The organism is Streptomyces sp. NPDC019890 (assembly GCF_044903445.1).
Classification (GTDB): Bacteria; Actinomycetota; Actinomycetes; order Streptomycetales; family Streptomycetaceae; genus Streptomyces.
Map to the genome: position 1 here is coordinate 113206 of NZ_JBJDQK010000012.1, position 49457 is coordinate 162662.

Consider the following 49457-nt stretch of genomic DNA (forward strand, 5'->3'; position numbering starts at 1 on the left):
GGAGCAGCGCGACCAGTTCGCGCCTCGACCGCCATCTCTCGGTGCTCGGTGGCCCTGTGGTGCCGCAGCGCGAGGCGGCCGAGGCGACGTCGCTGATGCGCGAGCTCACCTCGCGTGATGTAGCGCACACCGGCAGGAGCAGGAGCGCGCGTGTCTCGCTCTTCGCGCCGCTTCGACGGCTGCGTCGCTCGCTGTTCGGCAGCCGCCGGTAGGCCCGCGGGTCCCTGTTGGGCCCGCGGCTTCACCACGGCTCGAACGGCGCCCGGCACCTCCGCTCGTCGGCCACGTCGCCGTCGCGCTCCCTGACCCGGGCGCGTCGGCGGACTCTCCGTACCCTCCCTGTAGTTCACCCGTCCCCAGATCGCTCAGGCGATCACACCGTCCCGGCGCAGCGCCGCTGCCGCTTCATCCGTCATTCCCAGGGCCTTCAGCAGTGCGTCGGTGTGCTCGCCCAGTGCGGGAACCGCTCCCATCCTTGCCTCCGGCCCGCCCGGCAGGGTGATCGGCGGCAGCAGCGCCCGCAGCGGTCCGACCGGTGAGTCCACCTCTCGCCAGCGGTCCCGCGCCGCGAGCTGCGGATGCGCGGCCACGTCCGTCACGTCGTTGAGCCGGGCGCACGCGATGCCCGCCGCCTCCAGGGCCTCGATCGCATCCGCGGTGCTCAGCCGGGCCAGCGCCGTGGCCACCGCCGCATCGGTCCTCTCGCGGTTCGCCGTGCGGGCCGTGTTGGTCGCGAAGACCGGATCCAGCGCCAGTTCGGGACGCCCCAGCACCTGCTCGGCCAGCCGCCGCCACTCCCGGTCGTTCTGCACGGACAGCAGGACCTGGCCGCCGTCCGCCGTGGAGTAGGCGTCGTACGGGGAGATGACGGCGTGCGCGACCCCGGTGCGCGCCGGGGCTTCGCCCCCGTGCATCCCGTAGTGCAGCGGATGCCCCATCCACTCGGCCAGCGACTCCAGCATCGAGATCTCCACCGGCCCGCCGAGCCCCGTGGTGCCGCGCCGCAGCAGGGCCGCAAGCACCCCGGAGAAGGCGTACATCGCCGCCGCGATGTCGGCGGCCGGAATGCCCGCCTTCACCGGCTGCTCCGCGGTCCCGGTCACCGACACCAGACCCGCCTCGCACTGCACGAGCATGTCGTAGGCGCGCTTGTGCGCGTACGGTCCCTCCGCGCCGTACCCGGAGATGTCCACGGCGATCAGCCGCGGGTGCGCGGCGCACAGCGTGGCCGCGTCCAGACCGAGCCGGGCGGCCGCTCCCTGCGCGAGGTTCTGTACGAACACATCGGCGTCCGCGACGAGTTGACGCACGATGTCGAGGCCGCGCGGGTCCTTCAGATTGATGGCGATGGACTCCTTGCCGCGGTTGCACCAGACGAAGTGCGAGGCGAGCCCGCGGGCCGCCGTGTCGTAGCCACGCGCGAAGTCACCGCCGTCAGGGCGCTCGATCTTGATGACGCGGGCGCCGAGATCGGCGAGCTGACGCGTGGCGAAGGGCGCCGATACGGCCTGTTCGACGGCGACGACCGTGATCCCGTCGAGGGGGAGTGGCCGGCCGGCAGGAAGGTGGCTCATAACAGCCGTACCTATCGTGTATGTGCCACGTTTGTCACCCCCGGGCCGGTCAGCAGCCGTTCCGGGGCAAGCCCCGCTCCTTCGCCCCTCACAGCAGCGCGAACTGACCCTCCGGGCCTTCTTCGTGGTGATCAAGCACGGAGGCGGGCCGCCGGGCCGACCCGGGTGGCGGCAGCACGCCCGGCAGCTCCAGCTCGGCCCCCACCTTGAACTCCTGCTGCTGGGAGTGGAGTTCACCCAGCAGAGCCAGCACGGTGATCAGCTCAAGGAGCTCGGAGGTCCACTCCTGCGGCCAGAAGGCAGGCCGGATCGCCTCCAGCGTGCCCGGTTCGGCGGCGGTGGTGCGGCTCTCGAACCAGAGCTCAAGGACGCGTACGCCACCGACGTGGAAGTCCCAGGCCTCGGCGGGCACGGGAGAGATACGGCCCTCGCCCAGGCTCAGCACCTCGTCATCGGCGTCATACGTGATCGCGTCCGGCCGCGCGGGCACGGCGGCACGCACATACGGCCGGCGGCCCCCGGGCAGCCTGGGCCGCTCGCCGCCGCGAGCGCCGCGCAACTGGATCCCGGTCATCCGCCGCCCCAGCTCCACACCGGAACGCCATACGTCGGGGTCGGCGGGCAGCGGTACCACGCATCCGGCGGCCGTGGACCGAGCGGCCGCGGCAATCCAGGCAACCACCTCGTCGGCGTCGACCTGGTGCCCGTACCGGTCGGTCAGGGCGGACAGCAGCCCGGGCGCGAGATTCGGCTCGACGCCACCGGGCCGCCGGTACAGCGGTCGGATACGCCCGGGCCGTCCGGCGGGGGAGCGCCCGTCGGGCAGTACGGCACAGACGCCGACCGCCGGGCCGGAGGCCTCCGCCACCCAACCGTGCTCCACGACGAACACCTGGTGATCGTCGGCGACCCGCCACAATTCGGGCCGGGCCGAGTCGATCAGCCGGTGGTCGGGGACCAGCCACTGCTGGTCGAAGGCGCCGTGCGTCACCCGCACCGGCGCCGGGCAGGGCCCGTCCTCCCGTACGAACCGGACGGTCCCGGTGGCCTGCCCGGGCAGCTGACTGACGGCGCTGCGCGGTGTACGCGCGCGAGTGCACCCGAACAACGCGTCCTGCTCGACGCCCTCGGCACGTATCAGAGCGTTCCAACGCGCCTTGAGGGAGGCGGTATCCGGAGCCATCACCCAGGGTCGCCCGAGCCGCAGGGGTGGGGTGCCCCAGGGCATGAGCTCGTCCAGCATCGGCATGCTGAGATGCTAAATCACCCGGGTTCGTGGCTGCCGTGGGCCAGGGGGCGTTGGTGGTTGCTGTCCGGTGGTGGGTTTCGCGGGCGAACCGCGCGCAGGCTGCCCAGGAGGGTCACTCCGCGTCGACGGTCACCGAGAAGGAGAAACGGTCCCCCCGGTAGCGGATCCTCGCCACATCCACCACGCGGCCCGACTCGTCGTAGGTCACGCCCGTGTAGTGCAGGATCGGGCTCAGCAGCGGCACCTTGAGCAGCTCTGCCGTCGGCGGGTCGGCGAGCCGCGCCTCCACCGTGTCCGTGATCCGGCTGATCCGCACCCCCACGCCGTCCCGCAGCACCTTCGTCATCGGCCAGCGCTCCAGATCGGCGAGTTCGATTTGCTCCGCTATGTCCGGACGGACAGCGTTCTCCGCCCAGTTGGTCGGCTCGCCGCTCTCGCCGTCGCAGCGCAGCCGCCGGTAGGTCACGACCTCGGCGTCCTCGGGGAAGTACTCCGCGAGTTCGCCGGGCACCGGCCCGGGGCCGTGCCCCAGGATCGTCGTCCGCTCGCCCGACTGCTGGGCCACGATCGCGTCGATCGAGCCCAGCAGCCGCCTCGGCGCTCCCCGCCGCGCCCCGGGTTCGATAAAGGTGCCGCGCCGCCGGTGCCTGCTGATCAGGCCCTCCTCCTCCAGCTCCTTGAGGGCCTGGCGCATGGTCAGCACGCTGACGCCGTAGTGCGCGGCGAGCTGCTCCTCGGTCGGCAGTCGCAGCGACGCCTCGGGCGCCCGGCCCAGTATCGACGCGCGCAGCGACTGCGAGACCTGGTACCACAGCGGGAGCTTGCGGTTCAGGACCAGCGAGTCGGGGGCAAAGGCGGTCACGGCGTACTCCGTACTACGACCGGAAGTGGCGCTCAAGACCCTGCCACACGTTGTCGTACCCCTGTTGCAGATGGTCCGCGTTCGCCGCCTGAGCGGTCGCGGTGACCGGCCACCGCGTCTCGAACATGAACGCAAGCCCGTCGTCGATCTTCTGCGGCTTCAGCTCGGCGGCGCTCGCGCGGTCGAAGGTCTCCCGGTCGGGGCCGTGCGCGGACATCATGTTGTGCAGTGAACCGCCGCCCGGGACGAAGCCCTCCGCCTTGGCGTCGTACGCGCCCTCGATCAGGCCCATGTACTCGCTCATCACATTCCGGTGGAAGTACGGCGGCCGGAACGTGTCCTCACCGACCAGCCAGCGCGGCGCGAAGACCACGAAGTCGACGCCCGCGAGCCCGGGGGTGTCGGACGGCGACGTCAGCACGGTGAAGATGGACGGGTCCGGGTGGTCGTACGAGATCGTCCCGATCGCATTGAAACGCCGCAGGTCATAGACGTACGGGACATGGTTGCCGTGCCAGGCGACGACATCGAGCGGCGAGTGGTCGTACGTCGCGGCCCACAGGTTCCCGCAGAACTTGTTCACGACCTCGACCGGGCCCTCCACGTCCTCGTACGCGGCCTCGGGCGCGAGGAAGTCCCGGGCATTGGCGAGGCCGTTCGCGCCGATCGGCCCCAGGTCGGGGAGCTGGAAGGGCTGCCCGTAGTTCTCGCAGACATAGCCGCGGGCGGTCGGGCTCTGCCCGCCATCAGACACAGCGTCGAGCAGCTCGACCCGGAAGCGGACGCCGCGCGGGATCAGCGCCACCTCGCCGGGCCGGGCGGCGAGCAGCCCCAGCTCCGTGCGCAACAGCAGCCCACCGCGCTCGGGCACGATCAGCAGCTCGCCGTCCGAGTCGCTGAACACCCGGTCGGTCATGGAGGCGTTGGCGTGGTAGAGGTGCACGGCCATGCCGGTGCGCTGGGTCGCGTCGCCGTTGCCGCCGAGCGTCCAGAGGCCCGCCAGCCAGTCGGTACCGGGCGCGGGCTTGGGCAGCGGGTTCCAGCGCAGCCGGTTGGGGTCGGGGACGGTCTCGGTGAAGGGCGCGCTGCGTACACCGCCGTTGTCGATGCGTACGAAGGGCGGGTGCGCGGCGGAGGGGCGGATCCGGTACAGCCAGGAGCGGCGGTTGTGGCTGCGGGGCTCGGTGAACGCGGAGCCGCTCAGCTGCTCCGCGTAGAGCCCGAGGGGGGCGCGCTGCGGTGAGTTTCGCCCGTGCGGCAGCGCGCCGGGCACGGCCTCCGAGCTGTGTTCGTTGCCGAAGCCCGACAAGTGCCCAAGGCCGTCGGCCGTCTTCCGCGCCTGCTCGATGCCGCTCATCGTACGCTCCCGGTGCTGAAGGAATCCTATGGACAACCGTAGGATTGCGGGACCGCCCCGTCAACGGCATCGAGCCGCCATGATGGAGCGCGTGTCCCAAGCCCATCTCCGCCGTACGCCCGTGCAGCGGCGCAGCGCCGAGCGGCTCGCCCGGATACTGGACGCCTGCGCCGAACTGCTCGACGAGACCGGATACGAGGCGCTGTCCACCCGCGCGGTGGCCGCGAGAGCGGGCGTCCCCATCGGCTCGGTCTACCGCTTCTTCGGCAACAAGCGTGCGCTGGCCGGCGCACTGGCCCAGCGGAATCTGGACACGTACGCCGAGCGCATCGGCGGCCGTCTCGGCGGGCTTCCGGCCGGGGACTGGCGGGGTGTGCTCGATGCGGTACTGGACGAGTACCTGGCGATGAAGCGGACGGTCCCCGGATTCGCGCTGATCGACTTCGGCCACCGGATCCCGGTGGGCGCGCCGGCGGCGGGTGCGAACCACCTGGTCGCCGACCGGCTGGCCGAGCTGCTCGCGGCGCATCTCGACCGCCCGGCGGACGCGGAGCTGCGCCGGGCGATCCTGATCTCCGTCGAGGCGGCGGACGCGCTGCTGCAACTGGCGTTCCGGGTGGAGCCGACGGGGGACGAGGAGATTGTGGGGGAGACGCGGGGGCTGCTGCGGGCGTATCTGGCGGGGGTCCTGGACGTTTCAAGCCCGTCCGGCGATTGAGGACACGCGGCCGAAGGTCGCGTTCGGGGGGCTTGGGGGTGCAGCCCCCAGAGTCGGCGCCGCGAAGCTGCGCGGGCTGTTCCGGCGGGGGCCTGTTCCCCACCCCGCCCTCCTAGTGTCCTCAATCGCCGGACGGGCTGAAAGTTCAGCCCCGCCGGCGTTTGAGGCGCGGAGCCCCAGTCAAGGGAAGGGGAACAGGCCGCAGGCAGCCCGCACCACCGCAGCCCGCGCAGCCGCGGGCAACCCGAACCCGCCGACCCCTCCCCTCCCTGCATACCGGTCGGTATGCTCGGCCGTATCGCCGTCGCCCCAGGGAGGGCCCATGCCCAGCACAGCCCCCGCCCGCACCGCCCTCCGGATCTGCCCCCTCTGCGAGGCCACCTGCGGGCTGACCCTCACCATCGAGGGCAGCCGCGTCACCGGGGCTCGCGGCGACCGCGAGGACGTGTTCAGTCGGGGCTTCATCTGCCCCAAGGGCGCGTCCTTCGGGGAGCTCGACGCCGATCCGGACCGGCTGCGCACCCCCCTCGTCCGCAAGGACGGGCAGCTCCGGGAGGCCGGCTGGGACGAGGCCTTCGACGTGATCGCGGCCCGGATCCGGCCGCTGATCGAGGAGCACGGGCCGAACGCCGTCGGTGTCGTCCTCGGCAATCCGAACGTCCACACCATGGCCGGCGCGCTCTACCCGCCCGTTCTGCTCACCCTGCTGCGCACCCGCAATCTCTTCACGGCCAGCACCCTGGACCAGATGCCCAAGCACGTCTCCAGCGGGCTCCTCTTCGGCAGCGCCGTCGCCATCCCCGTCCCCGATCTGGACAACACCGACCATCTGCTGCTGCTCGGCGCCAACCCCCTCGAATCCAACGGCAGCCTGTGCACCGCCGCCGACTTCCCCGGCAAGCTCAAGGCGCTGCGGAGGCGCGGCGGCACGCTGACCGTGGTCGACCCGCGCCGTACCCGTACCGCGCAGCTGGCCGACCGGCATGTCGCCATCCGGCCCGGGACAGACGCACTGCTGCTCGCCGCGATCGCCAACGTCCTCTTCGAGGAGAAGCTCACCGACCTCGGAGCGCTCGAAGCGCATGTCGAGCAGGTGGCCGAAGTCGGCGAAGCGGTACGGGAGTTCACGCCGGAGGCGGTCGCCGCCGCCTGTGACATGGACGCCGAGGAGATCCGTACGATCGCCCGCGAGCTCGCCGCCGCGCCCACCGCCGCCGTCTACGGCCGCGTCGGCAGCTCCACCGTCGAGTACGGCACCCTCACCAACTGGCTGGTGGACGTGCTCAATGTGATCACCGGCAATCTCGACCGCCCCGGCGGCGCGCTCTTCCCGCTCTCCGCCACCGATCGCGCTCCCCGCCCCGCCGCCCCCGGCAAGGGCTTCGTGCTCGGCCGCTGGACGAGCAGGGTCAGCGGACACCCCGAGGCCAAGGGCGAACTGCCCATGGCCGCGCTGGCCGAGGAGATCGACACCCCCGGCGACGGCCGCATCCGCGCGGTCATCTCCATTGCCGCCAACCCCGTGCTCTCCGCCCCCGACGGCGACCGCCTCGACCGCGCGCTGGCCGGGCTCGACTTCATGGTCAGCGTCGATCCGTATCTCAATGAGACGTCCCGGCACGCGGATGTGATCCTGCCTCCGCCTCCGCCGTCCCAGAGCTCCCACTTCGACTTCGCGTTCAACGCCTTCGCCGTTCGCAACCAGGCCCGCTACACCCCGGCGGTCGTCCCCCTGGAGGAGGGGCGGATGGGCGAGTGCGAGATCCAGGCCCGTCTGGTGCTCGCCGTGGGCGGGATGCACGGCGCGGAGCCGAGCACCGTCGACGACATGGTCATCGAGAACACCCTCGCCAAGGAGGGGGCTCCCAAGGAGCTCGCCGAGCAACTCACCGGCCGCACCGGACCCGAACGGCGACTCGACATGATGCTGCGCCTCGGCCCGTACGACCTCACCCTGGACAAGCTCCTGGAGAACCCGCACGGCGTCGACCTCGGCCCGCTCCAGCCACGCATTCCGCAGATCCTCAAGACCCGCAGCGGACGCATCGAACTGCTGCCCGCCCCGATCGCCGCCGATCTGCCCAGACTGCGGCGCGCGCTGGCCGAGCGGGCCACCACTCTCGTCCTTGTCGGCCGCCGCCATCTGCGCTCCAACAACAGCTGGATGCACAACGTCGCCACGCTCAACGGCGGCTCCAACCGCTGCACCCTCCAGATCCACCCTGCCGACGCCGCCCGGCTGGGACTCGTGGACGGCGCCCCTGCCCGTATCAGCGCGGACGGTGGCCAGGTCGAAGCCCCGGTGGAGATCACCGACGCGGTACGGGCCGGAGTGGTGAGCCTGCCGCACGGCTGGGGACACAGCCGCCCGGGAATCCGGATGTCGGTGGCAGCAGCGCGGCCCGGGGTGAACGTCAATCAGCTGCTCGACGGCTCACGGCTCGACCCGCTGTCTGGCACCGCCGTGCTCAACGGCTTCCCCGTTGAACTATCACCGGTGCGATGACCTGGGGTTTTGCTCGTATTGCTCACACGTCAACATCTTGTTAACGGCAATTGACGGCACCTAACGTCATCGAAACCGCCGCCCCGGTGGGAGTTCAAGGATGAACGTTAGGTATCCCCAATGCTGACAATCCTCGGCTTTGCCATGATTGCGACCTTCTTGGTCCTGATCATGATGAAGAAGATGTCGCCCATCGCGGCACTGGTCCTCATCCCCGCCCTCTTCTGCGTATTCGTCGGAGAAGGCGCGCACCTCGGCGACTACGTCGTCGAAGGGGTCGGCAAGCTCGCCCCCACCGCGGCGATGCTGATGTTCGCGATCGTCTACTTCGGCGTGATGATCGATGTGGGGCTGTTCGACCCGATCGTCCGCGGCATTCTGCGCTTCTGCAAGGCGGATCCGGTGCGTGTCGTGGTCGGTACGGCGGTGCTCGCCGCGATCGTCTCGCTGGACGGTGACGGCTCCACCACCTTCATGATCACCGTCGCGGCGATGTATCCGCTCTACAAGCGCCTCAAGATGAGCCTGGTCGTGATGACCGGAGTCGCCGCCACGGCGAACGGCGTGATGAACACCCTGCCCTGGGGCGGCCCCACCGCCCGCGCCGCCGCCGCCCTCAAGCTCGACGCGGCCGACATCTTCGTCCCGATGATCCCCGCGCTCGCCGTCGGACTGCTCTTCGTCTTCGTCCTCGCCTACGTACTGGGCCGCCGCGAGCGCAAGCGCCTCGGCGTGCTCACGCTCGACGAGGTGCTGGAGACCGAGTCCGAGACCGCCACCGAGACCGTGCTGGTCGCGGCGGGTGGCGGCGGCCCCGAGGAGCACAAGGCAGCCACCGGCTCGGCCGACGACGCCCCCGGCACCCCGGAGGAGGAGGGCTTCAAGGGCCTCGACCCGAACCGTGCCACGCTGCGTCCCAAGCTGTACTGGTTCAACGCGGGCCTCACCGTCGCCCTGCTCACGGCGATGATCATGGAGTGGCTGCCCATCCCGGTGCTCTTCCTGCTCGGCGCGGCCCTCGCCCTCACGGTCAACTTCCCCAAGGTCGCCGACCAGAAGGCGCGGATCGCCGCCCACGCAGACAACGTACTCAACGTCACCGGTATGGTCTTCGCGGCCGCCGTCTTCACCGGCGTCCTCACCGGCACCGGCATGGTCAAGCACATGGCGGACTGGCTCGTCGGAGCCGTCCCCGAGGGCATGGGCCCGCACATGGCCCTCGTCACCGGCGTGCTGAGCCTGCCGCTCACCTACTTCATGTCGAACGACGGCTTCTACTTCGGCGTCCTGCCGGTCCTCGCCGAGGCCGGTGCCGCCCACGGTGTCTCCTCGCTGGAGATCGCCCGCGCCTCCCTCGTCGGCCAGGCGCTGCACATGTCGAGCCCGCTGGTGCCAGCCGTGTACGTCCTCGTCGGCATGGCCAAGGTCGAGTTCGGCGACCACACCAGGTTCACCGTCAAATGGGCAGCGCTCACCTCGCTGGTGGTGCTCGGGGCCGGAATCCTCTTCGGCATCATCTGAGGCCACTGCCCCGGCACGCGGCCGGCTGCTGCGCCTCGTCATCGCCTTCGGCTTCGCGCAGGAGGCGGTGACGATGGCGCCGGCCGGCCGTCTCCTGCGTCCCGGTCCGGGCGCCGGCCGTGGTGCTCGCCGTACTCGGCTTCTGCCCGGGAGCCGGGCAGCCGCTGTCGATGACCACGGCCTTACAGGCTGCCCCTGCCCAGGCGCGGTCAACCGCGCTCGCCCTGAGGCTGACCGGAAATCGCCTCGGGCAGCTCGCCGCCCCCGCCTGCGCCGGGCTGGTCGCGGGCATCGCGGGCACGGCGGCGCCCTTCGCCCTCCCGGGCGTTCCGCTGCTGATGGCGGCAGGGCTGACCGCCCGGAAGCCAACGCGGCCGCAGGAGAAAGCAGTCCGCGCCGCCGGGCCGGGAGAGCGGCGACGCCCGCCGACGGCGGACGGCTCCGTACAAAAAGCCCACCACGAACCTTCGCGCGAATCATTCCCTGACCGGGAGTAGTCGGCTAGTTTCAGGCGTCCCAGCCTGCCCCTCCTGCACCGGGGGAAATCCATGAGTCGCGCCATCTCTCTGCGCAGCGTCAGCAAGAGGTACGAAAGAACCAATCGCGCCGTCGACCGGTTCTCCCTCGACATCGAACCGGGGGAGTTCGTGGTGCTGCTCGGCCCCTCCGGCTGCGGCAAGTCGACCGTGCTGCGCATGATCGCCGGCCTCGAGGACATCACCGAGGGGGAGCTGCTGCTCGACGGCGAGTACGCCAACCACATCCCGCCCCGTGAGCGGGAGATGGCCATGGTGTTCCAGAACTTCGCGCTCTACCCGAGCATGACCAACCGCGAGAACATCAGTTTTCCGCTGCGTCTCGAGAACCCGCGCCTGGACTGCCGGCCGCAGGTCGAGGCCACCGCGCGGATGCTCGGCATCGAGGACGTCCTGGACCGCTATCCCAGCCAGCTCTCCGGCGGCGAGCGCCAGCGGGTGGCGATGGGCCGGGCCATCTCCCGCAAGCCCTCCGTCTTTCTGATGGACGAGCCGCTCTCCAATCTCGACGCCAAGCTGCGCAACCACCTGCGGGCCGAAATCTCCCAGCTCACCACCGAGTTGGGGGTCACCACCGTCTATGTCACGCACGACCAGGCAGAGGCGATGTCACTCGGTGACCGGGTCGCGGTGATGCGCGGCGGCGTGCTCCAGCAGGTGAGCACTCCGCGCGAGACCTACGCACTGCCCCAGAACGTCTTTGTCGCCGCCTTCATCGGCACGCCGCGCATCAATCTGCTGCAGGCGGTCGTCTATGCGCCGCTGGACGGCCGGATGTCGATCGACCTCGGTAAACAGCGGCTGCCGCTGCCCGAACCGCTCAGCCCCGACCATCAGTTGCTCCGCATCCAGCAGGGCCGGCAGATCATTGTCGGCCTGCGCTCCGAGTCCACCCGGATCGCCCCGCCCAGCCAGGCCCGCCCGGGCGAGGTCGCGCTGACCGGGATCGTCGAGCACATGGAGTACCAGGGGCACGAGGCGCTGGTGCACTTCAACACCGGCTCGCAGCCCGCCGTGGTCGCCGATCTCGAGTCGCCGCGGCCGGCGGCCTCGGTGCGCCGGCGCCGCAGCCGAAGCGGCCCGAGCGTGCTGGCCCGGCTGAGGGAGCGCGCCGTCGCCCATGTGTCGGGGCCCGTGGTGGCACTGGACGACCCGGAGCCGCGGGCGGGGACGATCGCCACGGAGCGTCCGTCCGTGGCCGCGAGCGATCTGGTGGTGCGGACGGGACCCGATGTACGGCTGCGTACGGGTGCCCAGGTGCCGCTTCTCGTGGACCTCGCTCATCTGTATGTCTTCGACCACCACGGCCGCAGAATCTGCCCGGCTCCCACCGACCTCCCCGGGCTGGACGCCTGAGGACTCTCGTTACGCTCCAAGGGCACCTGGCGTCCAAAAACTAACACCGCTAGTTTGGGGGTGGACGACTACCGCAGGCTCTGGAGGAGTGCCATGAAGGCTCACGACGGGATGTATATCGGCGGCCAGTGGCGACCCGCCGCCGGACCCGACGCGATCGCGGTGGTGAACCCGGCCGACGAGCAGGTCATCGCCCATGTCCCGGCCGGTACGGAGGAGGACGTCGACGCCGCCGTGCGGGCGGCCCGTGCGGCGTTCCCCGCCTGGGCCGCCACCCCGCCCGCCGAGCGGGCGGCAAGGATCGGGGCCCTGCGCGATGTGCTCGCGGCCCGCCAGGACGAGATCGCCGAGACCGTCACCGCGGAGCTCGGCGCGCCGCCCGCGCTGGCGCAGACGGTCCACGCCGGTCTGCCGGTCCTGGTCGCGGGCTCGTACGCGGAACTGGCCGCCTCGTACTCCTTCGAGGAGAAGATCGGCAACTCGACCGTGCTGCTGGAGCCGGTCGGTGTGGTCGGTGCGATCACGCCCTGGAACTATCCCCTGCACCAGATCGTGGCCAAGGTGGCCCCCGCGCTCGCTGCGGGCTGCACCGTCGTCCTCAAGCCCGCCGAGGACACCCCGCTGACCGCCCAGCTCTTCGCCGAGGCCGTCGACGAGGCCGGACTGCCCGCCGGCGTCTTCAACCTGTTGACGGGCCTCGGCCCGGTCGCCGGACAGGCTCTCGCCGCCCACGAAGGCGTGGACCTGGTCTCCTTCACCGGCTCGACCGCGGTCGGCAGGCAGATCGGCGCGACCGCGGGCGCTGCCGTCAAGCGGGTCGCCCTGGAGCTCGGCGGCAAGTCCGCCAATGTCATCCTGCCGAGCGCCGACCTGGCCAAGGCCGTCAGCGTCGGCATCGCCAACGTCATGTCCAACTCCGGCCAGACATGCAGCGCATGGACCCGGATGCTGGTCCACAAGGACCAGTACGAGGAAGCGGTGGCGCTCGCCGCCGCCGCGGTCGCCAAGTATGTGCCGGGCGAGCGGGTCGGCCCGCTGGTCAACGCCAAGCAGCAGCAGCGCGTACGCGGCTATATCGAGAAGGGCGTCGCCGAGGGCGCCCGCCTGGTCGCCGGCGGCCCGGACGCTCCACGGGAGACGGGCTACTACGTCAGCCCCACCGTCTTCGCCGACGTCACGCCGGAGATGACTATCGCGCAGGAGGAGATCTTCGGGCCGGTCGTCGGCATGCTGAAGTACGAGGACGAGGACGACGCGGTCCGTATCGCCAACGGCACCGTCTACGGCCTTGCGGGCGCGGTCTGGGCGGGCGACGACGCGGAGGCCGTCGCCTTCGCCCGCCGGATGGACACCGGACAGGTCGACATCAACGGCGGCCGCTTCAATCCCCTTGCCCCGTTCGGCGGTTACAAGCAGTCGGGCGTCGGCCGCGAGCTCGGCCCGCACGGCCTCTCCGAGTACCTCCAGACCAAGTCCCTCCAGTTCTGATTCGGGAGCCTGACGCATCATGGTCCGCGCCGCCGTACTGCCCGCCGTCGGCTCTCCGCTGGAGATCACCGACATCGAACTGCCCGAGACCGGCCCCGGCCGGGTCAGGGTCCGCCTCGCCGCCGCCGGGGTCTGCCACTCCGATCTGTCCCTGTCCAACGGCACCATGCGGGTGCCCACACCGTGCGTCCTCGGCCACGAGGGCGCGGGCACCGTCGTCGCGGTCGGCGACGGCGTCACCCATGTCGCCCCCGGAGACGGTGTCGTCCTCAACTGGGCGCCGTCCTGCGGGAGTTGTCACCACTGCCGGATCGGTGAGGTGTGGCTGTGCGCGGGCGCCCTCGCGGGCGCGGCGAGCGTGTATGCCCGCACCGCGGACGGCGCCGAGCTGCACCCCGGCCTGAACGTCGCGGCCTTCGCACAGGAGACCGACGTCGCCGCGAACTGCGTCCTCCCGGTCCCGGACGGCATCCCGCTCACCGACGCCGCCCTGCTGGGCTGCGCGGTACTCACCGGGTACGGCGCGATCCACCACTCCGCCCGGGTCCGCGAGGGCGAGTCGGTCGTCGTCTTCGGCGTCGGCGGGGTCGGCCTCGCCACCCTCCAGTCCGCCCGGATCGCGGGCGCGTCGACGGTCATCGCCGTCGATGTGTCCGCGGAGAAGGAGGCCCTGGCGCGGCGGGCGGGTGCGACCGAATACGTCATCGCCTCCGACACCACCGCGAAGGAGATCCGGGGGCTCACCGGCGGCCAGGGCGCGGACGTGGCGATCGAGTGCGTCGGCCGGGCCGCCACGATCCGTACGGCCTGGGAGTCGACCCGCCGTGGCGGCCGCACCACGGTCGTCGGCATCGGCGGCAAGGATCAGCAGGTCAGCTTTAACGCGCTGGAGATCTTCCACTGGGGCCGCACGCTTTCGGGCTGCGTCTACGGCAACAGCGACCCGGCGCGTGACCTGCCGGTTCTCGCCGAGCATGTGCGAGCGGGACGCCTGGACCTGAGCGGTCTGGTGACGGAGCGGATCGGGCTGGACGGGATCCCGGCGGCGTTCGACAACATGCTGGCGGGCAAGGGCGGAAGGGCGCTGGTGGTCTTCTAATCCGCGGAGGCTTCTCGGGGCTCCGCCCCTTCCGTGAACCGGGGCTCCGCCCCAGACCTCGCCGGGGCTGAATTTCCCGCCGGTCGGCCCGAACATTCAGGCCGACCGGCGGAATTCAAGCCTGTCTGGGGTCCCCCCGGACGAAGTCTGGGGGAGATTGAGGACACGCCCCCTACGGGGGACCTTCAGCGGGCGTCCGGGGTTCGGGGCGGAGCCCCGGAAACCAGCCCCGCCGGCGTTTGAGGCGCTGGGGGTCCCCCCACGCCCGCAGGGCGTAGGGGGGCAGGTCTGGGGGCGGGCCCCCAGTTCGGCCAGCGGCGGGCAGGGGAAAATCCCACCGCTTGCGCAAACCATTGACGCCATACCGCCCGGTCGGTACGGTCCCCGCACTCCTCGTCCCCGCACCCACCGGAGTGTGCACGTATGGACACCCCCGCTCAGTCCCCCGACACCCACCGCCGACGCGTCGCCACCGCCGCCGCCCTCGCCTCCGCCGTCGAGTGGTACGACTACTTCGTCTTCGGCATCGCCGCCGCCCTCGTCCTCGGCAAGCTCTACTTCCCCTCCGGCAGCTCGTCCGCCGGTGTACTCGCCGCCTTCGCCACCTTCGCGGTCGGCTTCCTCGCCCGCCCCATCGGCGGCGTCATCGCCGGCCAGCTCGGCGACAAGCACGGCCGCAAGCCGATGCTGGTCCTCGCGCTGACCCTGATGGGCCTCGCCACCACCGGAATCGGTCTCCTCCCCACCTACGAGACCATCGGCATCGCCGCCCCGGTGCTGCTGGTGCTCTTCCGCGTCGTCCAGGGCATCGCGGTCGGCGCCCAGTGGGGCGGCGCGATGCTGATGGCCACCGAGTACGCCCCCGAGGGCAAGCGCGGGCTCTACGGCAGCCTCGTACAACTCGGCGTCCCCATCGGCGTGGTGAGCGCCAACACCGTCTTCCTGATCGCCGGGGCCGTCACCAACGACACCACCTTCGCCGCCTGGGGCTGGCGCGTCCCCTTCTTCGTCGGCTTCCTCGTTCTCGCCCTCGCCTGGTACATCCACAACCGCGTCGAGGAGACCCCCGAGTTCCGCAAGGCCGAACAGGCCCTGGCCGCACAGGAGAAAAGCGAAGCCCCCTCGCCGCTCCGTACGATCCTGCGCGAGCACCTCGGCACGGTCTTCCTGGCCGGCGGCTCCTTCGCGGTGAACACCGCGACCTTCTACATCATCATCACCGGCGTGCTCGACTACGCGACGCGCGAGCTCGACATGAAGCGCGGCGCCGTGCTCACCGTCTCGCTCTGCATCAGCATCACCCAGCTGGTGCTGATACCGGCGTCCGCGGCCCTCTCCGACCGCATCGGACGGCTGCGCATCTACGCCGCGGGCGCGGTCGGCCTGCTCGTCTGGGCGATCCCCATGTTCCTGCTGATCGACACCAAGTCGCTGCTCTGGCTGGCCGTCGGCACCTTCGTCACCAGCTGTTTCCTGAGCATCATGTACGGGCCGCAGGCCGCGCTCTTCGCCGAGCTCTTCACCGCCGAGATGCGTTACACCGGGGCCTCGCTGGGCTACCAGATCGCGGCGGTCTTCGGCGGCGGACTCGCGCCGTTCGTGATGGTCCTGCTCCTGGAGGCGACCGGCACCTCGATGGCCGTCTCCGGCTACATCATCGGCCTCGCCGTCATCGCTCTCGTGTCGATCAGGATCCTGGCGGCGCGCGCGGCAGCCCGGGATTCCGCGCAGGCCGAGGGCGTGGATGCCAACGCTGAGGCCACCACCGATGCCGATGCCGAGGCCGAAGCGACGGCTGTAGCAAAGGCCGACGCACTGGATTGAGCCGGTTCCGTCTCTCGCCCGTGAGACCCCTGTGTGCGGCCGTCCCGCCTTCCCCCGCGGGGCGGCCGCATCCACTCACGAGCGAGAGGACCGACAACCGCGATGGCCGACCTGCCCGTCTTCGCATTACCCGACTCCGTCACCGCATCCCCCGCCGACCGTGCGCTCGGCGTCGCGATGGTGGAGGCGTGGCGCACCCACGGCATCTTCTACGTCGCCACCGACCCGGCCCAGCAGCAGATCACGGACTGGGCCTTCGAGGCGAGCAGGACGTTCTTCGCGAGACCGCTGCGCGACAAGGCCCGCCACATCAGCTCTGCCAGCTACAGCGGCTACATAGCCTCCGGCGAGGAGGTCACCGCGGGCGAGGCCGACTACTCGGAGATCTTCACCGTCTGCAAGGACGTCCCGCCGGCCGACGCCCGGGCCGTTTCCGGCTGGCCCTGCCACGGCCCGGTGCCCTGGCCGGACGACGCGTACCAGTGGTCCATGCAGGCCTTCATGGCCGGACTGGGCTCACTGGGGGAGACGTTGCTCAGGCTCACCGCGCTCGGCCTGGGACTCGACGACCCCGCCGCGCTGACCGACCTCACCGACGACGGCTGGCACCATATGCGCGTACTGCGCTTCCCCGCCGAGTCCAGCGAGAGCAGCCGGGGGATCGGTGCCCACACCGACTACGGACTGCTGGTCATCGCCGCGCAGGACGAGGTCGGCGGGCTCTGGATCCGCCCGCCGGTGCCGGGCGAGCACCGCAACCGGAACTGGCTGGAGCACGAGAGCAGCGCCGGAATGTACGAGAACGAGGAGCCCTGGACCTTCGTCGCCCCCGTCCCCGGCACCCTGACCGTCTTCCCCGGCGACATCCTTCAGCTCCTCACCGGCGGCCGACTGCTCTCGACCCCGCACAAGGTGCGGCTGGCCGACCGTGAGCGGTACGCCATGGCGTACTTCCACGAGCCCCACTTCAATGCCTGGGTGGAACCGCTGAAGGACGCGCGGGGCGCCGATCCCGCGGGCGCGCCGGACGGGGAGAACCGGCTGCACTACGGCACCCACTTCACCAATATGTTCATGCGCTGCTATCCGGAGCGGACCGCGACGACCCGGCTGCGCGAGGAGGGCGGCCTGCTCACGCTGGCCCGGCTGAGGGAGAGTGCCCGTCAGCCCTGACGACGTCCGGCCCTGCTCGGCCGTGGGACGGCGTCGGCGGGCGGGGCCGGTCGCCTGGCCCGGGAGCGCGAAACGGCGACCCCGGCCAGACACAAGGCACCGCCCGCCAGCGTCAGCCCGCCCGGCACCTCGTCCAGCGCCAGCCACGACATCAGCACCACGAGAGCCGGCACGGCATAGGTCGTCGCGCCCATCCGTCCTGCCGTCGTACGCGCCAGCGCGTACGCCCAGGTCGTGAAGGCGAGCGCGGTGGGGAACACGCCCAGGTAGACCATGTTGAGTGTGGCCGACAGCGGTGCACGCTGTGCCTCGGAGACCAACTGCACGACGAACGGCATACAGGCAACCGCCCCGACCAGACAGCCGAACGTGGTCACCTGCAGAGCGCTGGCATGCGCCAGCGCGGGCTTCTGGCCCACCACCCCGCCCGCATACCCCACCGCCGCCAGCAGGCACAGCAGCACGCCGAGCGTGGAGGCACTGCCCTCGCCCGACATCGACAGACCCACGGTCACGGCTCCCGCGAACGACACCGCCATCCCGGTCAGCAGCCGCGGTGGCAGCGCCTCGCCCAGCACCCGCGCGCCGAGCAGCGCGATGAGGATCGGGCCGATGTTCACGACCATCGCCGCGGTGCCCGCGTCGACCTCCTGCTCGCCCCAGTTGAGGACCACCATGTAGACCCCGAACCAGAGCAGCCCGGATATGGCGATCCCCGGCCATGCGGCGCGCGGCGGCAGCCGCTCGCGCCGGACCAGCAGGACGCAGCCGAGCGCGAGAGACCCGGCGAGCAGCCGCCCGAGGGCGAGCGCTCCGGGGGAGTACGCCGCACCGGCGCTGCGGATGGACACAAAGGCGGAGGCCCACAGCACGACGGTGACGCCCGCGGCGGCCAGAGCGGGCCACTGTGTTCGGCGGGCGGAGGCGGAGGAATTCGTCATGGGGCGACCGTACGGCCTCGGCCCTTCGGCTCTCACCGCAATATTCGGGAGCCCGCGTCAGCGGCCGATCATCTCGTACTGGACGGTCAGACCGTCGATGAGCGCCCGCAGCCCCGTCTCGAACGCGCCCTCGTCCACCTTCTGCTGCCGCTCGGCGAGCAGATGCGCCTGACCGAGGTGCGGATAGTCGGCCGGGTCGTACGCCGTCTCGTCGTCGACGAAGCCCCGGGCGAAGGAGCCCAGCGCCGAGCCGGTGATGAAGTACCGCATCAGGGCGCCGATATGGGTCGCCTGGGCCGGTGGCCAGCCCGCGCGGACCATCGCGCCGAAGACGGCGTCGGCCACCTTGAGACCGGCCGGGCGGCGGCCGGGGCCGCGGGCGAGGACCGGGACGGTGTTCGGGTGGGCGGTCAGGGCCGCCCGGTAGGAGACGGCCCAGTCGTGCAGCGCGGTACGCCAGTCGCGGCCGTCGTCCTCGTCGAACATCGACAGGTCGACCTGGGCGCTGACCGTGTCGGCGACGGCGTCGAGGATCTCGTCCTTGTTGCGGAAGTGGTTGTAGAGGGACGGCCCGCTGACACCGAGTTCGGCGGCCAGCCGACGGGTGGAGACGGCGTCGAGGCCCTCCGCGTCCACGAGCGCACTCGCCGTCTTGACGATGCGTTCTCTGCTGAGCAGGGGCTTGCGCGGTCGGGCCATGCGGCACATAGTAGGCCTGCCGACAAGAAACTAGCAGTGGTAGTTAAAAGTGGGGGTGGACAGATGAATCTGGAACTCGACGAGGAGCAGACAGCCGTCCGGCAGCTGGCCAAGGACTTCGTCGACCGTGAGATCACCCCGCATGTCGTCGAGTGGGACCGCGCCGAGAGCGTCGACCGGTCGATCGTGAAGAAGCTGGGCTCGCTGGGCTTCCTCGGGCTCACGATCGACGAGGAGTACGGCGGCAGCGGCGGCAGCCATCTGGCGTACTGCCTGGCCACCGAGGAGCTCGGACGCGGCGACTCGTCGGTGCGCGGCATCGTGTCCGTATCGCTCGGCCTGGTCACCAAGACGATCGCCGCCTGGGGCGACGAGGAGCAGAAGCGCCAGTGGCTGCCGCGGCTCACCGCCGGGGAGGCGCTCGGCTGCTTCGGGCTCACCGAGCCGGGCACCGGGTCCGACGCCGGAAACCTGACGACCAGGGCCGTACGGGACGGCGACGACTACGTCATCAACGGCTCCAAGATGTTCATCACCAACGGCACCTGGGCCGATGTGGTGCTCCTCTTCGCCCGTACCGACGACACGCCCGGACACCGCGGCGTCTCCGCCTTTCTGGTGCCCGCCGACACCCCCGGTCTGACCCGTCGCACCATCCACGGAAAGCTCGGCCTGCGCGGCCAGGCCACCGCCGAGCTGGTGCTCGCGGATGTGCGGGTGCCGGCCGCCGCCCTGCTGGGCCCGGAGGGCAAGGGCTTCTCCATCGCCATGTCCGCACTCGCCAAGGGGCGGATGTCGGTCGCGGCGGGCTGTGTCGGGATCGCGCAGGCCGCGCTCGACGCGGCCGTCGGATACGCGGGCGAGCGCGAGCAGTTCGGCAAGTCGATCGCCTCGTACCAGCTGGTCCAGGAGCTGATCAGCGACATCTCGGTGGATGTTGCGGCAGCCAGGCTGCTGACCTGGCGGGTCGCCGACCTCGTCGACCGCGGTGAGGAGTTCGCCACCGCCGCGTCCCAGGCCAAGCTCTTCGCCTCCGAGGCCGCGGTGCGCGCGGCCAACAATGCCCTGCAGGTCTTCGGCGGCTACGGCTACATCGACGAGTACCCGGTCGGCAAACTGCTGCGCGACGCCCGGGTGATGACCCTCTACGAAGGCACCAGCCAGATCCAGAAACTGATCATCGGCCGCGCGCTGACCGGAGTCTCCGCCTTCTAGACACCCCCTGGCCCCCGGCTCTTCCGGCCGCGGCCGACCTGAGTACACAGGTGAGTACGGGAGCGGATGTGGCGCGGGCCACAGCCGCCGATCCTTGCCCGTATGAGTGAGACACCGGTCAAGCAGCAAAGCACCGCAGCCTTCTACGGACAGGCCGTGGCCTCCTTCGCCGTCGCGCTCGCCGCCGTCGGCCTCGGCATTCTCTACCTCGACGCCAACGCCTGGGTGCGCAGCTTCCTCGCCATCGCCGTCCTCTATCTCACGACATCGGCGTTCACCCTGGCCAAGGTGATCAGGGACCGCCAGGAGGCCGGGCAGATCGTCAGCCGCGTGGACCAGGCCAGAATGGAGAAGCTGCTCGCCGAGCACGACCCCTTCCAGAAGCTCTAAGCCTCTAAGCGCTTGCTCACCGTCGGGGTATGGTGTGCCTTCCGATGAACGGAAGGGGCGAGCGATGAGTACGGCGGAGGACACGGCCGACGAGGACATGCCGTGGGGTGAGGTCACGCCCGAGGCCGCACGGAAGCTGCTCGTTGCCGCCGTCGAGGCCTTCGCCGAGCGCGGCTACCACGCGACGACGACCCGGGACATCGCGGGCCGCGCGGGGATGAGCCCCGCCGCGCTCTACATCCACTACAAGACCAAGGAAGAGCTGCTCCACCGGATCAGCCGGATCGGGCACGACAAGGCCCTGGAGATCCTTTCGGCGGCGGCCGACGCCGAAGGCACCCCCTCCGAGCGGCTCGCCGACGCGGTGAGCTCGTTCGTACGCTGGCACGCCGGGCGGCACGACACCGCCCATGTGGTGCAGTACGAGATCGACGCACTCTCCGACGACCACCGTACGGAGATCATCGAGCTGCGCCGCCGGAGCGACGCCATCGTGCGCGGGATTCTGCGCGACGGCGTGGAGTCGGGGGAGTTCGACGTCCCGGACATTCCCGGCACCACGGTTGCGGTGCTGTCGCTCTGCATCGACGTGGCGCGCTGGTTCAACACCAGGGGACGCCGGACGCCCGACGAGGTCGGCGCGCTCTACGCCGACCTCGTCCTGCGCATGGTCGGTGCTCAGAAGAAGTAGCGGGACACCGACTCGGCCACGCAGACGGGCTTGTCGCCGCCCTCGCGCTCGACCGTGACGAGGGCGGTCACCTGCACACCGCCGCCCGCCTCCTCCACGCTCTGCAGTACGGCGGTCGCGCGCAGCCGCGACCCCACCGGTACGGGGGAGGGGAAGCGGACCTTGTTGGCGCCGTAGTTGATGCCCATCTTCATGCCCTCGACGCGCAGCACCTGCGGGACGAAGGTCGGCAGCAGCGACAGCGTGAGATAGCCGTGCGCGATCGTGGTGCCGAAGGGGCCGCTCGCCGCGCGTTCCGGGTCGATGTGGATCCACTGGTGGTCACCGGTGGCGTCGGCGAAGAGGTCGATCCGCTTCTGCTCGATCTCCAGCCAGTCGCTGTGTCCCAGTTGCTCGCCGACGCCGGCGCGCAGCTCGTCGGCGGAGGTGAAGATCCTCGGCTCAGCCATGTCCCTGGTCCCTGCCTCTCTGTTGTCTAAGCGCTTGCTCAGCATGAGTGGACGGACACGGTCCTGTCAACGGACGACCAGTAGGCTCCGAGGAGTGCCACAGATTCCCGAGAAGATTCACGAGCTCACGGTCGGCCAGCTGTCCGCGCGCAGCGGCGCTGCGGTGTCCGCCCTGCACTTCTACGAGTCCAAGGGCCTGATCAGCAGCCGCCGGACCAGCGGCAACCAGCGCCGCTACGGAAGGGACGCGCTGCGCCGCGTCGCCTTTGTGCGTGCGGCCCAGCGCGTCGGCATCCCGCTCGTTACGATCAGGGAGGCCCTCGCGGAACTGCCCGAGGAGCGCACGCCCGACCGGGACGACTGGGCGCGGCTGTCGCAGGCGTGGCGCAAGGAACTGGACGAGCGGATCAACCAACTCGGCCGGCTCCGCGACCACCTCACGGACTGCATCGGCTGCGGCTGCCTCTCGCTGGAGACCTGTGTCCTGTCCAACCCGGACGACATCTTCGGCGAACGAATGACGGGCTCCCGCCTTCTCCCGGGACGCCGCAGCGCGCCCAAGGCCGACGCCTGACGCGCGCGGGATTCCGCTCCTCAGCCGCCGGAGGAGAATTTCGGCCCGTCCGAAGATTGAGGGCACGCCCGAAGGGCATATCAGGCGTACCCGGCCGCCGGGCGCGAAAAGCGGAGGTGGGCCCGCACCCCCGTGACGGGCCCACCTCCGCTACCGGTCCTGACCGGCGCCGGTCTACTCGTACTCCGTGCCGCCCTTGCGGGTCAGATACGCCGGGCTGACCGCCTTCGCTATCGCCCGGCCGCCCACCACCGGGCTGTAGCGCTCGGTGGACGGGCGGATCACGACGCCCTCGCGCAGATGCAGCTCGCGCCCCGACACCGTCTCCCGGCCGCTCGCCAGCTCCAGCACCTTCTCGATGTCGTACGGGCCCTCGAACAGCCGTGGCACCAGCGGCAGTTCACCTTCCAGCAGCTCCACCGGGTCCAGCTGGCGGACCTGGCCGTCGATCTCCGCGGAGACGTCGAACACGGCGTAACCCAGCGCCTCGGAGCGGGCGTTGGCCCCATAACCCAAGTCCTGCACCCCCGCGCCGTACACCTCGGCGAAGATGCCGACCCGGCTTGCCCCCAGCTTCTCGGCCAGCCGCGCCGCGACCGCCGGGACGTCATGGCCGAGCACCGCGCGCCAGTACAGATTGCGCGGGTCCTCCTTGAGCGCAAGGCCCTTCGCGCCGAATCCCTTCGACGACACCTGCACTCTGCCGCCGTCCGCGGCGCTGTACGTCATCAGGCAGGCCGAGCCGTGCAGCTTCTCGGTCAGCACCACCGGCTCACCCGACTCGAAAATCTCCGGGTAGCGCTGAATGTTCTCGATGTCGACCCATGGCAGCAGATCGGGCGCCCGCTCCACCTCCCCGTCCATCGTCGGCGGGATCGGTGGCGACCACTTGGTGATCGAGAGCAGCTCCGCGAAGTCCGTGCCGGCGACGGCCGCCTGCGCCAGATCGATGTCCGCGAGCGCCCGCGGCCGGCAGACGATGCCCTGCGACAGTTCACCGCGGAGCCGCACCGCCTTGACCCGGTCGGAGGCTCTTCCGGCCAGCCGCCCGGTCAGACCCAGCTCCTCGATCAACTCGGCCGGGAGCACGGCCTGTTCCGGGATGTACACGGCGGCGTCACCACTGCGGTAGGCGCCCTTGGCGACGACCGCGCGATACAGGCCCACCTGGGCCAGTTCGAGCGCGTCGGCGTTCGGGTGCTCATGCACGGTCAGCAGTTCTGCGGTGACACGCAGCGTGGACATCGGCGTCTCCTCGATTACGGATTTCCGGTACCACTCTGCGGGCGGCGGCCGGGTGCGGGCCACTGAATATCGGCGCCGTCCCGGGCGGCGCGCACCAGTTGCGCGTTGGACAGGGCCGGCTGCCCGTCGGGCAGTACCAGCACGTCCTCCAGACCCACCCGTGTGTCCAGCCCCAGCCGCCGTGCGAGTCCCAACACCGGCCATGCGCCGCCGTCCTCGCCGTGCAGCAGTACGGATATGCCATGGGCCGGGCCCAGTTCGGCAAGGAGCGAGCGCGCCGACTCCTCGGCCGTGGCCGGGGCGGTGTCCATCACCTCGGCGAGCACCCGCAGGACACGCGGGGCCAGTGGGGAGGCCAGAAAGCGGCGCGGCCCGTCCGTGCCGGACCACAGGCCCGCCTCCACGCCGACCCCGCGCTCCAGCAGAGCTGCCGCGACCAACTCCGCGCCCGGCTCGTGCCAGTTGACCGAGGCGTGGTCGGGCAGCACCGTCCAGGCGCGGACGCGCTCCACCCGCCGCCCGGGATCGGGCTCGGCCCAGGCGCCCGTGGTCACGCCGACGGGGACGTCCACCACCGCCCGTATCGCCGTGACCACCTCCGCCACGGCGCGCGGCGACAGGGTGTCGGCGCCGCACGGCGTCTTGGGGTGCACATGCACCTCGGCGGCGCCGGCCGCGACAGCCCCGGCCGCGGACTCGGCCATCGCCCCGGGGGACAGCGGCACGGCAGCGCCGTCGCCCGCCGAACGGGGCCCGTTCAGACAGACCTGGATCATGCCTTCGATGGTGCCAGCCACCACTGACAACGCACGCCCGTCCTCAATCGCCGGGCGGTCCGGCGATTGAGGACCAGGGCGCAGGGGCGAGAGAAGAGCCTCAGGCCACCGACGCCAGTTCCTTGCGCCCCGCCCGCTTCGCCGCCGCCACGGCCTCGGACGTCAGCACGGGCTGCGGCACCACAATGCCGCAGCCCGTGCAGACCGGCCCGAACCACGGCTCGTTCGCCAGATCCTGTCGCCACACAATGTGCGTCCCCCCGCACACCGGGCACCCCGTGCCGGGTTCCGTCTCCAGCGCGGATATCAGTCGCCGCAGCACCTCGTCGAGCGGGGCCGAGGGGTGGGCCGCCGGCCTGTCGCAGCGCGCGACCCCGTTCCCGCCCCAGGTTCGCCGGTGCCAGTCGTCGATCGTTGCCGGCCGCCGCAGCCCATCATGCTTCTCCCGTTTGCGGCGGTCCGCGAAACTCTCCTCGTACGCGAGCCAGACGGCCCGCGCCTTCTCCAACTCCTCGAGCGCGGCCACCAGCCGCGCCGGATCGGGCGCCCGGTCCTCGGGTTCGATGCTGTGCCTCGCGCACAGATGATCCCAGGTCGCCCGGTGCCCATAAGGGGCAAAACGCTCCAGGCACTTGCGCAGTGAGTAGCGCCGAAGCGCCAGGTCACACCGCACATCGCGCACCTGTCTCGCAAGACTCCGGAAACCGGCCATCGCACTGCCACCTCCGTCGCTGGTACTTGGGCGTCGAAGAATGGACGTACGAGTCCCCCATCCGGCTCCATCGAATCCATCGGATATCCGATGGCGGCCATCAGCAGAACGTCCCCCGCGATGCAGTCCGCCCCATCCCGCCCTGAACGCAGGCCGGTTGGCGACGGGCTCGTCGCGCGCCACGGTCCCCGGGGAGCGGTGCCTGGCACGCCTCGTGTGGTGATACGGAAAAGGTGACGCATGTTCACCTTACTCGCGAGTCATACCGTCGGTAACCTCCGGCGCATCGGTCTCCCCGAGGAGTATCCATGCGACGACGCACCGGAAGACTCACAACTGCCACCGCCGCCGCGGTGTTCGCGCTCTCCGCCGGTCTGCCGGCTCCCTTGCCACAGGCCGCGGCCTCCGCCGATACCGCGGCCCCCACCGCAGCCGCAGCCGACGGCGACCTCTGCAAGGGGCAGTGCGCCGACATCCTGCCGCCGGGGCAGAACGGCAACGCGACCCTCGCCGACATCCTCGCCCACAAGGTCTTCGGCACCCGTCCCGGCCACAGCTCCGACCAGCTCGGCCGCTACGACTCCCTGGTCGGGGGCTACGGCGGACTCACCGACGCCAAGCTCAACGACTTCTTCAACGACTCCTCGTTCGGTGTTCCCGACGGCCAGGTCGAGTCCGTCACCACACCGCGCCCCGACGTCACGATCACCCGCGACAAGAAGAACGGCGTCCCCCACATCAAGGGCACCACCCGCTACGGAACGGAGTTCGGAGCCGGATTCGCCGCGGGCCAGGACCGCCTGTGGATGATGGACCTCTTCCGGCACATCGGCCGTGGCGAGCTCACTCCCTTCGCCGGCGGCGCGCTCGCCAACCAGGGCCTGGAGCAGCAGTTCTGGCCCTCGGCCCCGTACACCGAAGCCGACTACCAGGCGCAGATCGAGCGCATCCGGACCACCGAGGGTGCGCGCGGCGAGCAGGCCATGGCGGATGCGCAGGCGTATGTCGACGGCATCAACACCTACCGCGTGCAGTCCAAGAACGGGCGCTACTTCCCCGGCGAGTACGTCCTCACCGGGCACATCGACTCGATCACCAACGTCGGGGAGATACAGCCCTTCACGCTCTCCGACCTGATCGCCATCGCGTCCGTCGTCGGTGGCCAGTTCGGCGGTGGTGGCGGCGGTGAGGTGCAGGCCGCGCTCTCCCTGCTCGCCGCCCAGCAGAAGTACGGCCTGGTGGAAGGCACCAGGGTCTGGGAGTCCTTCCGGCAGCGCGAGGATCCCGAGGCCGTGCTCACCCTGCACGACGGCTCCAGCTTCCCGTTCGCCAACAAGCCCGCGAACCCTCGTGGCACCGCACTGCCCGACGCCGGATCGGTCGTCCCCGAACAGCTCGTGTACGACAGGACCGGCTCGGCGGGCAGCAATACCAAGTCCCCGCTGCGGGCCCCGGCAACGCTCAAGCCCGCCCAGGGCATGTTCGACGACGGGGTCATCGCGCCCGGCTCGATCGGCGGCAGGCGCGGTATGTCCAACGCGCTCCTCGTCTCCGGCAAGAGCACCGCGAGCGGCCACCCCGTCGCCGTATTCGGCCCTCAAACCGGCTATTTCGCGCCACAGTTGATGATGCTCCAAGAGCTCCAGGGCCCCGGCATCTCCGCCCGCGGTGTCTCCTTCGCCGGAGTCGGCATGTACGTCCAGATGGGCCGCGGCCAGGACTACGCCTGGTCCGCCACCTCCTCCGCCCAGGACATCACCGACACCTACGCGGTCGAGCTCTGCCAGGACGACGTCCACTACCTCTACCGGGGCGTCTGCGCCCCGATGGAGAAGCTGGAGAAGCGCAACGCCTGGAAGCCGACGGTGGCCGACTCCACCGCGGCCGGCTCCTACCGGATGCAGGTCTGGCGCACCAACTACGGCATCGTCACCCACCGCGCCAAGATCGGCGGCAAGCCCGTCGCGTACACCTCGCTGCGCACCACCTACCGCCACGAGGCCGACTCGATCATCGGCTTCCAGATGCTCAACGACCCGTCGTTCGTGACCGACGCCGCATCGTTCCAGCAGGCCGCTCACAACATCGACTATGCCTTCAACTGGTTCTACGCCGACTCCCGCACCGCCGCCTACTTCAACAGCGGCATGAACCCGGCGCGGTCGCCCGCCACCGACCCCGCGCTGCCCATCACGGCGGAGCGGCAGTACGAGTGGCAGGGCTTCGACCCGGCGAACAACACCGCCACCTACACGTCCTTCGCCCAGCATCCGCAGTCCATCGGCCAGGACTACTACATCTCCTGGAACAACCGGCAGGCCAAGGGGTACGCCACCGCGGGCTTCGGCTTCGGAGCCGTGCACCGCGGCGATCTGCTCAACGGCCGGGTGGCAAAGCTCGTCGCCAACGGCGGGGTGACCCGCGCCTCGCTCACCCGGGCGATGGCGGAGGCCGCCGTCACCGATCTGCGCGGGGAGCAGCTGCTGCCCGAGCTGCTGGCGGTGCTGCGCTCGGGGCCTGTCACCGACCCCCAGCTGAACACCGCCATCCAGCAGTTGGAGTCCTGGCGGGTCGCGGGTTCGCCGCGCAGGGAGACCTCGCCCGGCTCGCACGACTACACCCACCCGGACGCCGTGCGCCTCATGGACGCCTGGTGGCCGCTGCTGATCGAGGCCGAGTTCAGACCCGGGCTCGGCGACGACCTCTACCGTGCGCTCGCCGGGAACCTTCCGGTCGACGAGTCCCCGGCCGCGAGCCACCGCCCGACCGGCGGGCACAGCGGCTCCGCCTTCCAGAACGGCTGGTGGGCCTTCGCCGACAAGGATCTGCGCCAGGTACTCCGACAGCCGGTCCAGGGCCCCCTGGCGCAGACATACTGCGGCAACGGCGACCTGGCCGCCTGCCGTGACGCGCTCCTGGCCGCGCTGAAGCAGGCCACGGCCAAGCCGGCGACCGAGGTCTATCCCGCCGACGGCAACTGCAAGGCGGGCGAGCAGTGGTGCGCGGACTCGATCATCCACCGTGCGCTCGGCGGCATCACCCACCCGGCGGTCAGCTGGCAGAACCGCCCCACCTATCAGCAGGTGGTGGAGTTCCCCTCACACCGCTAGCCGTCAACCACCTCGGGCCGCACGGGCGTTGAACCCATCAGCGTCCGATGCGGCCCGCGGCGAGCACCACCCGGGCCAGCTCCTCGTGGCAGATGTCGTTGTGCGCACCGGTCGGCGGCCCGCCGCGCTTCACCACCGACGCCGCGTCCACGCTGACACAGCCCGAGGCCGGAACCCCCCGCCGCAGGGCCTCCTCCAGGGTCAGCTGCGCCAGCGGTCTGACGGCCTGGATGCCGTCGTGCCCCATCGCCCACCACCGCTTGTCGAGCCCGAGTGCGCTCCTGTCGTCCCCGGCCAGGCTGGACGCCAGCGGGTAGATCACCCCGAGCGCGCTGTCGTGCCGCGAATAGCAGGCCACCACCGGGCCGTCGACCCGGTGTTCCATCGTGCGCAGGACGCCGCCGCTGTGCGTCGCATGGGGCAGGCTCGAGGCGAACGCATAGTGGGAGAACGCCCCTTGAAGGAGCGTCACCGACTTCACGTTCCGTACGCCGTCGGGCAGCCCGCGCAGCGCGAAGGAGACCAGCCGCGCCCCCTGGCTGTGCCCGACCAGATGCACCCGCACATCGGGGGACGACCGGGCCAGCTGCCCGAGCAGCGGGCCGAGCCCCAGTTCGCCGACCGTCCCGGACCGCCGCTTCATCGCGTAGTACGTCGTCTGCCGCAGCAGCTCCTTCGCGCCCTTCCACGCCTTCTTGAGACCGCCGGGGAGGGAGAAGGACGCGTTGGCCATCTCCTTGTCCGTCATCTCGCCGGTCTCCTCCAGCGCCAGCGTGAAGCGGCGGCACATCGTGAGCGCATCCTCGAACAGCACGGCCGGCGGGCTCTGCTCGTCGTGCGGCAGATCGTCCGAGAAGCTGGCCTCAAGACCGCCGGCCGGTACCTCGGTCAACCGCCGTGCGAGCGCGCCGAACTCCGCGAACGCCGCCTCCGACTCCGGCTGTGCGTCGAGCAGCTGGGCCAGCCGCCGTACCGTCTCGTCATGCCCGGGGAACAGCTCGACCAGCGCGTCCTGCGTTGCCTTGTCAAGACCGGAAGCCGCCATGGGAGCGACGGCGGACGGCGTGAAGTCCGGAATTGGCTCGTCCGCGAACTTCATGGACGGCCAGACGACGCCGGCATACCCGAGCCGGACGCCAGGAGCGTTGGCCAGCAGGCCCGGGAAGGGTGCGAAGAAGGCCGAATACAGCCGGTTGGCGATGGTGGGCGAGCTGTTCCACCCGTGAGCGAACATCACGAGATCGGTGACGTCCAGCTCCGCCAGCCGGTCCCGCTGCGCGACGTTGACGTCGCCGTCCTTGTCGAAAGTGATCTCCCGGTACGGCTCCACGCTCATTTCCGGCATGACCGGCCCTCCCCGTTTTTGTCCCCTGATGAGACAGCATCCTGCGGGAAGGGAGGAACGGCCATACCTGTGACGGTGTTCGGTCGTGGCCGATTCCGGGTGGGCCGCGAAACTGTCGGCCACGGACCCGGATGACTGTCAGTCGGTCACAGACGGTCGGCCGCGTTGATCCGGTGGAGATGGATCAGTACCGCAGATATCTCTTCCGCATGGACCTGAACGCGGCGAGCTCGCCCTGCCACGCCCCCACCACCTCGTCCGTACCCGCCCCCGCGTCGATCACCGTCCGCACCTTCGCCGACCCCGTCAGCTTGTCGATCCAGTTGTCCGGGCGCCAGGCGAAGCCGCTCCACACCCGCTTCGCGGTCACCAGCAGACCGATCCCGGTGCGCACCGGGTCGTACGACTCCCGGTCGTGGACGTGCAGTTGGACTCCGCCGACTGTCTTGCCCTGGAACTTGGAGAACGTGGGCGCGAAGTACGCCTCGCGGAAGCGGACGCCCGGCAGCTCGAGAGCGTTCGCGGCCCCGGCCCAGCGCCGGTCGATGCCCTCCGCGCCGAGGAGTTCGAACGGGCGGGTCGTGCCACGCCCCTCCGACAGATTGGTGCCCTCGAAGAGACAGGTGCCCGAGTAGACCAGCGCGGTGTCCGGCGTCGGCATATTGGGGCTCGGCGGCACCCACGGCAGCCCGGTCTCGTCGAAGAAGTCCGAGCGGCGCCAGCCCGACATCCGTACCGTCTCCAGCTCCACCGGCTCTGTCAGGAACTCACCGTTGAACAGCCCCGCCAGCTCGGTCACGGTCATGCCGTGCGCCTGCGAGATCGGCTCGCGGCCCACGAAGGTCGCGAAGGCCTTGTCGAGCACGGGACCCAGCGCAGCCCGGCCCGTCACCGGGTTCGGCCGGTCGAGCACCACGAAGCGCTTGCCCGCCAGTGCGGCCGCCTGCATGCAGTCGAAGAGCGTCCAGATGTACGTGTAGAAACGGGCGCCGACGTCCTGGATGTCGAAGACGACCGTCTCCACGTCCGCGGTGGTGAAGATGTCGGCGAGCGGCTGCCCGCTCTTGCCGAATGTGTCGTAGACGGGCAGCCCGGTCGCCGGGTCGTCGTAGCGGCCCTCGGAGCCGCCCGCCTGGGCCGTGCCGCGGAAGCCGTGCTCGGGGCCGAAGACGGCAACCAGGTTCACCCGGTCGTCGGCGTGCATGACGTCGACGATGTGGCGCACGTCCTGGGTGATCCCGGTCGGGTTGGTGACCACACCGACCCGCTGCCCCGACAGGGAGGCGTAGCCGTCGGCGGCCAGCCGGTCGAAGCCGGTGCGGACCCGGCGGCGGCCCGCATGTGCGGCGACCGGCCCGGCAGCCGGTGCGGCGGTCGCGGTGGATCCGGTCGTGGCCAGCGCCCCCACCGCGCCACCGGCGGCCAGTAATCCCCGTCTGGACAGGCTCATCGGGTACCTCCGTGATCGCTGTCTGTCATGGCCACGCACGCTAGCGTGCACGGCGGGTGGGCGGAACGATTGCGACAGCGCGGTTCGCACCTCCGGCCCTCGGGGCATCCCGCCCCCTTCCCCAGCCACATACCGACTGGTTAGTCTGCTCGGACGGGACGGCGCGCGGAGAGGCGGAGCTTGATGGGTACGGTGCATGGCGCTGGGGTTGTGGTCACGGGCGCGGGAGGCGGCATCGGTGCCGCACTGGCCCGCCGGTTCGCGGCGGAGGGCGCCCGCGTCGTGGTCAACGACATCGACCCGGTCAAGGCCAAGTCGATCGCCGACGACATTGGGGCCACCGCAGTGCCCGGTGACGCCTCCGAGATTGTGGAAGCCGCCCGCGACGCACTGGACGGAACCGTCGACGTCTACTGCGCCAACGCCGGCCTCGCCTCGCCCGGCGACGCCTTCGCCGACGAGAAGGTCTGGGCGGCTGCCTGGGACGTCAACGTCATGGCGCACGTCCGCGCAGTGCGCACGCTGCTGCCCGACTGGCTGGAGCGCGGCAGCGGCCGCTTCGTCTCCACCGTCTCTGCGGCCGGCCTGCTCACCATGGTGGGCGCGGCCCCGTACAGCGTCAGCAAGCACGGCGCGTACGCCTTCGCCGAGTGGCTCTCGCTCACCTACCGCCACCGCGGCCTCAAGGTGCACGCCATCTGCCCGCAGGGGGTGCGTACGGATATGCTCACCGCGGCCGGATCGGCGGGCGAACTCGTACTCGCCCCGACCGCCATCGACCCCGAGGACGTCGCCGACGCGCTGTTCGAGGGCATCGAGGCCGACCGCTTCCAGATCCTTCCGCACCCCGAGGTCGCCGGCTACTACCAGGCCCGCGCCGCAACCCCCGAGCGCTGGCTGGCCGGCATGAACCAGATCCAGCAGAAGTGGGAAGGGGCCGACCAGTGACCTCGATCTACGCCACCAAGCCCTGGCTCGCGCAGCTCACCGACGCCCAGCGGGCCCCGATCACGACGCCCGCAAGCGTCGTGCACTCCTTCCGCGCAGCCGTCGCCCGCGCCTCCGAGCACACCGCACTCGCCTACTTCGACGGGCGGCTGAGCTACCGCGAGACCGACGAGCTCTCCGACTCCGTCGCGGGCCATCTCGCCGCCCGCGGGGTCGTGCGCGGAGACCGCGTGGCGATCATGCTGCAGAACACCCCGCACTTCGTGATCGCGCTGCTGGCCGCCTGGAAGGCCGGGGCCACCGTCGTCCCGCTCAACCCGATGTACAAGTCGGCCGAGGTCGAGCACGTACTCAAGGACGCCGATGTCACCGTGCTCATCTGCTCGGACCGGGCATGGGAGTCGTATCTGCGCGACAGCGCCGCCCAAACGCCCGTACGCCTCGCCCTCACCGCCTGCGAACTGGACCTGCAGAGCCGCAACGACGCCCGCGTCCTCGGCTTCGAGCGGCAGTCGCGGCCGGAGGACACCCATGACCTGGTGAGCGTGGCAAGGCTGGGGCTGCGCGCGCCCGAGGGGCGTGAACTGACCCCCGACGACGTGGCGTTGATCAGCTACACCTCCGGCACGTCCGGCACCCCCAAGGGCGCCATGAACCTGCACCGCGGCATCGTCCACAACGCCGAGCGCCAGCGCACCGGCCACCCCGTGCCCGAGGGCGCCTGTTACTTCGCGCTCGCGCCGCTGTTCCACATCACCGGCATGGTCTGCGAGCTCGCCGCCTGCATCGCCAACGCGGGCACCCTTGCCCTTGCCTACCGCTTCGAGGCGGGGGTCGTCCTCGACGCCTTCGCCGAGCACCGGCCTGCGTACACCGTCGGGCCCTCCACCGCCTTCATGGCGCTTGGCGCGCACCCCGCGGCGACCCGGGAGCACTTCGCCTCGTTCCAGGTGATCTCCTCGGGCGGTGCCCCGGTGCCGCCCGCGCTGGTCGAGAAGTTCCGTACGGGCTTCGGCCCCTACCTCTACAACGGCTACGGACTGACCGAGTGCACGGCGCCCTGCGCCTCCGTGCCGCCGGAGAAGGAGGCCCCGGTCGATCCGGCGTCCGGCACACTCTCCGTCGGCGTGCCCGGGCCTGACACGCTCGTGCGGATCGTCGACGAGAAGGGCGAGGACATGCCTTTCGGCGAGCACGGCGAGATAGCCGTCAGCGGCCCCCAGGTGGTGCCCGGCTACTGGCGACTGCCAGAAGCGAGCACCGAGGCCTTTCCGGACGGCGAGCTGCGCACCGGCGACATCGGCTTCATGGACGCGGACGGCTGGCTCTATGTCGTCGACCGCAAGAAGGACATGATCAACGCGTCCGGTTTCAAGGTCTGGCCGCGCGAGGTCGAGGACGTCCTGTACACGCACCCCGCGGTGCGTGAGGCGGCCGTGGTCGGCATCCCCGACGACTACCGCGGCGAGAGCGTCAAGGCGTATGTGAGTCTGCGCCAGGGGGTTGCCGCCGAACCGGCCGAGATCTCGGCGTACTGTGCGGATCGACTCGCGGCGTACAAATACCCCCGCGAAGTCGAGATCCTGCCGGAGCTGCCGAAGACGACAAGTGGGAAGATCCTCAGGCGGGAACTGCGTTTTCCCCGATAAACCCAAGGAATTGACGAGAGGCGGGTGGCGGCAATGGCCAGGACGACGGACGGGGACGGCACCCCCGTCCCGCAGAGGCTGCTGGCCGCCGCCACACGGCTCTTCGCCGAGCGCGGCTACGACCGCACCTCGGTGCAGGAGATCGTCGAGGCGGCCGGTGTCACCAAGGGAGCGCTGTACCACTACTTCGGCTCCAAGGAAGACCTGCTCCAAGAGGTCTACGCGCGCGTGCTGCGGCTCCAGCAGGAGCGGCTCGACGCCTTCGCGGACGCCGACGAGCCGGTGGAGAACCGGCTGCGGGGCGCGGCGGCGGATGTCGTGGTGACGACGATCGACAACCTCGACGACGCCGCGATCTTCTTCCGCTCCATGCACCATCTGAGCCCGGAGAAGCACAAGCAGGTCCGCGCCGAGCGCCGGCGCTACCACGAGCGCTTCCGCGCGCTGGTGGAAGAGGGTCAGCAGAGCGGGGTGTTCTCCACGGCCACCCCGGCGGACCTGGTGGTGGACTACCACTTCGGCTCGGTCCACCATCTGTCGACGTGGTACCGCCCGGACGGCCCGCTCACCCCGCAACAGGTGGCGAACCACCTCGCGGACATGCTCCTGCGCGCTCTGCGCCCGTAACTTGACCCGGGGCTCCGCCCCGGCCCCCGCCTCAATCGGGTCTTGGGCGGAGCCCCAGTTGCGGGAAGGGGGTGGCTGGAGGGGAACAAGCCCCTCCAGCCACCCCCCGTCGCAGCTACATGTACTGCTTCAGCTCGCGCCGCGCCAGCGACCGCTGGTGCACCTCGTCCGGCCCGTCCGCCAGCTTCAACGTCCGCGCCGCCGCCCACAGTTCCGCCAGCGGGAAGTCCTGGCTCACCCCGCCCGCGCCGTGCACCTGCACCGCCTTGTCGAGGATCTCCACCACCGCCCTCGGGGTCGCGATCTTGATCGCCTGGATCTCGGTGTGCGCCCCGCGGTTGCCCACCGTGTCCATCAGCCAGGCCGTCTTCAGCACCAGCAGCCGCAGCTGCTCGACCGTGACCCGCGCGTCCGCGATCCAGTTCTGTACGACACCCTGCTGGGCGATCGCCTTGCCGAAGGCCGTACGGGACACCGCCCGCTTGCACATCAGCTCGATGGCCCGCTCGGCCATGCCGATCAGCCGCATGCAGTGGTGGATGCGGCCCGGGCCGAGGCGCGCCTGGGCGATGGCGAAGCCGCCGCCCTCCTCGCCGATCAGATTCGACGCCGGCACCCGAACGTTGTCGAAGACGACCTCGGCATGGCCGCCGTGCGCGTGGTCCTCGTAGCCGTACACCTGCATGGCGCGCCGGACCTCAAGGCCCGGGGCGTCGCGCGGCACGAGGACCATCGACTGCTGGCGGCGGATGTCGGTCCCGTCCGGGTCCGTCTTGCCCATCACGATGAAGATCTTGCAGTCGGGGTTCATCGCCCCGGAGATGTACCACTTGCGGCCGTTGATGACGTAGTCGTCGCCGTCGCGGTCGATCCGCGTCTGGATGTTCGTCGCGTCGGACGAGGCGACCTCGGGCTCGGTCATGGCGAACGCGGACCGGATCTCCCCGGCCAGCAACGGCTCCAGCCACTGCTTCTTCTGCTGCTCGTTGCCGAACTGCACGAGCACCTCCATGTTGCCGGTGTCGGGCGCGGCGCAGTTCAGCGCGGTCGGGGCCAGGTGCGGGCTGCGACCGGTGATTTCGGCGAGCGGCGCGTACTGCAGATTGGTCAGTCCTGCCCCGTGCTCCGCGTCGGGCAGGAAGAGATTCCACAGGCCCTGCTTGCGCGCCTCGGCCTTGAGCTCGTCGAAGATCGCCGGGGTGTCCCACGGCGAGGCCAGCTGGGCGCGCTGCTCGTGCTCGATCGCCTCGGCCGGGTAGACGTGCTCGTCCATGAAGGTGAGCAGCTTGGCTCGCAGTTCCTCGGTGCGCGCGTCGAATGCGAAGTCCATAGGGATACTCAGCCTTCCTGGAGGGTGGTGAGGCCGTGCTCGATGAAGAGGGGCACGAGATCGCCGATCCGGTCGAAGCCGGCGCCGACCGTCTGGCCGAGGGTGTAGCGGTAGTGGATACCCTCGAGGATCACGGCGAGCTTGAACCAGGCGAAGGCGGTGTACCAGGAGATGGCGGAGGTGTCCCGGCCGGAGCCGGCGGCGTACCGCTCGATCAGCTCGGCCGCTTCCGGGTGGCCCGCAGCCCCCGCGGTGGTGCTGACGGGGGAGTCGGGGAGGTCCAGCTTGACGCCGTACATCACCAGCAGCCCGAGGTCGGTCAGCGGATCGCCGAGCGTCGACATCTCCCAGTCGAGGATCGCCTTGATCCGGTCGTCCGGGCCGACCAGGACGTTGTCCAGCCGGTAGTCGCCGTGGATGACGGCGGGCGCGGGCGAGTCGGGCAGTGCGCGGCCGAGCGCGGCATGCAGCTCGTCGATGCCGGCCAGCTCGCGGTTGCGGGAGGCGTCCAGCTGCTTGCCCCAGCGGCGCAGCTGCCGGTCGAGGAAGCCCTCGGGCCGCCCGAAGTCGCCGAGACCCACCGACTCGGGGTCCACGGCGTGCAGGTCGACCAGGGTGTCGACCAGGCCGAGGACCGCGTCCCTGGTGCGCTCGGGGCCGAGCGCGGCCAGCTCCTCGGCCGTGCGGTACGGAGTGCCGTCCACGAACTCCATGACGTAGAACGGCGATCCGATCACCGACTCGTCCTCGCACAGCAGCACCGGCGCGGGCACCGGCACGGCGGTCGGATGCAGCGCGCTGATCACCCGGTGCTCGCGCTTCATGTCGTGTGCGGTGGCCAGCACGTGCCCGAGCGGGGGCCGGCGGACGACCCAGCGGCCGGTGCCGTCGGTGACGGAGTACGTGAGGTTGGAGCGGCCGCCCTGGATCAGCCGGGCGCTGAGCGGTCCGCTCACCAGGCCTGGGCGCTCGCGGTCGAGATAACCGCGCAGCTGCTCGGGATCGAGGCCTGGCGGGGGGACTGAGCTCATGATTGGACCTCCGAGGGCGGCTGAACGGGTCTCGCTCATGATGACCGACCAGTCGGTATGTAGTCCAGTGCGCTCGCTGAACCCAGGTCAGGATCACTGGCCCGGTATCACATTCGTGGGTGTTGGTCACCTATGAGTACGCTCGTCGACTGCCTCGGGCCAGCCCCGGGCTCGGCTCCGGCGTGGTTCAGGCGTACCGGGGGTGCGGCTCAGGCATGGCAGGCGACCGGAACGCCGCCGTTCATCGCCGCCATGTCGCCGAATACCGCGGCCACGTCGAGCGGTGAGCCCTCGGGCCGCCCGTCCAGCTCCGCGTACGCCCGGTGCAGATTGGCCACCAGACGTTCGCTCTCCCGCAGCTCGGCGAAGACCCCGAGATCGGCCTCGCGCGCGGTCTCCAGTGGGGTTCGCCCCTTGGCGCGCCCTTCCTGGGCCAGCTCGGCCACGTACCGCAGATAGCGCTCCGTCGCGTCGTACGCGGAGGGGTCGGTGATCGGGCCATGACCCGGCACCACGGTGGTGGCGTCGAGCGAGCGCAGCACGTCCAGCGCCCGCAGTGACCCGCTGAGCGAGCCGACCGGGATGAACGGCGTGCCGCCCTGGAAGATCAGGTCCCCGGTGAAGACCACCCGCTGCTGCGGCAGATGCACGATCGTGTCACCGAGGGTGTGGGCGGCTCCGCCGGGGTGGATGAGCCGTACCTCGATGGCCCCGACATGCACGGTCAGCCGGTCGTTGTACGTCACGGTCGGGGCGGTGATCTCGATGGCACCGAAGTCGGTCCCCGGCCATACGAGATGGAGCTGATGGCCCGCCGTGAGCTGCTCGCTGCGGCAGGAATCGTGGCCGATCACCACGGCGTCCGGAGTGAAGACGCTGTTGCCGTAGGTGTGGTCGCCGTGGTGGTGCGTATTGGCCAGCGTGCGCGGCAGTGGGGCGCCGGTCGCCAGCAGTGCCTCGCGCAGTGCCAGCGTCCGCCGCTCGGTGGCGGCGGTGTCGACGAGCATGGTCGACTCCCCGTCGCTGACGAACCCCGCGTTGTTCAGGCACCAGCCGCCGTCCGGCTGGACGTAGGCATGCACTTCTGGCGCGAGCCGGACGGTGTACGGATCCGTGGCAGTCAACTGAAATCCCCTGAGTCAAGGCCGAACTGGTCAGTAGAGACTGCCAGTTGGCCGTGGCTCGGGGGAAGTCGGGGTCTGTGGTCAGTGGTCGTCCCAGTGTCCGTCGTGCTGGGCGTGACGGTGTCTGTCGTGGACGTAGTCAAGGTGGTCGCCGTGCCGCACGGCCGGGTGACCGCAGCCGGGGCCGTGATCGTGCGCATGACCGCTGTGCGAGATGTGCTCGCCCGGCTCGCACTCGTCCCAGTGCCCCGAGTGCTCCTTGTGGAGGTGGCCGTCGTGTGCGTAGTCGACGTGGTCGCCGTGCGGGACCTCGGGATGTCCGCAGGCCGGACCGTGGCTGTGCTCGTGCGCGGGGTGCTCGTGGTGGAGAACGGTCATGACGCTTCACCTTTGTTGTGATTTGCTACGTTCTGAGGCTTTCCAGATTAGACCTGTCCCGGCTTGCGGGAGCGCGTGCCACGCACGAGGGTCGGATCATGAAGGCGATCAGCTACAGCCGCTACGGCGGCCCGGAGGTCCTGGAGTACGGGGAGCGCCCCGAGCCCAAGGTCGGTCCCGACTCCGTCCTGGTCAAGGTGCGCGCGGCGGCCGTCAACCCGGTCGACTGGAAGGCCCGCGAGGGGTACGTCGACAGCCTCTTCGAGCCGGTCTTCCCGGTCGTACCGGGCTGGGACGTCTCCGGTGTGGTCGTCCAACCAGGCATCGCCGTCACCGAGTTCGCCGTCGGCGACGAGGTGATGGGATACGTACGCGAGGACTTCCTCAGCCGCGGCACCTTTGCCGAGTACGTCGCCGCTCCGCTGCGCACGCTGGCCCGTAAGCCGCTGAACCTGAGCTTCGAGCAGGCGGCCGGGCTGCCGCAGGTCGGCCTCACCGCCTACCAGGTGCTGAACCACGCGCTGAAGGTGCAAGGAGGGGACACGGTCCTCGTCCACGCCGCCGCGGGCGGGGTCGGCTCGCTCGCCGTACAGCTCGCCAAGCACGCCGGCGCGCGGGTCATCGGCACGGCGAGCGAACGCAACCACGACCATCTGCGCGAGCTGGGCGCGGAGCCGGTGACGTACGGGGAAGGGCTCGCCGACCGGGTGCGCGCGCTGGCGCCCGAAGGCGTCGACGCGGTCTTCGACACGATCGGAGGGGACGCGCTCAGCGCCTCGGCCGAGGTACTCGCGCCCGACGGCCGCCTCGCCTCGATCGCCGACCGCGAGGTCCTCAGCCTCGGCGGCCACTACCACTGGGTGCGGCCGGACGCGGCGGACCTGGCAGCCCTGGGCGTGCTCGCCGAGCAGGGCGTGGTCACCGTCCATGTGGACAGAACCTTCCCCCTGGAGAAGACGGCCGATGCCCACGCACTGAACGCGGAGGGCCGCACCCGCGGCAAGATCGTGGTCACGGTCGACTGGGACGGCTGAGCTCAGACGATCATCGCGACCGCGAAACCGGCCAGGGCGATCGTGCACGCCACCGCCGCCAGTGCCGCACGCTCCGGCAGCATCTGCGGGTCGGGGCGCGCCTCGAGGGCATGGACCCGGAGGTGAGCCACCCGCAGAAAACACAGCCACACCAGCGCACTGCAGGCCACTGCCACGAACCCGGCCGTGCTCAGATTGCCGCCGGCCACCTGCCGGGCAGCCAGCACCGCCGCCACGGTGAACGCCAGCGTGGTCCGGCGCCACGCCAGCCGGGTCCGCTCGGGCTGCAGCCCCGGATCCCGCTCGCGCACGCCGCTCAACGGCCGCCCTCCCAGCCGAAGAGCACGACCACCACCATGGCCACGGCGACGACGGCGACCACCAGGCTGAGCAGTGTGGGGAAGCGAGACACCGGCAGATCCTCGCCGCGTCGCATCGCCCGCTCGCACCGCGCCCAGTGATTGACCGCCCGCAGCGCACAGAGCACTCCCGCGGCGAGCAGCCCGAGCGCCATCCCGGCCCGCAGGCCCCACGCCAGTTCCGGCAGAAACTGATCGACCGCGAACCCGCCGCCGATGAGCGCGAGCGCCGTACGCAGCCAGGCGAGAAAGGTCCGCTCGTTGGCGAGCGAGAACCGGTAGTCGGGTGTCTCGCCCTCCTCCCGCACCCGCTGGGGCGCGAACCACAGCTGCAGGCTCTGTCGGAAGTCGCTCACGCGTCGCACCCTACCTGCGGAATTGCCGGACTCGGGTCGCGGGAACTCGGGCCGCGGGAACCCGAGCGGCGGGAACTCAGGCCGCGCGGAACGCCCGCAGCCGCTCGTACGCCTCAAGCCCGTCCGGTACCCACTGCCACTCACCGAGCCGCTGCTCCAGTTCCTCCTCCGGGAGGAAGGCGTGCCACGCGACCTCCTCCGCCTGAGGGTTCACCGGCAGCTCGCAGCGCACCTCGTACACGGCCGACCACCAGGTCTGTTCGCCGCTCTCGTAGAGGAACTTGAACAGCGGCACGGGCCGGGGGAGTCCGGAAACCCCCAGCTCCTCCTCGGCCTCGCGCAGCGCCGCGGCGTCGTAGCTCTCGCCCGCGCCGACGACACCGCCCACGAACATGTCGTACTGCGAAGGGAAGACCAGCTTCGTCGCCGTCCTGCGGTGCACGAAGATCCGGCCCTGCGCGTCCCTGGCCTGGATGAACACACAGCGGTGGCGCATGCCGCGCGCGTACGCCTCGCCGCGCGGGGCCTGGCCGATCACCTCGTCGTTCTCGTCGACGATGTCCAGGATTTCCTCGGCGGGAGTCATGGCCCAATCCAATCACCGACAAGCACGGATCTGACTGTTGACTAGTTACTCGCGCGTACCGAAGATCGGACCACCGCACTCGCCGCCGAGACCCGAGCCCGAGCTCGAGGCAGGGGGCACGAGGCCCGACAAGGATGGAACCTCATGGCGTACGACGCTGATGTGATCGTGATCGGGGCAGGGATCGCGGGCCTGGTGGCCACCGCGGAACTCGTCGACGCCGGGCGCAAGGTCATCCTGCTCGACCAGGAGCCGGAGCAGTCGATCGGCGGGCAGGCGCACTGGTCCTTCGGCGGGCTGTTCTTCGTCGACTCGCCCGAGCAGCGCCGGATGCGGATCAAGGACAGCCAGGCACTCGCGCTCCAGGACTGGCTCGGCACCGCGGGCTTCGACCGCGACGAGGACCGCCGGCCGCGCGAGTGGGCCGAGGCATACGTCGACTTCGCTTCCGGCGAGAAGCGGGCCTGGCTGCACGCCCAGGGAGTGCGGTTCTTCCCGGTCGTGGGCTGGGCCGAGCGCGGCGGCTACGACGCCACGGGGCACGGCAACTCCGTACCCCGCTTCCACATCACCTGGGGGACAGGACCGGGAATCGTCGCCCCCTTCGAACGCCGGGTCAGGGAAGGCGTCGCACGCGGCCTCGTCGAGCTGAAGTTCCGCCACCGCGTGACCGGGCTGAGCAGCAGCGCGGGCGCGCTGGACACCGTCAGCGGCGAGGTCCTCGAACCCTCTGAGGCCGAGCGCGGCACCGCGAGCAGCCGCGAGGTCGCCGGAGCCTTCGAGTTCCGGGCCCAGGCGGTGATCGTCACCTCCGGCGGCATCGGCGGCAACCACGACCTCGTACGCGCCCAGTGGCCGGAGCGGCTCGGTACCCCGCCCGAGAAGATGCTCTCCGGCGTCCCCGCCCACGTCGACGGACTGATGCTCGGCATCGCGGAGCGCGCGGGCGCGAACCACATCAACCGCGACCGGATGTGGCACTACACCGAGGGCATCGAGAACTGGAACCCGATCTGGGCCAGGCACGGCATCCGCATCCTGCCCGGGCCCTCGTCGCTCTGGCTCGACGCGCGCGGCAAGCGGCTGCCGGTGCCGCTCTTCCCCGGCTTCGACACGCTCGGCACGCTCGAGCACATCATGAAGTCCGGTTACGACTACACCTGGTTCGTCCTCGACCAGAAGATCATCGGGAAGGAGTTCGCACTCTCGGGCTCCGAGCAGAACCCCGACCTGACGGGGAAGTCGGTCCGCGGCGTCATCGGGCGCGCGAGAGCGGATGTGCCGGGTCCGGTGAAGGCGTTCATGGACCGCGGGGTGGACTTCGTCGTCGAGAAGGATCTCTCCGCTCTCGTACGGGGCATGAACGCGCTCACCAAGGAACCGCTGATCGACGAGGCGGAGCTGCGGCGCGAGATCACCGCGCGGGACCGGGAGATCAAGAACCCGTTCACCAAGGACCTCCAGGTCACGGCGATTCGCGGGGCGCGCAACTATCTGGGCGACAAGCTGATACGGACGGCTGCGCCGCACCGCATTCTCGACCCGAAGGCGGGTCCGCTCATCGCCGTACGGCTGAACATCCTCACCCGGAAGTCGCTCGGCGGGCTGGAGACGGACCTGTCCTCGCGGGTGCTCACGGAGGGCGGCGAGCCGCTGCCGGGCCTGTATGCGGCGGGCGAGGCGGCGGGATTCGGGGGCGGGGGTGTGCACGGTTACCGCTCGCTGGAGGGCACGTTCCTGGGGGGCTGCCTGTTCTCGGGGCGGGCGGCGGGCCGAGCGGCGGCGAAGGCGGTGCGCTAGCGCTGAGCGGGGCTTGGGGCGGAGCCCCAGTGGGGAGGCGCGGGCGAAGCCGAGTGTGACGGAAGTCTGACGTGCCGCCGATTTTCCTGGCGTACAGGCTTCCGCGGTGTTCGAATCGAAGGGTGACCACACACCACCCCGACACCGAGGGCGCCCCCGTCGGCCGCCGCTTGGTGCTCGGCATGCTCGGGCTCGGCGCCGGCGGCATCGCCGCGGCGCCGTATCTGCAGCGCGGGCTCGAAGCCTTCCTCGGCGCGGCCTCGGACAAGGACCCCACCGGCCTGACCGGGCTGCTGCCCAACGGCGGTGGCTTCCGCTACTACTCCGTCGCCGCCTCCGTACCGCACAAGAACGAGCGGAACTACCGGCTGACCGTCGACGGCCTGGTCGACCGCCCGGCGACGTACACCCTCGACGCGCTGCGCAAGCTGCCGCAGACCCGGGTCGTGCGCGACGTGCAGTGTGTCACCGGCTGGCGCGTCCCCGAGACCGCCTTCGCGGGCGTCAGGCTGTCGCTGCTGCTGGACGCCGCCGGCGTGCGCCCCGAGGCCAAGGCGATCCGCTTCAGCTGCTTCGACGGCACGTACAGCGAGAGCCTCACCCTGCCGCAGGCCCGCCGCGACGATGTGCTGGTCTGCCTGCAGATGCAGGACAAGCCGGTCAGCCACTCCCACGGCGGCCCGGTCCGGCTGTATGTCGCGCCGATGTACTTCTACAAGTCGGCGAAGTGGCTTTCCGGGATCACCGTCACCTCTGATGTCCGGCCCGGCTACTGGGAGGAGCGGGGCTATGACGTCGACGCCTGGGTCGGCCGGTCCAACGGCCGCAGCGACACCCCCACCGTCTGAACGGCCCGGGCGCGTCAAGCGGTTCAGCCGCGCCGAGCGCTGGGTTCACCGCACCACCGCCGCGCTGATGCTGCTGTGTGTGGCGACCGCCGCGGCTCTGTACGTACCGCAGATCGCCGAACTCGTCGGCCGCCGCTATCTCGTGGTCACCGTCCACGAGTGGGCCGGAATCCTGCTGCCCGTGCCCTTCCTGCTCGGTCTTGCCTCGCGCGCCTTCCGGGCCGATCTGCGCAGGCTGAACCGCTTCGGGTCGCACGACAGGAAGTGGCTGCGGGCGGCGCGGCGGCGTGATCGCCGGCCCGAGTCCCGTCCGGCGGGCAAGTTCAATGCCGGGCAGAAGATCTACTCGGCCTGGATCGCGGGCGCGGTGCTGGTGATGCTGGCGACCGGTCTGCTGATGTGGTTCACCCATCTGACGCCGCTGGTATGGCGCAACGGCGCCACCTTCGTACACGACTGGCTCGCGCTGTCCATCGGCATCGTGCTCGCCGGGCACATCGGAATGGCACTCGCCGACCCGGAGGCACGGAGGGGTATGCGTACCGGGTCGGTCGAGCGCCCGTGGGCGAAGCGGGAGCACCCGCTGTGGCTGAAGGACGACTAGAAGGACGGCGCAAGGACGAGTGACATCACCGACCCTTCTACTGGTCGAGCCGGCGCAGCGCGGCGACGGCCCGTTCGGTGATTTCTTCGGTGGAGCCGGACACATCGACGGCGACGCCCGCCTCGTCGTCCCCCAGCGGCTGCAGGGTGGCGAACTGTGAGTCGAGCAGCGCGGTGGGCATGAAGTGCCCCTTGCGCTCCGTCATCCGCCGCTCGATGAGTGCGCGGTCGCCGGTGAGGTGGAGGAAGACGGCATCCGGTGCGGCGGCCCGCAGCCGGTCCCGGTAGGCCCGCTTGAGCGCGGAGCAGGAGACCACTCCGCCCATTCCCGCCCTGCTGTTCGCCCACTGCCCGATGGCGTCGAGCCAGGGCCACCGGTCCGCGTCGCCGAGAGGGATGCCTGCGGACATCTTGGCGATGTTCGCAGGCGGGTGGAAGTCGTCGCCCTCGGCGTACGGGACTCCCAGTTCGGCGGCGAGCAGGGGGCCGATCGTGGTCTTGCCGGTGCCTGTCACGCCCATCAGCACAACGACTTGGGGGGTGCTCATTTGCGTGCCTCGTCTTCCTCGACATCGGTCCTCGTCCTTCGATGACCTTGGTTTACTGGGCCGTAACCTCAAGAACCCCTCAGATCTATCGCTGCGTGACCTTCGCCACTGCCAAAATCCCAGGGTTGCCCTGATTATGTGGCGTCAGGCCACGCCAAGGTGACCACCCCCACCGGCTCCGGCCGGGAACCGCACATCCCCCTCACGAAGGCGAACCTTTCCCATGAGTGACCGCATCACCGCGGCCGAAACGCTCGCCGCCGGGGCTCCGGCGACGACGAGCTCCCCCCACGTGGACGCCGGAGACGCCGGCTACAGCAAGGACCTCAAGTCCCGCCACATCAACATGATCGCGATCGGCGGAGCGATAGGCACCGGCCTTTTCCTCGGCGCGGGCGGCCGTATGGCGGGCGCAGGCCCCTCCCTGGCCATCGCCTACGCGGTCTGCGGCGTCTTCGCCTTCTTCGTCGTGCGCGCCCTCGGTGAGCTGGTCCTCTACCGCCCGTCCTCCGGCGCCTTCGTCTCGTACGCCCGTGAGTTCATGGGCGAGAAGGGCGCCTTCGCGGCCGGCTGGCTCTACTTCCTCAACTGGTCGACGACCGCGATCGCCGACATCACCGCGGCCGCCACCTATGCGCACTTCTGGGCGATGTTCAGCGACATCCCGCAGTGGGTCCTCGCGCTGATCGCCCTCGCGGTCGTCCTCACCGCCAACCTCATCTCGGTGAAGTACTTCGGCGAGATGGAGTTCTGGTTCGCGATCATCAAGGTCGCCGCGCTGGTCGCCTTCATGCTCGTCGGCATCTTCCTGGTGGTCACCCAGCACCCGGTGGACGGCCACACCCCCGGTTTCTCCACCATCACCGACAACGGCGGCATCTTCCCGACGGGCATGCTGCCGATGCTGCTGGTGATCCAGGGCGTCGTCTTCGCATACGCCTCCGTCGAGCTGTGCGGCGTAGCCGCCGGTGAGACCGAGAGCCCCGAGAAGATCATGCCCAAGGCCATCAACTCGATCATGTGGCGGGTCGGCCTGTTCTACGTCGGCTCGGTGGTGCTCCTCGCGCTGCTCCTCCCGTACACGGCGTACTCCGGCGACCAGAGCCCCTTCGTCACCGTCATGGACAAGCTCGGCGTCCCGGGCGCGGCCGGCGTGATGAACCTCGTGGTGCTCACCGCCGCCCTGTCCAGCCTGAACTCCGGCCTGTACTCGACCGGCCGCATCCTGCGCTCGATGGCGCTGTCGGGCTCCGCGCCCAGGTTCACCGGCCGGATGAACAAGGGCCAGGTGCCCTACGGCGGCATCCTGCTGACAGCGGGCTTCGGTGTGCTGGGTGTCGCGCTCAACTACGTCGTGCCCGGCCAGGCCTTCGAGATCGTCCTGAACCTCGCGTCGATCGGCATCCTCGGCACCTGGGGCATGATCATGCTCTGTTCGCTGCTGTTCTGGCACCGCGCGCAGGACGGCCGGGTCACCCGCCCCTCGTACCGGCTGCCCTGGGCTCCGTACACCCAGATCGTCACGCTGTTCTTTCTCGCCAGCGTGGCCTTCCTGATGTGGTGGGGCGGCGGCGTGGGCCGTACGACCGTGATGTTCCTGCCGCTGATCGCGGCGGCCCTGGTCGGCGGCTGGTTCGTCGTACGCGGCCGGGTCAAGGCGATCGCGGCGGAGCGCCAGAACGCCTGACCCCGCTCGCCGCGAGGGTTGCTCCATAGATGGTTACGGTCGCTCCGCCGGGCGGCCGGGCCATTGAGCCAGCCGCAGCCGGCTCTCGAAGCGGAACGGCTCTCCCGTCACCGGATCCGTGAACTCCAGTACGTTCGCGAGGAGTTGAAGCGGACGGGAGTAGTCGTCGGGCCCGGCCGCCTGGACGACCGGATAGACCGGGTCGTTCAGGAGCGGCAGCCCGAGGCTGTTCATATGGACCCGCAGCTGATGGGTGCGGCCGGTGGCCGGCAGCAGCCGGTACCGGCCGAGCCCGGCCCGGTGCTCGATCAGCTCGATCCGGCTCTCGCTATTCGGCTCGCCCGGCTCCTCCCGGGCGGCCATCACCCCGCGCTCCTTCACGATCCTGCTCCGCAGGGTCATGGGCAGTGTGAGCGCCGGGTCGTACGGCGCCACCGCCTCGTACTCCTTGCGCACCTGCCGGTCCCGGAACATCGTCTGGTACGCACCACGGTCCCCGGGCCGTACGACGAACAGCGCAAGCCCCGCGGTCAGCCGGTCGAGCCGGTGCGCGGGCTGGAGCTGCGGCAGCTCGAGATCACGGCGCAACCGGGCCAGCGCCGTCTCGGTGATATGCCGTCCGCGCGGGGTCGTGGCCAGGAAGTGAGGCTTGTCGGCGATCACCAGGCGTTCGTCCCGGTGGACGATCCCGATCTCGAAGGGGACGCGCTCCTCGGGCGCGAAGTCCCGGTGGAACCAGAGATACCGACCCGCGGTGTACGGCTCGTCGGCCGCGACAGGACCGTCCGCGGAGACGATGCGCCCCTCCCGGAACAGCGCGTCGACCCTGTCGGCCCCGATGGCGCCGGCGTATCGCGCGGCGAGGTGGTCGTACACCGTCTTCCAGGCGCCGTCCGGATCGGCGGGCAGCCGCAGCCGCACCGGGTCGATGCCGTCACGCTGGGGCAGCGGCGAGGGCGGGGCCTTGTGTCTGCGTCTCACCGACGTGACTGTATGCGCATCGACCGGGGGCGACGGAACGAGAAGATCCCCACGGGAATCCGTGGGGATCTTGGTGGTGTCCGAGGGGGGACTTGAACCCCCACGCCCGATAAAGGGCACTAGCACCTCAAGCTAGCGCGTCTGCCATTCCGCCACCCGGACAAGGTGTCTGTCGCGCGGCGCTGGGCCGTTCCGACGTGGAAAACCATAGCAAACATTCAGAGGTGCCCGATCACGCCCCCAGCCGTGTGACGGCCGCATGACAGCGGACAGCCGCCCTTGGGCTGTGGGGCCCGCTCGCGGGAGGATGAGGAGGGACCACCAGCAGCGACAGTGGGAGGAATCAGCGTGAGCGAGTCGAACACGGACCGAACCGTCTCGGGTGAGGACGAGGTCGTCGACCTCTGTCGTGAGCTGATCCGCATCGACACGAGCAACTACGGTGACCACTCCGGCCCGGGGGAGCGGGCCGCGGCGGAGTACGTCGCAGAGAAGCTCGCCGAGGTCGGGCTCGAACCGCAGATCATCGAGTCGCACAAGGGCCGCGCCTCCACGGTCGCCCGGATCGCGGGCGAGGACCCGTCCAGGCCCGCGCTGCTCATCCACGGCCACACCGATGTCGTACCGGCGAACGCCGACGACTGGAAGCACCACCCCTTCTCCGGCGAGATCGCGGACGGCTGCGTGTGGGGCCGCGGCGCCGTCGACATGAAGGACATGGACGCCATGACCCTCGCCGTCGTACGGGACCGGCTGCGCAGCGGCCGCAAGCCCCCGCGCGACATCGTGCTGGCCTTCCTTGCCGACGAGGAGGCGGGCGGCACCTACGGCGCGCGCTATCTGGTGGACAAGCACCCGGACCTCTTCGAAGGCGTTACCGAGGCCATCGGCGAGGTCGGCGGCTTCTCCTTCACCGTCAACGAGAACCTGCGGCTCTATCTCGTCGAGACGGCCCAGAAGGGCATGCACTGGATGCGCCTCACCGTCGAGGGCACCGCCGGGCACGGGTCGATGACCAACAACGACAACGCCATCACCGAGCTGTGCGAGGCCGTCGGCCGGCTCGGCCGGCACACCTGGCCGGTCAGGATGACCAAGACCGTACGGTCCTTCCTGGACGAGCTCTCCGACGCGCTCGGCACACCGCTCGACCCCGAGGACATGGACGCCACGCTCGCCAAGCTCGGCGGCATCGCGAAGATGATCGGCGCGACCCTGCGCAACTCCGCGGCCCCCACCATGCTCGGCGCCGGCTACAAGGTGAATGTCATCCCCGGGCAGGCCACCGCCCATGTCGACGGACGCTTCCTGCCGGGGTACGAGGAGGAGTTCCTGGCCGACCTCGACCGGCTGCTCGGCCCGCGGGTCAAGCGGGCGGACGTGCACGGCGACAAGGCGCTGGAGACCAGCTTCGACGGAGACCTCGTGGACGCGATGCAGATCGCGCTCAAGGCGGAGGACCCGATCGCCCGCGCCGTCCCGTACATGCTGTCCGGCGGCACCGACGCCAAGTCCTTCGACGATCTCGGCATCCGGTGCTTCGGCTTCGCACCGCTCAAGCTGCCGCCGGAGCTGGACTTCGCGGGCATGTTCCACGGTGTGGACGAGCGGGTTCCGGTCGACGGTCTGAAGTTCGGGGTACGAGTGCTTGACCGTTTTCTCGACCGCTGCTGAGCCCGCTTTCTCGACCGGTGCCGAGCCTCCTCGGGTGAGGTCCGCTGAAACGAAACTCCAATAATCGTGAGTACGTACGCACTTGACTGAAAAGAGTGAATGGCGCATCGGGCTCGTAGCCCCCACCCCACCTCCTCGTTACAGGTGATGCGATCCGCGGCTGGGGTCGCATTGCCAAACGAGGAGGAACAATGATCAAGAAGGTCGTCGCTGCTGCGGCTGCCACTGGTGGCCTGCTGCTTGCTGGTGCGGGCGTGGCCATGGCCGACGCGGGCGCCCAGGGTGCTGCGGTGCAGTCCCCGGGAGTGCTCTCCGGCAACGTCATCCAGGCGCCCATCCACGTGCCGGTGAACGTGTGCGGCAACACGGTGAGCGTCATCGGCCTGCTGAACCCCACCTTCGGCAACACCTGCGTCAACCAGTGACGTTGTGACTCGGCCCATGCGGGCATGGGTTTGACCCCGGTCGGTCCCGGAGCGCGCGCCATGCGCTCCGGGGCCGTCGGGCATTCCGGCCCCGGGCGCGACGTCCGGGATTTCCTGAAGCAGGAAGGCAAGGAATCATCAATGCGACATTTCACTCGCAAAGGCTTGATCACCATCGCGGCTGCGGGCGGCGTACTCGCCCTCGGTGGCGGATATGCGCAGGCGGATGCCACGGCGCAGGGAAGCGCCTCGAATTCGCCGGGTGTGGCGTCCGGGAATTCGGTCCAGGTTCCGGTGCACGTTCCCCTGAACGCGTGCGGGAACACTGTCAACGTCGTGGGTCTGCTCAATCCGGCCAGCGGCAACGAGTGCGCCAACGGCTCGGGCGGCAGCGCGAACGGCGGTGGATCCCAGGCGGGTGGGGCCACCAGCGACTCTCCCGGTGTTGCCTCCGGCAACAACGTCCAGGCGCCGGTCCACGTCCCCGTGAACGCGTGCGGGAACACGGCCAGTGTCGTGGGTCTGCTCAATCCGGCCAGCGGCAACGAGTGCGCCAACGGCTCGGGCGGCAGCGCGAACGGCGGTGGATCCCAGGCGGGTGGGGCCACC

Annotated in this window: 46 protein-coding genes, 1 tRNA gene and 1 pseudogene (1 of these 48 running past the window's edge); 26 read left to right on the forward strand and 22 right to left on the reverse strand. The window is 70.3% G+C overall.

Going from position 1 to position 49457, the window contains the following annotated elements:
* Nucleotides 1-212, forward strand: the 3' portion of a protein-coding gene (locus tag ACI2LP_RS28265) for a hypothetical protein (protein ID WP_404727341.1). The gene continues 52 nt to the left of window position 1, outside the view; 212 of the gene's 264 nt are visible here — the last part of the coding sequence; its start codon lies beyond the left edge, outside the window; its stop codon occupies nt 210-212.
* A gap of 153 nt (nt 213-365) precedes the next feature.
* On the opposite strand, the gene ACI2LP_RS28270 is transcribed toward ACI2LP_RS28265, so the two are convergent.
* From ACI2LP_RS28270 to hmgA, 4 genes are all read right to left on the reverse strand, one after another.
* Complete coding sequence (locus tag ACI2LP_RS28270) at nt 366-1574, reverse strand: CaiB/BaiF CoA transferase family protein (protein ID WP_404727342.1); 1209 nt, start codon at nt 1572-1574, stop codon at nt 366-368.
* Between the two features lie 88 nt (nt 1575-1662).
* Nucleotides 1663-2823 carry a type ISP restriction/modification enzyme gene (locus ACI2LP_RS28275; RefSeq protein WP_404727343.1) on the reverse strand — a complete coding sequence of 387 codons (1161 nt, stop codon included), beginning with the start codon at nt 2821-2823 and terminating at the stop codon, nt 1663-1665.
* A 112-nt stretch (nt 2824-2935) separates the two neighbouring features.
* Nucleotides 2936-3685 carry a GntR family transcriptional regulator gene (locus ACI2LP_RS28280; RefSeq protein ID WP_404727344.1) on the reverse strand — a complete coding sequence of 250 codons (750 nt, stop codon included), beginning with the start codon at nt 3683-3685 and terminating at the stop codon, nt 2936-2938.
* A gap of 13 nt (nt 3686-3698) precedes the next feature.
* A complete protein-coding gene (gene hmgA / locus ACI2LP_RS28285; RefSeq protein WP_404727345.1) occupies nt 3699-5042 on the reverse strand; it encodes a homogentisate 1,2-dioxygenase in 1344 nt (447 codons plus the stop codon).
* 82 nt (nt 5043-5124) lie between these two features.
* Between hmgA and ACI2LP_RS28290 the strand changes: the two genes are divergently transcribed.
* The 9 genes and pseudogenes from ACI2LP_RS28290 (at nt 5125) to ACI2LP_RS28330 (ending at nt 17263) form a co-directional block, all read left to right on the forward strand.
* Nucleotides 5125-5760 (forward strand): TetR family transcriptional regulator, encoded by a 636-nt coding sequence (locus ACI2LP_RS28290; protein ID WP_404727417.1) that lies wholly within the window; start codon nt 5125-5127, stop codon nt 5758-5760.
* 322 nt (nt 5761-6082) lie between these two features.
* A complete protein-coding gene (locus ACI2LP_RS28295) occupies nt 6083-8266 on the forward strand; it encodes a molybdopterin oxidoreductase family protein (RefSeq protein ID WP_404727346.1) in 2184 nt (727 codons plus the stop codon).
* Nucleotides 8267-8386: 120 nt separating this feature from the next.
* Entirely contained in the window at nt 8387-9787 is a 1401-nt protein-coding gene (locus ACI2LP_RS28300; protein ID WP_404727347.1) for a CitMHS family transporter, read from the forward strand.
* A gap of 98 nt (nt 9788-9885) precedes the next feature.
* A pseudogene (locus ACI2LP_RS28305) lies at nt 9886-10284 on the forward strand (MFS transporter); the annotation flags it as partial.
* A gap of 51 nt (nt 10285-10335) precedes the next feature.
* Nucleotides 10336-11679, forward strand: coding sequence for an ABC transporter ATP-binding protein (locus ACI2LP_RS28310; protein ID WP_404727348.1), 1344 nt, complete (start codon nt 10336-10338; stop codon nt 11677-11679).
* Between the two features lie 93 nt (nt 11680-11772).
* Nucleotides 11773-13167: an aldehyde dehydrogenase family protein gene (locus ACI2LP_RS28315; protein WP_404727349.1), complete on the forward strand. Its 1395-nt coding sequence runs from the start codon at nt 11773-11775 to the stop codon at nt 13165-13167.
* A gap of 19 nt (nt 13168-13186) precedes the next feature.
* Nucleotides 13187-14266 carry a zinc-binding dehydrogenase gene (locus tag ACI2LP_RS28320; RefSeq protein WP_404727350.1) on the forward strand — a complete coding sequence of 360 codons (1080 nt, stop codon included), beginning with the start codon at nt 13187-13189 and terminating at the stop codon, nt 14264-14266.
* 423 nt (nt 14267-14689) lie between these two features.
* Entirely contained in the window at nt 14690-16090 is a 1401-nt protein-coding gene (locus ACI2LP_RS28325; RefSeq protein WP_404727351.1) for an MFS transporter, read from the forward strand.
* A gap of 102 nt (nt 16091-16192) precedes the next feature.
* Complete coding sequence (locus ACI2LP_RS28330; RefSeq protein ID WP_404727352.1) at nt 16193-17263, forward strand: isopenicillin N synthase family dioxygenase; 1071 nt, start codon at nt 16193-16195, stop codon at nt 17261-17263.
* On the opposite strand, the gene ACI2LP_RS28335 is transcribed toward ACI2LP_RS28330, so the two are convergent.
* Together ACI2LP_RS28335 and ACI2LP_RS28340 are read right to left on the reverse strand one after the other, a co-directional pair.
* Nucleotides 17254-18204 (reverse strand): DMT family transporter, encoded by a 951-nt coding sequence (locus tag ACI2LP_RS28335; protein ID WP_404727353.1) that lies wholly within the window; start codon nt 18202-18204, stop codon nt 17254-17256. The genes ACI2LP_RS28330 and ACI2LP_RS28335 overlap by 10 nt on opposite strands.
* A 57-nt stretch (nt 18205-18261) precedes the next feature.
* Entirely contained in the window at nt 18262-18903 is a 642-nt protein-coding gene (locus ACI2LP_RS28340; RefSeq protein WP_404727354.1) for a TetR/AcrR family transcriptional regulator, read from the reverse strand.
* 63 nt (nt 18904-18966) lie between these two features.
* On the opposite strand from ACI2LP_RS28340, the gene ACI2LP_RS28345 reads away from it, so the two are divergent.
* The 3 genes from ACI2LP_RS28345 to ACI2LP_RS28355 all read left to right on the forward strand — a co-directional run bounded on the left by ACI2LP_RS28345 (nt 18967) and on the right by ACI2LP_RS28355 (nt 21199).
* On the forward strand, nt 18967-20118 hold the full coding sequence (locus ACI2LP_RS28345) for an acyl-CoA dehydrogenase family protein (protein ID WP_404727355.1): 1152 nt from the start codon (nt 18967-18969) through the stop codon (nt 20116-20118).
* A gap of 102 nt (nt 20119-20220) precedes the next feature.
* Entirely contained in the window at nt 20221-20508 is a 288-nt protein-coding gene (locus ACI2LP_RS28350; protein WP_404727356.1) for a YiaA/YiaB family inner membrane protein, read from the forward strand.
* Nucleotides 20509-20572: 64 nt separating this feature from the next.
* Entirely contained in the window at nt 20573-21199 is a 627-nt protein-coding gene (locus ACI2LP_RS28355; protein ID WP_404727357.1) for a TetR/AcrR family transcriptional regulator, read from the forward strand.
* On the opposite strand, the gene ACI2LP_RS28360 is transcribed toward ACI2LP_RS28355, so the two are convergent.
* A complete protein-coding gene (locus ACI2LP_RS28360; RefSeq protein ID WP_404727358.1) occupies nt 21187-21648 on the reverse strand; it encodes a MaoC family dehydratase in 462 nt (153 codons plus the stop codon). The two genes, ACI2LP_RS28355 and ACI2LP_RS28360, sit on opposite strands and share 13 nt — an antisense overlap.
* A 94-nt stretch (nt 21649-21742) precedes the next feature.
* On the opposite strand from ACI2LP_RS28360, the gene soxR reads away from it, so the two are divergent.
* Nucleotides 21743-22222 (forward strand): redox-sensitive transcriptional activator SoxR, encoded by a 480-nt coding sequence (soxR, locus tag ACI2LP_RS28365; RefSeq protein ID WP_404727359.1) that lies wholly within the window; start codon nt 21743-21745, stop codon nt 22220-22222.
* A gap of 174 nt (nt 22223-22396) precedes the next feature.
* Here soxR and ACI2LP_RS28370 read toward each other — a convergent pair whose 3' ends face one another.
* The 3 genes from ACI2LP_RS28370 to ACI2LP_RS28380 form a co-directional block, all read right to left on the reverse strand.
* Complete coding sequence (locus ACI2LP_RS28370) at nt 22397-23467, reverse strand: RNA ligase (ATP) (RefSeq protein ID WP_404727360.1); 1071 nt, start codon at nt 23465-23467, stop codon at nt 22397-22399.
* Nucleotides 23468-23481: 14 nt separating this feature from the next.
* Nucleotides 23482-24243 carry a 3-keto-5-aminohexanoate cleavage protein gene (locus ACI2LP_RS28375; RefSeq protein ID WP_404727418.1) on the reverse strand — a complete coding sequence of 254 codons (762 nt, stop codon included), beginning with the start codon at nt 24241-24243 and terminating at the stop codon, nt 23482-23484.
* 100 nt (nt 24244-24343) lie between these two features.
* Nucleotides 24344-24955, reverse strand: a complete 612-nt coding sequence (locus tag ACI2LP_RS28380; RefSeq protein ID WP_404727361.1) for a hypothetical protein — start codon at nt 24953-24955, stop codon at nt 24344-24346.
* A 308-nt stretch (nt 24956-25263) separates the two neighbouring features.
* On the opposite strand from ACI2LP_RS28380, the gene ACI2LP_RS28385 reads away from it, so the two are divergent.
* The gene (locus ACI2LP_RS28385; protein ID WP_404727362.1) at nt 25264-28065 is read left to right on the forward strand and encodes a penicillin acylase family protein; all 2802 of its coding nucleotides are present in this window, start codon (nt 25264-25266) and stop codon (nt 28063-28065) included.
* Nucleotides 28066-28102: 37 nt separating this feature from the next.
* On the opposite strand, the gene ACI2LP_RS28390 is transcribed toward ACI2LP_RS28385, so the two are convergent.
* Both ACI2LP_RS28390 and ACI2LP_RS28395 read right to left on the reverse strand, forming a co-directional pair.
* A complete protein-coding gene (locus tag ACI2LP_RS28390; protein ID WP_404727419.1) occupies nt 28103-29401 on the reverse strand; it encodes a serine-threonine protein kinase in 1299 nt (432 codons plus the stop codon).
* A gap of 193 nt (nt 29402-29594) precedes the next feature.
* A complete protein-coding gene (locus ACI2LP_RS28395) occupies nt 29595-30860 on the reverse strand; it encodes an exo-beta-N-acetylmuramidase NamZ domain-containing protein (protein ID WP_404727363.1) in 1266 nt (421 codons plus the stop codon).
* 183 nt (nt 30861-31043) lie between these two features.
* Here ACI2LP_RS28395 and ACI2LP_RS28400 point away from each other — a divergent pair, with 183 nt between their 5' ends.
* Genes ACI2LP_RS28400 through ACI2LP_RS28410 form a run of 3 tightly spaced genes read left to right on the forward strand, consistent with a single transcriptional unit; the run spans nt 31044 to nt 34084 of the window.
* On the forward strand, nt 31044-31808 hold the full coding sequence (locus ACI2LP_RS28400; RefSeq protein WP_404727364.1) for an SDR family oxidoreductase: 765 nt from the start codon (nt 31044-31046) through the stop codon (nt 31806-31808).
* Nucleotides 31805-33457 carry an AMP-binding protein gene (locus tag ACI2LP_RS28405; RefSeq protein WP_404727365.1) on the forward strand — a complete coding sequence of 551 codons (1653 nt, stop codon included), beginning with the start codon at nt 31805-31807 and terminating at the stop codon, nt 33455-33457. The genes ACI2LP_RS28400 and ACI2LP_RS28405 overlap by 4 nt, the downstream gene beginning before the upstream one ends.
* A gap of 33 nt (nt 33458-33490) precedes the next feature.
* Nucleotides 33491-34084 (forward strand): TetR/AcrR family transcriptional regulator, encoded by a 594-nt coding sequence (locus ACI2LP_RS28410; protein WP_404727366.1) that lies wholly within the window; start codon nt 33491-33493, stop codon nt 34082-34084.
* Between the two features lie 115 nt (nt 34085-34199).
* Here ACI2LP_RS28410 and ACI2LP_RS28415 read toward each other — a convergent pair whose 3' ends face one another.
* The 4 genes from ACI2LP_RS28415 to ACI2LP_RS28430 form a co-directional block, all read right to left on the reverse strand.
* A complete protein-coding gene (locus ACI2LP_RS28415; protein WP_404727367.1) occupies nt 34200-35414 on the reverse strand; it encodes an acyl-CoA dehydrogenase family protein in 1215 nt (404 codons plus the stop codon).
* A gap of 8 nt (nt 35415-35422) precedes the next feature.
* A complete protein-coding gene (locus ACI2LP_RS28420) occupies nt 35423-36445 on the reverse strand; it encodes a phosphotransferase family protein (RefSeq protein WP_404727368.1) in 1023 nt (340 codons plus the stop codon).
* Nucleotides 36446-36654: 209 nt separating this feature from the next.
* Nucleotides 36655-37569 (reverse strand): MBL fold metallo-hydrolase, encoded by a 915-nt coding sequence (locus tag ACI2LP_RS28425; protein WP_404727369.1) that lies wholly within the window; start codon nt 37567-37569, stop codon nt 36655-36657.
* Between the two features lie 81 nt (nt 37570-37650).
* A complete protein-coding gene (locus ACI2LP_RS28430) occupies nt 37651-37947 on the reverse strand; it encodes a hypothetical protein (RefSeq protein ID WP_404727370.1) in 297 nt (98 codons plus the stop codon).
* A gap of 98 nt (nt 37948-38045) precedes the next feature.
* On the opposite strand from ACI2LP_RS28430, the gene ACI2LP_RS28435 reads away from it, so the two are divergent.
* Complete coding sequence (locus tag ACI2LP_RS28435; protein WP_404727371.1) at nt 38046-38981, forward strand: NADP-dependent oxidoreductase; 936 nt, start codon at nt 38046-38048, stop codon at nt 38979-38981.
* A gap of 2 nt (nt 38982-38983) precedes the next feature.
* Here the strand turns inward: ACI2LP_RS28435 and ACI2LP_RS28440 are convergent, their stop codons facing one another.
* From ACI2LP_RS28440 to ACI2LP_RS28450, 3 genes are all read right to left on the reverse strand, one after another.
* Nucleotides 38984-39301 (reverse strand): DUF202 domain-containing protein, encoded by a 318-nt coding sequence (locus ACI2LP_RS28440; RefSeq protein WP_404727372.1) that lies wholly within the window; start codon nt 39299-39301, stop codon nt 38984-38986.
* A complete protein-coding gene (locus tag ACI2LP_RS28445; RefSeq protein ID WP_404727373.1) occupies nt 39298-39696 on the reverse strand; it encodes a YidH family protein in 399 nt (132 codons plus the stop codon). The genes ACI2LP_RS28440 and ACI2LP_RS28445 overlap by 4 nt, the downstream gene beginning before the upstream one ends.
* A 76-nt stretch (nt 39697-39772) precedes the next feature.
* Nucleotides 39773-40282, reverse strand: coding sequence for an NUDIX hydrolase (locus ACI2LP_RS28450; RefSeq protein ID WP_404727374.1), 510 nt, complete (start codon nt 40280-40282; stop codon nt 39773-39775).
* Nucleotides 40283-40426: 144 nt separating this feature from the next.
* Between ACI2LP_RS28450 and ACI2LP_RS28455 the strand changes: the two genes are divergently transcribed.
* From ACI2LP_RS28455 to ACI2LP_RS28465, 3 genes are all read left to right on the forward strand, one after another.
* A complete protein-coding gene (locus ACI2LP_RS28455; RefSeq protein WP_404727375.1) occupies nt 40427-42082 on the forward strand; it encodes an FAD-binding dehydrogenase in 1656 nt (551 codons plus the stop codon).
* Nucleotides 42083-42264: 182 nt separating this feature from the next.
* Entirely contained in the window at nt 42265-42930 is a 666-nt protein-coding gene (locus ACI2LP_RS28460; protein ID WP_404727420.1) for a molybdopterin-dependent oxidoreductase, read from the forward strand.
* Nucleotides 42872-43534, forward strand: coding sequence for a cytochrome b/b6 domain-containing protein (locus ACI2LP_RS28465; protein ID WP_404727376.1), 663 nt, complete (start codon nt 42872-42874; stop codon nt 43532-43534). The genes ACI2LP_RS28460 and ACI2LP_RS28465 overlap by 59 nt, the downstream gene beginning before the upstream one ends.
* A gap of 37 nt (nt 43535-43571) precedes the next feature.
* Here ACI2LP_RS28465 and ACI2LP_RS28470 read toward each other — a convergent pair whose 3' ends face one another.
* Complete coding sequence (locus ACI2LP_RS28470) at nt 43572-44081, reverse strand: gluconokinase (protein WP_404727377.1); 510 nt, start codon at nt 44079-44081, stop codon at nt 43572-43574.
* A 223-nt stretch (nt 44082-44304) separates the two neighbouring features.
* Between ACI2LP_RS28470 and ACI2LP_RS28475 the strand changes: the two genes are divergently transcribed.
* Nucleotides 44305-45768: an amino acid permease gene (locus ACI2LP_RS28475; RefSeq protein WP_404727378.1), complete on the forward strand. Its 1464-nt coding sequence runs from the start codon at nt 44305-44307 to the stop codon at nt 45766-45768.
* A gap of 33 nt (nt 45769-45801) precedes the next feature.
* On the opposite strand, the gene ACI2LP_RS28480 is transcribed toward ACI2LP_RS28475, so the two are convergent.
* Complete coding sequence (locus ACI2LP_RS28480) at nt 45802-46749, reverse strand: RluA family pseudouridine synthase (protein WP_404727379.1); 948 nt, start codon at nt 46747-46749, stop codon at nt 45802-45804.
* 74 nt (nt 46750-46823) lie between these two features.
* Nucleotides 46824-46911: transfer RNA gene (locus tag ACI2LP_RS28485), tRNA-Leu, on the reverse strand.
* A 186-nt stretch (nt 46912-47097) separates the two neighbouring features.
* On the opposite strand from ACI2LP_RS28485, the gene ACI2LP_RS28490 reads away from it, so the two are divergent.
* From ACI2LP_RS28490 to ACI2LP_RS28500, 3 genes are all read left to right on the forward strand, one after another.
* A complete protein-coding gene (locus tag ACI2LP_RS28490; RefSeq protein ID WP_404727380.1) occupies nt 47098-48423 on the forward strand; it encodes a M20/M25/M40 family metallo-hydrolase in 1326 nt (441 codons plus the stop codon).
* A gap of 191 nt (nt 48424-48614) precedes the next feature.
* Nucleotides 48615-48848 carry a chaplin gene (locus ACI2LP_RS28495; RefSeq protein WP_404727381.1) on the forward strand — a complete coding sequence of 78 codons (234 nt, stop codon included), beginning with the start codon at nt 48615-48617 and terminating at the stop codon, nt 48846-48848.
* A 141-nt stretch (nt 48849-48989) separates the two neighbouring features.
* Nucleotides 48990-49457 (forward strand): chaplin (locus ACI2LP_RS28500; RefSeq protein WP_404727382.1); only part of this gene is annotated, 468 nt, incomplete at its 3' end.

Bases quoted from the DNA above. Each gene is read 5' to 3' on its own strand.
- ACI2LP_RS28270 (WP_404727342.1), bottom strand. From the start codon at position 1,574: ATGAGCCACCTTCCTGCCGGCCGGCCACTCCCCCTCGACGGGATCACG.
- ACI2LP_RS28275 (WP_404727343.1), bottom strand. From the start codon at position 2,823: ATGCCGATGCTGGACGAGCTCATGCCCTGGGGCACCCCACCCCTGCGG.
- hmgA (WP_404727345.1), bottom strand. From the start codon at position 5,042: ATGAGCGGCATCGAGCAGGCGCGGAAGACGGCCGACGGCCTTGGGCAC.
- ACI2LP_RS28290 (WP_404727417.1), top strand. From the start codon at position 5,125: ATGGAGCGCGTGTCCCAAGCCCATCTCCGCCGTACGCCCGTGCAGCGG.
- ACI2LP_RS28295 (WP_404727346.1), top strand. From the start codon at position 6,083: ATGCCCAGCACAGCCCCCGCCCGCACCGCCCTCCGGATCTGCCCCCTC.
- ACI2LP_RS28300 (WP_404727347.1), top strand. From the start codon at position 8,387: ATGCTGACAATCCTCGGCTTTGCCATGATTGCGACCTTCTTGGTCCTG.
- ACI2LP_RS28310 (WP_404727348.1), top strand. From the start codon at position 10,336: ATGAGTCGCGCCATCTCTCTGCGCAGCGTCAGCAAGAGGTACGAAAGA.
- ACI2LP_RS28315 (WP_404727349.1), top strand. From the start codon at position 11,773: ATGAAGGCTCACGACGGGATGTATATCGGCGGCCAGTGGCGACCCGCC.
- ACI2LP_RS28320 (WP_404727350.1), top strand. From the start codon at position 13,187: ATGGTCCGCGCCGCCGTACTGCCCGCCGTCGGCTCTCCGCTGGAGATC.
- ACI2LP_RS28325 (WP_404727351.1), top strand. From the start codon at position 14,690: ATGGACACCCCCGCTCAGTCCCCCGACACCCACCGCCGACGCGTCGCC.
- ACI2LP_RS28330 (WP_404727352.1), top strand. From the start codon at position 16,193: ATGGCCGACCTGCCCGTCTTCGCATTACCCGACTCCGTCACCGCATCC.
- ACI2LP_RS28335 (WP_404727353.1), bottom strand. From the start codon at position 18,204: ATGACGAATTCCTCCGCCTCCGCCCGCCGAACACAGTGGCCCGCTCTG.
- ACI2LP_RS28340 (WP_404727354.1), bottom strand. From the start codon at position 18,903: ATGGCCCGACCGCGCAAGCCCCTGCTCAGCAGAGAACGCATCGTCAAG.
- ACI2LP_RS28345 (WP_404727355.1), top strand. From the start codon at position 18,967: ATGAATCTGGAACTCGACGAGGAGCAGACAGCCGTCCGGCAGCTGGCC.
- ACI2LP_RS28350 (WP_404727356.1), top strand. From the start codon at position 20,221: ATGAGTGAGACACCGGTCAAGCAGCAAAGCACCGCAGCCTTCTACGGA.
- ACI2LP_RS28355 (WP_404727357.1), top strand. From the start codon at position 20,573: ATGAGTACGGCGGAGGACACGGCCGACGAGGACATGCCGTGGGGTGAG.
- ACI2LP_RS28360 (WP_404727358.1), bottom strand. From the start codon at position 21,648: ATGGCTGAGCCGAGGATCTTCACCTCCGCCGACGAGCTGCGCGCCGGC.
- ACI2LP_RS28370 (WP_404727360.1), bottom strand. From the start codon at position 23,467: ATGTCCACGCTGCGTGTCACCGCAGAACTGCTGACCGTGCATGAGCAC.
- ACI2LP_RS28375 (WP_404727418.1), bottom strand. From the start codon at position 24,243: ATGATCCAGGTCTGTCTGAACGGGCCCCGTTCGGCGGGCGACGGCGCT.
- ACI2LP_RS28380 (WP_404727361.1), bottom strand. From the start codon at position 24,955: ATGGCCGGTTTCCGGAGTCTTGCGAGACAGGTGCGCGATGTGCGGTGT.
- ACI2LP_RS28385 (WP_404727362.1), top strand. From the start codon at position 25,264: ATGCGACGACGCACCGGAAGACTCACAACTGCCACCGCCGCCGCGGTG.
- ACI2LP_RS28390 (WP_404727419.1), bottom strand. From the start codon at position 29,401: ATGAGCGTGGAGCCGTACCGGGAGATCACTTTCGACAAGGACGGCGAC.
- ACI2LP_RS28395 (WP_404727363.1), bottom strand. From the start codon at position 30,860: ATGAGCCTGTCCAGACGGGGATTACTGGCCGCCGGTGGCGCGGTGGGG.
- ACI2LP_RS28400 (WP_404727364.1), top strand. From the start codon at position 31,044: ATGGGTACGGTGCATGGCGCTGGGGTTGTGGTCACGGGCGCGGGAGGC.
- ACI2LP_RS28410 (WP_404727366.1), top strand. From the start codon at position 33,491: ATGGCCAGGACGACGGACGGGGACGGCACCCCCGTCCCGCAGAGGCTG.
- ACI2LP_RS28415 (WP_404727367.1), bottom strand. From the start codon at position 35,414: ATGGACTTCGCATTCGACGCGCGCACCGAGGAACTGCGAGCCAAGCTG.
- ACI2LP_RS28420 (WP_404727368.1), bottom strand. From the start codon at position 36,445: ATGAGCTCAGTCCCCCCGCCAGGCCTCGATCCCGAGCAGCTGCGCGGT.
- ACI2LP_RS28430 (WP_404727370.1), bottom strand. From the start codon at position 37,947: ATGACCGTTCTCCACCACGAGCACCCCGCGCACGAGCACAGCCACGGT.
- ACI2LP_RS28435 (WP_404727371.1), top strand. From the start codon at position 38,046: ATGAAGGCGATCAGCTACAGCCGCTACGGCGGCCCGGAGGTCCTGGAG.
- ACI2LP_RS28450 (WP_404727374.1), bottom strand. From the start codon at position 40,282: ATGACTCCCGCCGAGGAAATCCTGGACATCGTCGACGAGAACGACGAG.
- ACI2LP_RS28455 (WP_404727375.1), top strand. From the start codon at position 40,427: ATGGCGTACGACGCTGATGTGATCGTGATCGGGGCAGGGATCGCGGGC.
- ACI2LP_RS28460 (WP_404727420.1), top strand. From the start codon at position 42,265: ATGCTCGGGCTCGGCGCCGGCGGCATCGCCGCGGCGCCGTATCTGCAG.
- ACI2LP_RS28465 (WP_404727376.1), top strand. From the start codon at position 42,872: ATGACGTCGACGCCTGGGTCGGCCGGTCCAACGGCCGCAGCGACACCC.
- ACI2LP_RS28470 (WP_404727377.1), bottom strand. From the start codon at position 44,081: ATGAGCACCCCCCAAGTCGTTGTGCTGATGGGCGTGACAGGCACCGGC.
- ACI2LP_RS28475 (WP_404727378.1), top strand. From the start codon at position 44,305: ATGAGTGACCGCATCACCGCGGCCGAAACGCTCGCCGCCGGGGCTCCG.
- ACI2LP_RS28495 (WP_404727381.1), top strand. From the start codon at position 48,615: ATGATCAAGAAGGTCGTCGCTGCTGCGGCTGCCACTGGTGGCCTGCTG.